This is a genomic window from Isoptericola sp. NPDC055063 (genome assembly GCF_053608125.1).
The window spans coordinates 5,070-46,393 of the sequence record NZ_JBSGUW010000001.1 but is presented as its reverse complement, the minus strand read 5'-3'; the positions used below and the strand labels follow the sequence as shown (position 1 = coordinate 46,393).

The window sequence follows — 41,324 nt, the reverse complement described above, 5'->3', positions numbered from 1 at the left end:
GCCCCGTTTCGCTGAGAAACGGGGCCACGATCGCACCCACAACGCTTTCCTCAGCGGCCGGTGTCGTTCATCTGGTCCGGGTGGGAGCCGATGCGCTCGTCGCGGTCGAGCCCGGTGATGGCGGCCATGTCCTCGCCGGACAGCTCGAAGTCGAAGATCTCCAGGTTCTCGCGGATGCGCGACGGCGTGGCCGACTTGGGGAACACGACGTCGCCGCGCTGCACGTGCCAACGCAGCACCACCTGGGCCGGCGTGCGCTCGTGCTCGGCGGCGATGCGGGCGAGGGTCGGGTCGTCCAGCACGCGGCCGCGGCCCAGCGGGGACCACGCCTCGGTGACGATGCCGTGCTCGGCGTCGAAGGCGCGCACGTCCTCGTTGCCGAACCACGGGTGGATCTCCACCTGGTTCACGGCGGGCACCACGGTGCCCTCCTCGAGGACGCGGCGCAGGTGGTGCGGCTGGAAGTTCGACGTGCCGATGGCGCGCGCGCGGCCCGAGCGGTAGAGCTCCTCGAGCGCCCCCCACGCCTCGACGAACCGGCCGACGGCGGGCAGCGGCCAGTGGATGAGGAACAGGTCCACGTGGTCGAGGCCGAGCTCCTCCAGGGAGCGGTCGAAAGCCTCCAGGGCGGCGTCGTGCTCGTGGAACGCGTTGTTCAGCTTCGTGGTGATGAAGAGCTCGTCGCGCGGCAGGCCGGCCGCGGCGACGGCCTCGCCGACGCCGCGCTCGTTGCGGTACATCTGCGCGGTGTCGATGTGCCGGTAGCCCGCCTCGAGGGCGGTCAGCACCAGCTCGCGCGTCTGCGCCGGCGGGACCTTGAAGACGCCGTAGCCGAGCTGCGGGATCGACGTGCCGTTGTTCAGGGGCAGGGACGGGATCTCGATGCTCATGTCACCCATCCTGTCGCGCCCCGGACGGTGTCGCACCGAGGCGGCGTCCGCGCAGGTCAGGGCGCGCCGTCGCCCTGCGGTGTGCAGCAGCCGTCGCCGCGCCAGGCCTCGACGCCCTCCTTCACGGCGAACCCGGCGATGACCAGGGCGGCGAGGGGGTCGGCCCACGACCAGCCGAGGGCGGCGTTGAGGACGAGTCCCAGCAGCAGCACGGCGGACAGGTAGGTGCAGATCAGGGTCTGCTTCGAGTCCGCGACCGCCGACGCCGAGCCCAGCTCGCGGCCGGTGCGGCGCTCGAACCAGGAGAGGAAGGGCATCACGGCGACGCTGACCGCCGCGAGGACGACGCCAACAGGGGAGTGGTCGGGCTCGGCAGCGCCGAGCAGGGTGTGGGCGGCGTCGACCGTGACGAACAGCGCCAGCCCGAAGAAGGACACCGCGATGAGGCGCAGGGCGGCGCGCTCGCGGCGGTGCGGGTCGGGGGCGGCGAACTGCCACGCCACCGCGGCGGCGGACAGCACCTCGACCACGGAGTCGAGGCCGAACCCGACGAGGGCGGCCGACGATGCGGCCCGCCCGGCGGCGATCGCCACCGCTGCCTCGACGACGTTGTACGCGATCGTCGCGGCGACGATCCAGCGCACCCGCAGCTCGAGCCGGGCGCGGCGCTCGGGAGGGAGCGGGCGGAGCGGCACGGTTGTCACGCGCTCGACGGTACACGGAACCCTGTACCGTCGGCCAGGGGCGTGGATGGTTCGCGGGGCGGGCATGCTGGACCCATGAAGAGTCTTCCCCTGGGCCCCACGGTGATCGACGACGACCGCGACGTGCGGTTCGTCGCGGGCTCGACCCAGTTCGCCATCCGCCTCAAGGACGGCCACCTGCATGTGCGCGCCATCGACGACGGCGAGGGCGAGGCGCAGATCTCGGTGTCCCCGACGTCGCGGAGCACCCTCGACCTGCGCGTCCAGCACCGGTCGCCGCAGGGGCCCGTGGACGTCGCGGGCCCGACCGTGCGGTAGCCGCGGCCCGCGGGGGCGCAGGTCACGGCCTCCGGGCTGTGGTCCCGTCGGCGGGTGGCGCACAATGGAGGGGTCGGAGGTGTTCCATGGTCACGATCGACGAGGCGCGCGCCGCCAAGCCCGCCCTGCGCGAGGCGCTCGAGAGTGTCGAGGGGGTGTGCGGCGTCGGGCTCGCCCGACGCGGTGACGAGGCGGACTGGGTGCTCCAGGTGAACGTCGTCTCCCTCAGCGCGCGCAAGGACGTGCCGCCCCAGGTGGACGGCGTCCCCGTCCAGGTCACGGTCGTGGGCGCGGTCACCGCGCTCTGACGGGCCGCCCCCGGGCCTTCGTTCAGGAGGTCAGCGAGACGAGCGCCGCGGCCTGCGCCAGCAGGTCGTCCGCGGCGAGGGCGTCGGCCGGGTCGAGCAGCAGGTGCGAGACGGCGCCGAGGAGCAGCATCTGCAGCAGCGTGCCGTGCTCGGCGGGGAGTCCGAAGAGGTCGGCGAGCTCCGCGCGCGCCTGCGCGTTGGCGTCGGCCAGGGAGGCCGCCCGCTCCGGGTCGCGCGACGCGTCCGCGAGGAGCTCGAGCTGCACCGCCCACAACGACCGGTCCTGCGCCGCCGACGCGATGACGCGCCCCCACACTGCCCGGAACCGCTCGGCCGGGGACGTCCCCAGGTCCTCGGTGCCGATGGCCTCCAGCGCGTCGCCCCAGTCGCGCAGCGCCTCGACGAGCGCCGCGTCGAGCAGCGCCTCCTTGCTCCCGAAGTGGTAGCCGATCGCGGCCAGGCTGACGCCCGCCCCGGTGGCGATGTCGCGCGCGGTGGTGCGCGCGTACCCGCGGTCGCGGAGGCAGTCGCGCGCGGAGGCGAGGAGTGCCGCCCGGTTCCCGGCTGCCTTGGTGCGGGTGGCCTGGGTGGGCTTCGGTGTGCCGGCCGGCGGGGTGGTGCGGCGCGTGCTCGAAGACGTCATGCCTCGATGCTAACTCAAACGTCTGATACGAACGTCTTGCACAAACGTCCAAACCGTGGCTAGGGTGGTGCGCGTCACGTTCCCTCGGCAGGAGGTCCTCCCATGAACCGCACGATCCTCGTCTCCGGCGGCGGCGTCGCCGGTCTCGCGCTCGCCCACCGTCTGGCCGCGGGCGGCGACACGGTCACCGTCGTCGAGCGGGCGCCCGAGCCCCGCGCCGGCGGCTACAAGGTGGACGTGCGCGGCGCCGCGCTCGAGGTCCTGGACCGCATGGGCCTCCTGGAGGAGGCCCGCACCCTGCGCACCGAGGTCCGCGCCGGCACCGTCGTCGACGCCCGCGGGCGCCGGGCCGCGAGCATGGACGGCGACACCTTCGGTGGCCGGGTGCACGAGGACGTCGAGCTGCTGCGCGGCGACCTGCACCGCCTGCTGCGCGAGGGCGCCGCCGGCGCCGAGCACGTCTACGGCGACGCGATCGCGACGCTCGAGGACACGGGCGACGGCGTGGACGTCGTCTTCACCTCCGGGCGCACGGGCCGCTACGACCTCGTCGTCGGCGCGGACGGGCTCCGGTCCGCCACCCGCAACCTCGCCTTCGGCCCGGACGAGCGGTACCTCGTCGACCTCGGGTACTACGTCGCCGTCGCGACCGTCCCCAACCGCCTCGGCCTCGACCGCGAGGAGGTCACCTACGTGGGCCCCGGCCGCACCGCGCTGATGTACGCCACGGCGCGCGAGGAGGGTGCCCGCGCGATGTTCCTGTGGTCCTCCGGGCCGCTGGGGGAGCAGGGCCTCGACCGCGCCGACCGCGAGCGCCTCCTCGCCGAGGCCTATGCCGCCGAGGGGTGGGAGGTGCCGGCGATGCTCGCCGACGTCCCTGCCTCGCCCGACCTGCTGTTCGACTCCCTCAGCCAGGTGCGCATGGACCGCTGGTCCACGGGGCGCGTCGTGCTGCTGGGCGACGCCGCGCACTGCGCGTCCCCGGCGTCCGGGCAGGGCACGAGCATGGCGCTCGTGGGGGCGTACGTGCTGGCCGCGTCGCTCGCCGCGCACGACGACCATGCCGCCGCCTTCGCCGACTACGAGGCCACCATGCGCCCGTTCGTGGACGCGAACCAGGCCCTCGGGCCGGCCAACATCAAGCGGATGGTCGTCGGCACGAAGGGCCAGGTCCGTGCCTCCCTCACCATGCTGCGCGTGATGGACAAGCTGCCCGGCAAGGAGCGCATGCTCGCCGCGATGACGGCGCCCATCCACAAGGCGGCCCACGCCGTCGCGCTGCCCGAGCTGGTGCGCTGACGAGGGCCGGCCGGGGCCGGTGGAGAATGCTCGGGTGAGCTCCTCCTCCCGCCTGCCCCGCGTCCGCGCCTCCGAGCTGGTCGGCCGCGGCTGGCTCAACACCGGCGGCCGCGACGTCGCCCTCGCGGACCTGCGCGGCAAGGTCGTGATCCTCGACTTCTGGACCTTCTGCTGCATCAACTGCCTGCACGTGCTGGACGAGCTGCGCGAGCTGGAGGAGCGGCACCGCGACGAGCTGGTGATCGTGGGCGTGCACTCGCCCAAGTTCGCGCACGAGGCGGACCCGGTGGCGCTGGCTGCCGCGGTCGAGCGGTACGAGGTGCACCACCCGGTGCTCGACGACCCGGAGCTGGTCACGTGGGGCGCGTACACGGCGCGCGCGTGGCCCACGCTGGTCGTCGTCGACCCCGAGGGGTACGTCGTGGCGCAGATGGCGGGGGAGGGTCACGCGTCGGCGATCGAGGCGATCGTCGAGGAGCTGGTCGCCGAGCACGACGCGAAGGGCACCCTGTACCGCGGCGACGGGCCGTACGTGTCGCCGGTGCCGGCGTCGGGCACGCTGCGCTTCCCCGCGAAGGCGGTCGCCCTGCCGTCCGGGAATCTGCTCGTGGCGGACGCCGGCCACCACGCGCTGGCGGAGCTCGCGCCCGACGGCGAGACCCTGGTGCGGCGCGTCGGCTCCGGCGAGCGCGGGCTGGTCGACGGCGGGTCCGACGAGGCGCGGTTCAGCGGGCCGAACGGTCTCTGCCTGGTGCCGGACGAGCTGCGGCCCGCGCTCGGGTACGACGTCCTCGTCGCGGACACCGTCAACCACGCGCTGCGCGGGGTGGACCTGACGACCGGCCGCGTGATCACCGTCGCGGGCACCGGTGAGCAGTTCATGGTGGGCGGGCAGGAGAACGTCGTCGGGCCGGCGGGGCCGTTCGACGCGGCCGCGCCCCATCCGGCGAAGGCGGTCAACCTCAGCTCGCCGTGGGACGTCGCGTGGTCGCCCCGGCTCGGGGTGTTCGTGGTCGCGATGGCCGGCCACCACACGCTGTGGGCGTTCGAGCCGCTGGAGGGCACCGTCCGGCTGCTCGCGGGGACGATGAACGAGGGGCTCGAGGACGGCCCGGGCGACCTGGCGTGGTTCGCGCAGCCCTCCGGGCTGGCGGCGGCGACCGGCCCGCACGCCGGCGACGCCCTGTGGCTGGCCGACGCCGAGACGTCCGCGTTGCGGCGGGTCGTGCCGGCCGACGACGGGTCGGTGACGGTCACGACCGCAGTCGGGCAGGGACTGTTCGACTTCGGCCACCGGGACGGCGAGGCGGCCGAGGCGCTGCTGCAGCACCCGCTGGGCGTGGCGGCCCTGCCGGACGGCAGCGTCGTCGTCGCGGACACGTACAACGGCGCGCTGCGGCGGTACGACGCGGCCTCGGACGTGGTGACGACGCTCGCCACGGGCCTGGCGGAGCCCAGCGACGTGCTGGTCGAGGTCGCCGACGACGGCGTACGCCTGCTGGTCGTGGAGTCCGCGGCGCACCGCCTCACGCGGGTGGCGCTGCCGGCGGACGTCGCGGGGGAGGTGCTCGACGGCGGGGCGCAGCGCATGGCGCGCCCGGCGACCGAGGTCACGGCCGGCGAGCTGCGCCTGGAGGTGCCGTTCGTGCCCGCGCCCGGGCAGAAGCTCGACGACCGGTGGGGCCCGTCCACGGAGCTGCGGGTCAGCGCCACGCCGCCGGAGCTGCTGCTCGACGGCGCGGGCGACGGCACCGACCTCGACCGCGTGCTCGTGGTGAACCCCGACGTGCCCGAGGGTGTGCTGCACGTGACGGCGAAGGCGGCGTCGTGCGACGTCGTGCCGCTCGGCCCGGACGGCGAGCCCGACCCGGACGTCTTCCCGGCCTGCCACCTGGCGCAGCAGGACTGGGGCGTGCCGGTGCGCGTCACCGCCGACGGCGACGCGACGCTCCTCCTGCCGCTGCGGGGCTGACCTGCCGGAGCGGCGCCTGTCGGGGGCTCGCCGTAGCGTCGCCAGGCATGACACCCATCACCGAGGACGACGCGCAGGCCCCGTGGACCGTCGAGCGGCACCTGGAGGGCAGGCCCGAGTCGACGCTGGAGCTCTACCAGGCGGTCATGGAGCGGGCCGAGGCGATCGGCCCGTTCACGCTCTCGGTCTCGAAGTCGGCGATCACGCTCAAGGGCACCCGCCGCGGGTTCGCAGGCCTCGTGCCGCGCCCCGACATGCTGCGCGGGTACCTGGACCTGCAGCGCGTGGTCGAGGACCCGCGCATCACCAGCTCCACGCCCTACACCAAGCGCCTGTTCGTGCACTACTTCCACCTCACAGACCTCGACCAGCTCGACGACGTCTTCGACGGGTGGTTGCGCGAGGCGTACGCGGTCGGCGCGGGAGAGCACGTCGGGCTCTGACGGCGGGTCTTCCGTGACACCGGGCCCTCCCTGACACCGGACCCTGGATGAGAAGGGCCTCATCCGGAGCCCATGAACGACTCATGGCCGCGGGGGACCGTCGTCGTGTCCGCACCGGAACGACATGGAGGTTCTCCGATGAGCACGCACACGGCACACCCCACCCCCGCGCGACGTCTGGCGGCGCTGTCGCTCGCCACCCTGACCGCGGCGGGACTGTCCACCGCGGCCCTCGCGTCCTCCGCGCAGGCGGCGACGCCCACCTGCGCGGGCCTGCGCGCCACGATCGTGGGCACCGACCGGGCCGACGACATCGAGGGCACCGCGGGACGTGACGTCATCGTCGCGCGCGGCGGCGCCGACGAGATCGACGGCCGCGGCGGCGACGACGTCATCTGCGCGGGCAGCGGCAACGACGAGGTCGAGGGCGGGCGCGGCGCCGACCGCATCTACGCCGGCTCGGGTCACGACGAGGTCGACGGCGACAGCGGCGCCGACCGGATCGCCGGGTCCACCGGCAACGACCACCTCGAGGGCGGCAGCGGCAACGACCGTCTCTGGGGCGGGTCCGGGCACGACCTCCTCGAGGGCGAGCGCGGGAGCGACCGCCTCAGCGGCGGCCCGAGCACCGACATGGTGCGCCAGGGCAGCGCCTCCGACCGCGACGAGGACCGGTGGGAGGCCCGGTACGGCGTCGACGACTGAGACTCGCACCGGCACGGCCAGGGTCGCGGCGCCGCGCACGCGGTGCCGCGACCTCGGCCGTAGGGTTCCGGCGTGACCACTCCCCACGTCCTCGTCGCCGGCCCCGCGTCCTGGAACCGCATCGTCCACCTGGACGCGCTGCCCGACCCCACGCCGCACACCGTCTTCGCGCGCGGCGCCTACGACACGGTGGGCGGCACGTCCGCCGGCAAGGCCCTCAACCTCGCGAGCCTGGGGCGGGACGTCGCGCTGCGCACCGTCCTCGGCGACGACGACGAGGGCGCCCGCGTGCGCGCCGTGCTCGAGGACGCGGGTGTCCGCCTCCTGGTCGAGCCCGCCCCGGACGGGCGCACGGAGAGCCACCTCAACCTCATGGACCCCGCCGGCGGCCGCCTGTCGGTGTACCTGCGCGCGCCCGGCGACGTCCCGCCCGGCGGGCCCGCCTGGGACGAGGCGCTCGCGGCCGTGGACGGCGCGGCCGCCGTCGTCGTGGACCTCGCCGCACACTCGCTGCCCGTGCTCGCCGCGGCGACCGAGCGCGGCCGCGACGTGTGGGTCGACCTGCACGACTACGACGGCAACGCCGCGTTCCACCGCCCGTGGGCGGACGCGGGCACGCACGTGTTCCTCAGCTCCGACCGCCTGCCCGACCACCGGGCCTTCATGGCCGGGCGCCTCGCCGCCGGGGCGCGGCTCGTCGTGTGCACGCACGGCGCGCGCGGCGCCACGGCGCTCACGGCGGACGGCTTCCTCGACGTCCCCGCCGAGCGGGTGGACGACGTCGTGGACACCAACGGCGCGGGCGACGGGTTCTTCGCGGGGTTCCTCGACGCGCACCTGCGCGGCGCGGACGTCGCCGAGGCGCTGGCCGCGGCCGCCGCGCACGCCGCGCGGGTGGTGCGCAGCCCGGACCTCGCGCCCGTCGGCTGACGAGGCTCAGGCGAGCCCGGCGTCCCGCGCGACGATCGCCGCCTGCATCCGCGAGACGACGCCCAGCTTGGCCAGCACCCGCGACACGTGCGTCTTGGCGGTGGCCTCGGTGATGACGAGCTCGTCGGCGATGCCCTGGTTGGACAGCCCGCGCCCCAGCGCGCCGAGCACGTCCACCTCTCGCGGCGTGAGGTCCGCCAGCCGCGGGTCGGGGCGGCCGGGTTCCTCCGCCGCGGGCGCGGGGGACGGCGCGCCGGTGAGCTGCGCAAGCACCCGCCGCGTCACCTCGGGCGCGAGCACGCCGTCCCCGGCGGCGACGCGCCGCACGGCGTCCACGAGGGCGGCGGGCTCCGCCGTCTTGAGGAGGAACCCGGCGGCACCCGCCCGCAGGGCGCCGTCCACGTACTCGTCCAGGTCGAAGGTGGTGAGCACGAGGACGTCGGACAGACCCTCGGCGACGATCGCCCGGGTGGCGGCGATGCCGTCCGTCCCCGGCATGCGCAGGTCCATGAGCACGACGTCGGGGCGCAGCGCGCGGGCGTTCGTCACGGCAGCCGTGCCGTCGGCAGCCTCGCCCACCACCTCCAGGCCGTCGGCGGCGTCCAGCAGCAGGCGCAGGCCCGCGCGGATGGCGGCATGGTCGTCGGCGAGCAGCACGCGGATCGCGCCCGGGGCCGGTGGCGTCGTCATCGGGCCCCGCCCCCGTCCCCCGCGCCGGACGGGACGCGGGCCCGCACCACCCAGCCGCCGCCGGCGGTCGGCGCCGCCTCGAAGGAGCCGCCCAGGGCCTCGGCGCGCTCGCGCATCGTGAGCATCCCCGTGCCCGCGCTGAGGGGGGCCGCCACCGCGGCTGCGCCGCCCACACCCCCCACACCGCCGGGGCGGCCGGCGGGCGGCGCGGCGTTCGAGACCTCGAGCGTGACGGCGTCGCCGGGCGGCTCGCAGGACAGGCGCACGGCGACGGCGGCCCCGGGCGCGTGCTTGCGGGCGTTGGTCAGCGCCTCCTGCGCGATCCGGTAGAGCGCGTGCCCGACGGCGGCGGGGCGGTCCGCGTCCGCGAGCCCGTCCGGGTCGTCCACGGTCACGACGGTGCCGTCCGCGCGGGCGGCGGCGAGCAGCTCGTCCAGCCGGTCGAGCCGGCCGGGGGCGGCGAGCGGGTCGCGGGGGGCGTCGGCGCGCAGCAGCTCGATCATCGACCGCATCTCGGTGAGCGACTCCACCGCGCTGGCCCGCACCTGCTCGAGGGCGCCGCGGTCCCGGTCGGTGTCCGGCGGGGCGCTGAGCGCCGCGCCCGAGTGGATCGCGATGGTCGACAGGTGCGACGCGATGACGTCGTGCAGGTCGCGCGCCATGGCGGCGCGCTCCGCGCGGACGGCCTCGTGCCGGTCGAGCTCGCCGATGCGCGCGAGGTCGGCCGCGCGCACGCGCTCCAGCTCCGCGGTCCGCCGCGCCTCGTCCGCGCGGGACCGTTCCACGGCGGCCAGCTCGGACTTCTGCCGCACGTTGTCCGCCCACCACATGGGCACCAGCAGGATCGCGCTCAGGTTCAGGCCTATGCCGACGAAGGCGCGCGCGTCACGGGTCGCCTCGCCCGCGGCGACCGCCCCCGCGACGGTCACGACGGCAGCCGTTCCCCACAGCCAGCGGCGCGCCGTCGGGCCCGACCACATCGCTGCCGCGAACAGCAGGTCCCACAGCACGAGCAGGATCGCGAGGCTGCCGCCCCACGCCAGGTCGACCGCCGTGACGACGAGGCCGCCGGCGAGCGCCAGCATCGGGTGGTGACGCTTGGCGAGCGTGAGGGCGCACCCGGCGGCGAGGAGCGCGACCCGCCACCACGGCTCCGCCGTCGTCGCGCCGAGGGGGCCGCCCCGGAACAGGTCGACGAGCCCCACCTCGAGCAGGAGCCAGCCCACGGCGAACAGCGTCAGCGCGGTGGCGACGTCGCCACGCCGGTCGTCGCCGCCCCACACCCGCACGACCCTGCCCACGAGGGTCGGTGCGGGGCGGTCGGACGTCACGGCCCCATCCCAGCACAGGGAGCCGCACGAGGAATCGCCCGAACGGTGTATCCGCCGCGCCGGACGCGCCGCCGGCGCCCCGCGTGGCGGCCACAGGATCACTCGTTCGGCCGACGACCGCGGCCCGCCCCGCTCGCCAGGATCCAGGTATGGACCTTCCCCTCGACCTCGGCGGCCTCGATCTCGGCGGCGCGGGCGCCGGGCTCGCCGCGATGGCCGGCGTGCTCGTCGTCCTGGCGCTGATCGACTCGACCAGCTTCGGCACCCTGCTCATCCCCGTGTGGCTGCTGATGTCGCCCGGCCGCCCGCAACCGGCGCGCCTGCTCGCGTACCTCGGCACGGTGGCGGCCTTCTACCTCGCCGTGGGGATCGCGGTGATGCTCGGCGCGGGCGCCGTGCTCGACCGGTACGGCGCCGCGCTCGAGTCCCGGCCGGCGATGATCCTGCAGCTCCTCCTCGGCATCGCCCTGTTCGTGCTGAGCTTCCGCTTCGACGGCAAGAAGGCCGCCGCCCGCGCCGAGCGCGAGGGCGCGAAGCCGGGCCGGCTCGCGCGCTGGCGCGCCCGCGCGATGGGCATCGAGGCGGGCGCCGAGGCGGACGTCGTCCCGGGCATGCTCCCGACGGCGACCGTCGCGCGCCCGCAGGCGTCGTTGCTGCCCCTGCTGGGCCTCGCCCTCGGGGCCGTGGCGCTCGAGGTCGGCACGATGCTGCCGTACCTGGCGGCGATCGGCCTCATCACGACGTCGGGCCTGACGACGACGGCGAGCGTCGGCGTCCTGGCCGCCTACTGCGTGGTCATGGTGCTCCCGGCGCTGCTGCTGCTCGGCGGCCGCCTGCTGGCGCGGCGCGTCGTCGATCCCCTCCTGGCCCGGCTGGAGAAGTGGCTGTCCAAGAACGCCGCGGAGATGACCGGCTGGGTGCTGGGCGTCCTCGGCGTGCTGCTCGCGCTCAACGCCATCGGGTCGCTCGGCTGGACCGGCGTGCGGATCCAGTGACTCAGATCCAGTGACTCAGATCCAGTGACTCAGCCGCCGAGCTCGTCGAGCACCGTGCGCAGGTTGGCGCGCGCGGTGCGCTCGTGCCCGGCCACCCAGTCGCCGGTGTACGCGCGCGGCAGCAGCTCCACCACCAGCAGGCAGGCGAAGTACGCCCGGTACAGGCGCAGCCGGGTCCAGGCGTCGGGGTCGCCCGCGCCGGGCGTGCCGTCGCCGACACCCAGGTCGCCGCCCGCGTCGCGGTAGCCGGCGAGGAGGTCCGGGTCCACGGCGCCGACGCCGAGCTGGTCCGCCCCGACGAGCTCGAACACCGGGTCGCCCCACAGCGCGCGCTCGCCGTCGAGGACGCCCACGACCGTGCGCTCGGCCGGGTCGAGCAGCACGTTGCCCGCCCACAGGTCCGCGTGCACCAGGCGAGGCGTGACGACCGTCGCGAGCAGGTCGCGGTGCCGCGCGACGGCGCCGACGATCCGCTCGACGGGCAGGTCGACGCCCCACCGCTCGGCGTCGTCGAGCACCGCGCGGACCATGGCGTCGAACGCCTCGGGCCACGTCGGGGCGGCGAGGCCGGACTCCGGGGCGGGGTAGCCGAACCGGTCGCCCGTGAGGCCGTGCAGCCGCGCCATGAACCCGCCGAGCGAGCGGCGCGCCCGGGCGGCGTCGGCCGCGCCGAGGTCGGTCGCGCCCCACAGGTCGCCGTCGAGGAACGTCGTGACGAGGGCGTCGCCGTCCACGTGCGCGCGGGTCGTGTCCACGTGCAGCGCGCGCGGCACCGGCAGCCCCGCCGCGTGCCCGAGGCGGTCCACCTGCGCCTCCGTGCCGAGCACGCCGTGCTCGTAGCGCAGCAGGCGGGACGTGTCCGCGCCGGTCACCTTGACCACCACCGTGCGGCCGTCGGCGAGGTCGGCGCGGAGCACGCTCGCGAACATGCCGCCGCTCAGCGGGGCGACGGACCGCACCTCGCCGACCGGCGCGACGAGGGCGACGACCTGGTCGTCGGTGACAGCGGTCTTGGTGAGCACGCGCGCGAGCGTAGCGGCCCGTCAGCCCGCGAGGAGGGCGGGCAGCTCGAGCAGCGAGTCGACGACGGTCGCGCGCGCGGCCTCGGGCCGCTCCGCGTGCAGGTACCCCCACGGGCCGCGGCGGATCAGCACCGGCATCATCCCGGCGTCGGCCGCGGGCAGGACGTCGTTGTCGAGGCGGTCGCCGACGTACGCGATCTCGCCGGCCGGCAGCCCGCTGAGCTTCGCGACCCTGGCGAAGAACTCCGGGTCCGGCTTCTGCACGCCCCACTCGTCGGAGGTGCGGATCGCGTCGACAGGCAGGTCCATCGCCTCCAGCGCGGCGCGGGCCTGGGGCGGCTGGTTCCCGGCGACGACGACGGCGAGGCCGGCGGCGCGCAGCGCGGCGAGCGCCTCGCGGACGTCCGGGTAGAGGTCGTCGGCGTCGAAGTTCTCCCGCAGCCCGTCCGGGTCGTCGAGCGCCCAGCGCGCGATCTCGGCGGGGACGTCGACGTCGGGCCGCACCATCTCGAACGCCCGGCGGTGCGACAGGTCGAGGGCGGCGCAGCCGCCCAGGATCCCGAGGAACGTCAGGGCCGGGACGCCCAGCCGGTCGGCCCACCGGGTCCAGATCCGGGTCTCGTCGATCAGGGTCTCGCCGACGTCGAACACCACCGCGCGCACCATGCCCGCGACCCTATCGGGCGCGTCCCCGGCACCCGGCGCGCTGCCGGAGGACAGCCCGTTGTCAGCGTCCGTCCAGGCGCGGCGGCTATCGTGCGGAGCATGGCTGGTGCCGCCCACGACGTGACCGTTCCCGTGACGCTGTCGACCGCGTCGGTCTATCCGCGCCGCGCGGCGTTCGCGTTCGAGGTCGCGGCCGAGCTCGGCTACGACGGCGTCGAGGTCATGGTCTGGTCGGACCCGGCCACGCAGGACCCGGCGGCGCTGCACCGGCTCTCCGACGAGCACGGCGTGCCGATCCGGTCGGTGCACGCGCCCACGCTGCTGGTCAGCCAGCGCGTGTGGGGCCGGTCCCCGGCGGACAAGCTGCGGCGAGCGGTCGACATGGCGGGCGAGCTGGGCGCGCCGACGGTCGTCGTGCACCCGCCGTTCCGCTGGCAGTACAAGTACGCGAAGCAGTTCCAGGAGCTGGTGCACGAGCTGAACGAGGCCGGCGCGGACCGGGCCGGCGGCGTCACCGTCGCCGTCGAGAACATGTACCCGTGGAAGCCGCGCTCCCGCGGCGACCGCGAGCTGAAGGCCTACCTGCCCGGCTGGGACCCGGCCGACCACGACTACGACGCCGTCACCCTCGACCTCTCGCACGCCGCCATCGCCCACCAGGACGGGCTGTCGCTGGTGCACGGGTTCGGCGACAAGCTGCGGCACGTGCACCTCGCCGACGGGACGGCGTCCGGCCGCGACGAGCACATGGTGCCCGGCCGCGGCGACATGGCCTGCGACAAGGTCCTCGAGGAGCTGGTGCGGCGCGACTACGGCGGCGACGTCGTCGTCGAGATCTCCACGCGCAAGGCGCGCACCGCGAGCGAGCGGCACGCCGACCTCCAGGCGGCGCTGAAGTTCGCGCGGGCGCACCTCGCGCCCGTCCCCGAGCCGTACCAGCCGCCCCCGGCCGAGCACCACCACCTGCCCGCCGACGCCTGGTAGGCGGCGCGACTCAGGCGACGGGGACGGGGGCGCCGACGGCCCGCAGCACGAACGCCTCGGTGGCGCGCACGGCGCGCTCGCGGGCCTCGGGCTCGTCCGGAACGAGCCGGCCGGAGAGGCAGGCGTTGACGAGCTGCACCGTGGGCTCGATGTCCTGCTCGGGGAACTCGCCCTCCGCGATCCCCGCGCGCAGGATGCGCTTGAGGATGGACTCCACGATCTCCGCGTGCTCGCGCAGGCGCGCCTGCGTGGTGCGGGAGAGCACGGTGCGGAGGTCCGGGCCGGGGGCGAGGTGGAAGACGCGGGTGAGCTGGGCCTGCTGGCGGATGTACGTCCGGAGCTGCTCGACGGGGTCGTCCACCTCGGCCAGCGCCCGCTCCAGGGTCTGCGCGTACTGCTCGGTCTCGTGGGTGATGAAGCCCAGCAGCAGCGCTTCCTTGTCGGGGAAGTGGTTGTACACCGCGGTCCGTCCGACGCCGGCGGCCGTCGCGATGTCGGCGAGCGTCACGGAGTCGAACCCGCGCTCCGACATCAGCGTCGACAGCGCGGTGAACAGCTTGTGCCGGGTCATCTGGCGGTGCTCGTGCAGGCTCTTCCCGATGATCTTGGGCATGCTGACATCATAGGCAGCCGTTGTCAGCACCTCGGGACGCTAGGGTGCCGGTGTGACCGAGCCCACCGCGTCGTCCGAGCCCGCCCGCGCCGCCCGCCGGGACGCCATCGTGCCCGACACCAAGGACTGGACCTGGGTGCTGGCGCGCCCGTGCCCCGAGTGCGGGTTCGAGGCCGCCGAGGTCTCGCCGGCCGACGTCGGCCCGGCCGTCCGCGACTCCCTGCCGCGGTGGCGCGCCGCCCTCGAGCGGACCGACGCGGCGACCCGGCCCCGCCCGGACGTGTGGTCGCCGCTCGAGTACGCCGCGCACGTGCGCGACGTGTTCCGCATCTTCGACGAGCGCCTCGCGCTCATGCTGACGCAGGACGACCCCGCGTTCGAGAACTGGGACCAGGACGTCACCGCCGTCGAGAGCGACTACGCCCACCAGGTCCCGGCGGCCGTGGCCGACGAGATCGACGTCGCCGGGCATGTCGTCGCGGCGGCGTTCGACGCCGTCGAGCCGGGCCAGGAGGGGCGCACCGGGCGCCGGTCGAACGGGTCGGTGTTCACGGTGCGCACGCTGGGCCAGTACTTCCTGCATGACGTGGTGCACCACCTGCACGACGTGCGGGCCTGAGGCGTCGTCCACAGGCGCTGTCCACAGGCACCTGTCCACAACCCCGCTGGCGGGCCGTCGACCCGCACCGTGCCCCTCACCTGCGGAGTTCCACGCCGGAACGGTGCGCCGGCTGCCCGCCGGCGGCGCGGGAGGGCGGGGGAGGGCCTCCGGCTTCCGGCCAGGAGCCGCGAGATCCCGCGGTTTCCGGCCCGTCCGGCGCCCGCCGCGAATCGGCGCTTACCACGCCGCCGGCGAGCCGCGAAGTCGGCAGCGCGTGTCGCGCCCGGCGCGTCGTCCACAAATTTCTTCCACAGGGCTGTGGGCGGTGTGGGGATTCCGCCGGTCAGCTTGTGGACAAGCCTGTGGTCGAAGAACCGGCCCAGAAAACCCTCCCGGACCCCTTGCACCGCACCCCCAGCAGGTCTAGAAACGTGCGTACCGGTCTTGCGGAGATCGGGTCGACGCACCTCCCCCTCAGGGCGGTCGCCTGCCCTCTCCACGGGACTCGGTCGACCGGAGAACGACGGGCCGTCCCGTACCGCGGTGCGGGTTGTGGGTGACGACACAGGTGTCCGTACGGGGCCGGAAGACCACCCGCGCCCGGCTGTTCGTGGAGAACGGGTTCCTGAGAGGCGACGACGCACCAGGCCTCGACGGGACGCGACGAGCGGTCGGGGTCGTGCCGTCGCCACGGCACCCCTGGTCCCCGGGACCGTCGATCAGGGGTCCGCGGTCATCTCCGAGGCCCCCCGGCCGCCCCGGGGGGCCTCGGCATCTCCGGGCATCTCCCAGCCCTCTCGGCCGCCGCCCGCGTCCTAGGCTCGGCCCATGAGCAACCTCGAGACCCGCCCCGCGGAACGGACCTGCACCGCCGGCGACCAGCCCGCCGGCGTCGAGCTCCTCACCGCGCGGGAGGTGCCGCTCGGTGGGCCGCGCGCGATGACCGTGCGCCGCACCATCCCGCAGCGGCAGCGCTCGCTGGTGGGCGCCTGGTGCTTCTGCGACCACTACGGCCCGGACGACGTGTCGGCCTCGGCGGGCATGCAGGTGCCGCCGCACCCGCACATCGGGCTGCAGACGGTGTCGTGGCTGTTCGCCGGCGAGATCCTGCACCGCGACTCGGTGGGCTCGCTGCAGGCGGTGCGGCCGGGGGAGCTCAACCTCATGACGGCGGGAGTCGGCATCTCGCACTCCGAGGAGTCCCCCGCCGAGGGTCGTCCGCCCACGCTGCACGGCGTCCAGCTGTGGACGGTGCTGCCGGAGGCGGACCGCGGCGGAGAGCCCCACTTCGAGCACCACGGCGACCTGCCCGTCGCGACCGTCGGCGGCGCGCGCGTGCAGGTGTTCATGGGCGCGCTCGGCGTCGCGGGGGAGCGGCTGGCCTCGCCTGCCCGCACGTACACGCCGCTCGTCGGCGCGCAGCTGGACCTGCCGGCGGGCGCCACGCTCACGCTCGGGACGGACCCGTCGTTCGAGCACGCCCTGCTGGTGGACGCCGGCGACGCCGCCCTCGAGGGCCAGACCGTGCCGCCGGCCGAGCTGGGCTACGTCGCCCCGGGGCGCGACCGGCTCGTCGTGACGGCGGGCGCCACGCCCGTGCGCGCCGTCCTCATCGGGGGCGAGCCGTTCACCGAGGACGTCGTCATGTGGTGGAACTTCGTGGGCCGCACCCACGACGACGTCGCGCGGGCGCGCGCCGACTGGATGGCGCAGATCGCCGACGACGGCGCGGGCACGCCCACCCGGTACGCAGACGGCGCCGCCGGGCGACGCTTCGGGCAGGTGCACGGGTACGCGAGCGGGCCGCTGCGCGCGCCCGCGCTGCCCGACGTGCGGCTGCGCCCGCGCACCCGCCCCTCCTCCTGACCGGCCTCCTGACCGGCCTCCTGACCGCCCTCCCGACCGGCCTCAGGTGCGGGGGAACGTCACCCGCAGCGTCGCGGTCCCGGTCGTCGTGGACCGCACGGTGAGGCGCAGCGCGCCGGAGCGGGTGGTGAACGACGACCCCCGGAGCAGGTACGACTTCCGCGCCGACTCCTTGCCCATCGGCACGATGAGGTGCTCGCCGGGGATCGCCCACGTCGACCCCTTCTTGCCGAACCGGCTCACGGTCACGCCGTAGGACACCGTGTAGTTGCTCGCCGCCCGCCACGGCATCCCGCCGAGGTACGGGTAGCGCGCCCCGGACTTCCGGCGGAGCTCGACGGAGTAGTACTGCCCGGTCTTCGGGTCGACGGCGCGCAGCAGCGTGGGCCGCTTGGTGCTCAGGTGCCGTGCGTCGATGGTCACGGTGCGCGCGCCGCCCTTCTTCGTGACCGTGACGACGTCGGACGCCGACAGCACGCCCAGCCGCTTGGCCTGCGCCCGTGACAGGGGCGCCGTGCCGACGGCGGCGAAGTCGGCGCCCATGAGGTCCATCGGGTCGAGCCCCTCGACCGCGCCGCAGCGCGCCGAGGTGAAGCCGCCGTCGGCGGCGCCCCGGCACCAGCCGACGCCGGAGTGCTCGAGGCCCATGTTGTGGCCCAGCTCGTGCGCGAGGGTCGAGACCGCCGTCGCGTACTGGGCGTGACCGAAGCGGGCGGAGCGCGCCTCGCCGTCGGCCCCGCCGAACAGCGAGAACGACCAGCCGCCCGGGTTGTCGCGGCCCGCGGTGCGCGGCAGGGAGCCGAGGCCCAGCGTGCCGAGGCACGTGTCGCCCTCGCGCGCACCGCCGGGGAAGTCGCCGCGGACGTACGGGAACAGCACCACGAGGTGCTCGCGCCGCCCCGGTCCCCGCGTGCTCGAGTCCCACCACCCGGAGCCGTAGTGCGCGCGGCCGCCCGCCTGCACCTGCTTGATGATGCGGCCGGTCGTCGAGCAGGAGCCGTCGCCGGTCTCGACCCGCTCGATCGCCGAGCTCCGCACGAACCGGATCCGGTCGCCGGACTGCGTCGACCAGTACGTCGAGACCTTCGCCAGCAGCGCGTCCACGTCCTGGTCGCGGATCAGCTGCGCCGCCCGGTCCTTCGTCATCCAGCGCGGCGTGGCGACGGCGACGTCCACCCGGTGCACGCGGCGGTCCGTCTGGGCGCGCACGGTCGAGCGCGCGAGGTCCGGGGAGGCGCCCGTCGCGGCGGACTGCCAGCGCACGGTGTCGTCGACGGCGGCGTCGTCGACCGCTCCGGGGGTGACGACGGGGTCGACGCCGCGGGCCGCGGCGGCGGCCTGGACGCTCGACGGTGCGACGGCGGCCGCGGCGGGCGGCGTGCCCGCGGCGGCGAGCGGCTCCGCGAGCAGTGCCGCGGTGACGAGAGCGGCGACGGTGACCGCGCGAGCCTGCATGATTCCCCCTGGGGCTCCGGCGTGCCGCGGCCGGGCGGCGCGGGCGGTCCCAGAAGCGTAGGCACGGGCCCGCGGCCGTCGCCCGCCCTGCCCGGGGTGACGTGCCTCTCGCGGGGGGTGAAATCGTCGCCCGGGGCGCGGCCGGGGCCGTCGGCCGCCCGGCGTCAGAGCAGCCGGAGCTCGACCACCGGCACCACGCGCAACCAGTCGTCCTCGCCGCGCTCGCGGGCCAGCGGCTCCGCCCACTCCGCGAGCACCGGGCTCAGCTGTGCCCACGGCCCGGGGTGGGCGCCGGTGTACGCGCGCAGGATCGCGGCGCCGTCGTCGGGCGACAGGACCACCGCGCGGGCCCGCACGTCCCTCCGGGCGCCGATCGACACGAGCACCCGGGGGTCGGCCTGCACGTTGCGGAACCACTGGGACCGCGGCCCCAGGCCCGCGACGACGACCGCGCGGTCCGGCGCGGGGCGCGCGACCACCTCGAGCACCACGTACCGTCGCTCGCCGCTGCTGCGGCCGCGGTGCTGCATCATGAGCAGCCGCCCGCCGAAGAGGACGCCGAGCCCCGCCCGGAACATCCCGATCGGGGCGCGGACGAACCAGCGGGTGTGCAGGGCGCGGGAGGCGAGGCTCATGCCCTGGACGGTACCCACGGGCCCCCGGGGACGCCCGCGGGTCGGAGCACCGGGAACGGGGGGTCGCCCGGCCGGTCGCGCGGCACGCGGGTACGTTCGTGCCTGTGAGTCCGTCGGCGAACGGAGGGTCGGCGTCCCTCGACCGCTCCGACTACTGGTGGTACCGCACGCGCGGCCGCCTGCTGCGGACGGTGCTGGGCGGGTACGCCGACGGCTCGGACGACGTCCTGGACGTGGGGAGCGCGGACGGCCCCAGCGTGGCGTGGCTGCGGGGACGGCGCCACCACGTCACCCTCGACATCGACCCGCGGGGCCTCACGCCCGGCTCGGGGGTGTGCGGGTCGGCGACGACGCTCCCGTTCGCGGACGCCGTCTTCGACCTGGTCGGAGCGTTCGACGTCCTCGAGCACTGCGCGGCCGAGGACGTCGTGCTCGCCGAGGTCCGGCGGGTCCTGCGGCCGGGCGGCCACTTCCTCATGACCGTGCCCGCCTACCAGTGGCTCTGGAGCGACTTCGACGTCCAGAACGGGCACGTCCGGCGCTACACGCGGGGGCGGGCGGTGGCGGCGCTCGAGGACAGCGGGTTCGAGGTGCTCCGGGCGACGTACGCGTTCGCCTCGACGTTCCCGGCCTTCGTCGTCGAGCGGCTCGCGCGGCGCGCCCGCGGCCTGGTGCGCCGCGGCGACGGGCGGCCCGCCGACGTGGTCCGGCTCCCGCGGACGTCCCCGGCCGTCGACCGTGTGCTCACGGCGCTCGGGACCGTCGACGACCGGGTGCTCGCGCGCCGCGACCTGCCGTTCGGGTCATCGGTCGTCGTCGCCGCCCGCCGGCCCGTGGCCTGAACCCGGCCCCTGCTCCGGCGGGCGCGCCGTCCCGGCCGGGCGCCGGAACGAGAAGTACAGGTGCGCGAAGTAGCTCGCGACCACCGTCAGGGCCAGCGCCAGCACCTGGGCCGGGAGCACGGGGAGGTGCGCGAGCTCGACGAACGCCGGCAGGAGAGCGGCGTTCAGCGCGAGCGCGCCGAGCTGCACGCTCACGAACCGGGCCAGGTCGAGCCAGACGCCGCCGCGCACCTTGAACACGAAGCGGCGGTGCAGCGTGAAGCCGACCACGATCCCCACGGCGTAGGCCAGCACCAGCGCGCCGAGGTATCCGATCACGTCGCCGAGGGTCCGCTCGAGGACGGCGAACGCCGCCAGGCCGACGAGGGTGTTGATCGCGCCGACGACGAGGTACGCGGACTCCCGGCGGCGCAGCAGGGCCAGGATCCATCCCCGCCGCGGGGGTCCGGTCACGGGCTCGGTCATCGTCGTGGCTCTCGGGTGTCAGCCGGCCGCGAAGCCGGCCACGAGGAACAGGGCGCCGACCGCCACGACCCAGCCGACGGCGAGGACGCGCTGGGTGCGGCGGAGCGCGGGGCTCCACGTGGCGGGGTCGGCGGGGGCGAGCAGGCCGGCGATCGCGATCCCGAGCAGCGGGGCGAAGACCGGCCAGTACCTCCCGCTGGAGACGTGGACGAACGGCTGGGACATGAGCAGCGCGAGCATGCCGGAGGCCACGACGACCATGACCTGGGCGTCCGGCCGCACGCGTCTGGCGACCAGGATCGCGACCGCCGCGGCACCGACGGCCGCGTCGTACATCCCGTGCGTCACGGCGATGCTCACGGTGTCGGAGGCCTGCTGGGGCGGCGGTGCGTCGCCGTCCTCCACGGGTGGCCGGAAGACGTGGTCGTAGCTGGCGGGGGAGAAGGCGTAGCGCGAGAAGTCGTCGAGCACGGTGGCGGCGTACCCCGACGGGGTGACGTCCCGCATCGCGTAGGCCCGCATCTGCCGCCGCACCTCCAGCGGGTTCTCGCCGGTCTGCTCGCCCACCGCCCGCGCGTACCGGGCCATGTTCGTCCAGATGTTCCCTTCGACGCAGGGGCCGAAGCAGAGCTCGTCGCGGTCGCCGAACGCGTACGCGAGGGACAGGGACATCGTGGTGGTCGTGGTGACCCGCTCGCCGAAGGTGCGGGTCATGATCGCCGACCACGGCGCCAGCAGCACGACGACAACCGCCGCGGCCGCGGCGCACGCGGCCAGCGAGCGGGCGAGGGCGCGGCCGCGCGTCCGCAGCAGGGTCACGACGACCAGCACCGCGAGGACCGCCACCACCAGCGGGAGCGTGCTGGAGCGCAGGTACAGGGCGACGACCAGGGCGAGCCCGAGCAGGACCGCGTCGCGGACGCGGACCGCGCCGTCCGAGTCGAGGCGGCGCCACATGACGACGAGCAGGGGGACCGTGGCGAGGAGCACGAGGCCGGCCCAGGCGTCGCCCCAGGCGCTGAACCCGAACAGCACCCACATCGGGATGAGCCCCGGCACCACGAGCAGCACGGCCGCCGTCCGGAGCCCGACGGTCCGGGCGACGAGGGCGACCGCGCCGAGGAAGACGACCGTCGACAGGACGCCCAGGTACACGCGGACGGCCTCGTCGCCGGCCGTCGGGTCCGCGAGGAAGAGCGGGGCGATCAGCAGGGACATCCCGGGCATGAACCAGCCGTTGCCGACGAGGTGCGCCTGCAGGTCGGCGGTCGGGACCGCGCCGCCCTCCAGCAGGGCCTGGGCCGCGGCCGCGAGGTCGCGCGCGCCGGTGGTGTAGGCGACCTCGTCGCCCGCGAGGGGCGCGGGCAGCGCCTTGTGTGCGAGGACGAGCCGCAGCACCAGGTTCAGGAGGACCAGGCCGCCGACCACGACCAGCGGCAGGGTGGGCAGGCGCCTGCGCCCCGCGGGCGTCGGCGCGGGGGCGTCCCCGGGGCCGGGCGCGGTGGGCGGTGTGGTCCTCGGTGCGGACGCGGCGACGGGCACCGGGTCGGGTCCGGCGCTCGTCACGAGGAGGTCCCGGTCAGCACCGTGGCGTCCTCGGGCGGCGGGTCGACCATGTCGATCGGCGTGCAGCCCGCCGTCGCGCGAGGGCGGGCGGCGGTCCGCGGGAGGTCCAGCCGGAACGTGCCCTGCACGAGGGTCTCGGGCGTGGCGTCCTCCAGCGGCGTGACGTCGAACGCCACGCCGCCGTACCCGGGCGCCTCGAAGCGGTGCCAGCCGGCCTCGGCGCCCCGCGCGGCGAAGCCGCCGTCGACGAGGCTGGCGCGCAGGCTCGCCGTGAAGTCCTCCGGGCTCAGCCGGTCCCACTGGGCGACCAGCACCCAGCGGTCGGCGACGACGTACTGCCGCATCACCTGGTAGCCGACGTCGAGGGTGACGTCGCGGGGCAGCGGCCAGCACGGGCCGGCGAGCGGGGGGACCAGCGCCGCGGGGCCCTGGTACCCCGCCGACACGTCGGCGCACGCCGCCGTGCCGAGGGTCCCCGCCACGACGGCGGCCACGGCGCACGCGCGGCGCAGGGGGCGCTCGCGCGCCGTCATCGACGGGCTCCCGGGCGGCGCAGGGTCCGGGCGACGTCCGTGAACGTGGCCCCGATGCCGCTGGCCAGGGTGGTCGTCGCGAGCCGGTCGACGTCGGGCCACAGGGTCGACCGGAAGCGGAGGTCGCGCGTCTGGAAGGGGGTGCTCGAGGACGTGCCCAGCACGATGGGCGCCCGCCGCTTGGTGATGCGGGAGAGCTCCCCGACGATCGTCGCGAGGGTCACCGCGCTCTGCGAGGCGAGGATCTTGACGACCGCGGCGCCCGGCCCGGCCCCGGCGAGCCGGTCCATCCCGGCGAGGATCATCCGCGCGGCGTCGCGCACGAAGACGTAGTCCCGGGCGGTGTCGAGCGACACGTAGATCAGCAGCGGGGAGCGCTGGACCTCGGCGCGGCAGAGCTGGGTGATCAGGCCCTGCGGCTTGGCCAGGTTCTGGCCCGGACCGTAGAGGTTGGCGATCCGCCCGACCAGGACGGCGACGCCGGCGTCCGTCAGGCGGCCGACCGCGGCCTCGGAGGCGAGCTTCGCCCTGCCGTACGGCGCCAGCGGCGACGGCGGCGTCGCCTCGGTGAAGGGCGGGTCCGCGGACCCCGCGTAGACGCCGCCCGCCGACGAGGACAGGAAGACGCGGAGCGTGGTCCGGGGGTGGCGGCGGCCCGCGGCGAGCAGCTCGTCGACGAGGGCGTCCAGCACGGTCACCTCGCGGTCGAGGGCGTCCTGGCCGGTCGCGACGACGCCCGCGCCGGCGGCCCACAGGAGGTCGACGTCCCGGAAGCTCCCGAGGAGGTGCTCGGCGTCGCGGGCGAGGGCCGTCACGCTGGCGTCGGGGTCGTGCCACGGCACGGCGCTGACGTGGACGGCCCGGCCGGCCGCCGTCGCGCCGGCCACGAGGTGCCCGCCCAGCAGGCCGCCGCCGCCGACCACCCAGGTCACGCGGCCGTCACGTGCCACGGCCGTCCCTGCCGAGGGGACCCGCGTGCGGGTCGCTCATGATGAGGTACGGCGGCTTGCCCATCGCCATGTTGACCGCGACGCCGATGTACTCGGCGACGATCCCGAGGGCGTACAGGATGATGCCCGAGCACAGCAGGACGATGACGACGGTCGAGGTCCACCCCTCGGGCACGTTGCCGCCCGCGAGCCGCTCGATGGCGAGGACCACGGCGAGGGCGACGCCGAAGGTGGCGAAGGTGGCGCCGATCAGGCTGACGACCCGCAGGCCGCGGGTGCCGCTCGTCATCACCATGCGCCAGAAGTGGGAGATCAGGGTGCGCACGGAGTAGCCGGAGACGCGGTCGCCCTCCGAGCGCATCGACACCGGGCAGGTCGTCACCCGGTCCGCGACCCAGCTCAGCGCCACGTCGAGGTAGACGCCCTGGCCGGCGTAGGCCGCCACGCTGCGCCCGATCTCGCCCAGCATGAGGCGGAAGCTGTGGAACTTCGTCGCGTCGGCGTCGCCGCCCGACAGCATGTTGATGAGCAGCTTGGCGACCCGCGAGGTGGTGTTGCGGAACGCGGTGTGCGGCGCCTCGTTCCTCGGCGACGCGTAGACGAGCGTGGACCGTTCGCGCATCGCGGTGTCGAGGAGGTCGCCGATGTCGGCCGGGTCGTGCTGCCCGTCCTCGTCCATCGTCACGACCCAGTCGCCCGACGAGCTCGCGATCCCGGCGGTGGTCGCGGCGTGCTGCCCGAAGTTGCGGCTGAGCCACACCGGCCGGACCCACGGGAGCGCCGCGGCGAGCTCGCGCAGCACCCGGGCGGAGTCGTCGGGCCCGCAGTCGTTGACGAGGATCACCTCGGTCACGCGGAACGGGTGACCGGCGGGGGAGCGCTGCGGCGCGGTCAGCGGGGCGAGCTCGTCGACGAGCCCGGGCAGGTGCCGCTCACCCCGGTAGACAGGGACGACGACCGAGATCGTGTGCTCCTGGCCGGGGTCCGGACGGGCGGCATCCCCCATGCCTCAGCACTCTAGGACCAGGGGGTCGGGCAGGCGAGGGGTTCCGCCGGGGGAGGGGACTCCCGCGCTGCCCGCCGGGAGGGGCTCGCAGGGACGGTCCGTGGAGCGGGTGACGGGAATCGAACCCGCGCTGTCAGCTTGGGAAGCTGAAGTTCTACCATTGAACTACACCCGCGCAGCAGCACCTGACGGTGTGCGCGCCCCGATCATACCCAACCGGGGACGGTGCTCCGAACCGGTGGCCGGCACGCCGCGGGACGGCGTGCCGGCGACGGCGTCAGAGCGGACGGATGTCCGAGGCCTGCAGGCCCTTGGGGCCCTGGGTGACCTCGAACTCGACCTGCTGGCCCTCGTTGAGGGTGCGGAAGCCGCTGGCCGAGATCGCGCTGTAGTGCGCGAACACGTCGGCGGTGCCGTCGGAGGGGGCGATGAAGCCGAAGCCCTTCTCCTCGTTGAACCACTTCACAGTTCCGGTGGTCATGATGTCTTCTCTCGTTGATGCGACGGACCCGAGAACACAGGTCCTCATCGTCGCGCCCGGGCGGGCGCGGACGTTCGGGTGCGGGCTCGGCGAGCACGCACGACGCCGGGGTGCGAGGGCGCGCGCAGCGCCTTCGCCTCGGCGAGGGTGGGGACGACGGCGACCGGCCGCGACCAGCGGTCGTGGACGTGGAAGCCGTCGGGGAGTCGGGTGATCATGCCGCCGTACTCGCCGTCGACCGTCGCGACCCACAGGTCGTCGTCGGCCCGGCGCCACACGGGCGTCGATCGGGGGGTGGACTCAGCCGTGAGCTCGGACGCGAACGTGGGCGCGGGCCGGTCCAGGGTGGTGATGAAGGAAGAAGTGATGCTCTCTGCTCTCGCTCCGCGCGACGGCCGGTGCGGCTCGACGGGCGGTGTTTCTGTCGGTGGACAGCGGCGCTGTCTCGTGCGCGGGACCATGCTTCGATGCGGTGGACCGAAGGGTGCCGTGGGGTCGATCCCCGGCGTGCGCGCCACCCAGGATACACGGGCGGGCGCCGGACCCGTCAGCCCGCGACGATCCGGTAGCGCTCCAGCCGCCTCCCCGGGGCCCGGCCGCCCGCCTTCACACCGTCGACGGCGAGCGCCTTCACGGGGCTGAACCAGCACTGCGAGCGCTTGTGGAGCGCCCACCCGTCGCCGAGGGTGACGGCCGCGTGCTCGACCTGGCCGCCGGGCGTCCGCCACACGAGGACGACGCCCGCGTCGCCGTCGTGCCGCGGGCCGCGGGGCAGGGGGCGGGCGCGCTCGGCGAGCCACCGCTCGAACGGCGCGCGCTGCATCCACTCGTGCTCCGCGCCGGCGACGCCGGCGGCGCCCATCACCGTGCCGAAGCAATTGGGACCGCTGCGCTCGGGGAACCGTCCGGCGAGCGCCCTCGCACGGGGAAGGCCGGCGGTGGCGGCCCGCTCCCACACCGTGTCGGGCACGTCGTCGTGCCGGCTGGGGCGGCAGCCGTCCTCGACCCAGCGCACGAGCCGGGCCTCGGCGCGCGACCCGGAGCGAGCATCCGTCCCGGCATCCGGCCACCGTGGCCGCTCGGGCTGGCGGGCGGTGAGCTCCGCGCGCAGGGCGGGCGCGAGCGCCTGGTACGCCGCGCGGTCGAGCCGCACGACGGCGTCGTCGGGGGCCAGGCCGTACAGCCCGAGGGCGTCGCGCTCCTCGGCGAGGAGGCCGGCGCGCTCGTCGGGCAGGCCGAGCCGGGCGGCGAGGTCCGCCGGTGCGACCAGGGGGCGCCGGGCGGGGGCGAACCAGCCCGACCAGCGGGCGGCGAGGGCGTCGGGGACGTCGATGTCGAGGGCACGCACGGTCCGTGAGCGTACGTGGGCGCCCGGCGGGGTCGGCGACTACCGTGTCCCCGTGCTGCTCTCCGACCGCGACATCCGGGCCGAGCTCGACGCCGGGCGGGTCGTCCTCGACCCGTACGAGGCGTCCATGCTCCAGCCCTCCAGCATCGACGTCCGCCTCGACCGGTACTTCCGGCTGTTCGACAACCACAAGTACCCGTTCATCGACCCGTCGCAGGAGCAGCCGGAGCTGACGCGGCTCGTGGAGGTGGCGCCGGACGAGCCGTTCGTGCTGCACCCGGGCGAGTTCGTGCTGGGCTCCACGTTCGAGGCCGTGACACTGCCCGACGACGTCGCCGCACGCCTCGAGGGCAAGTCGTCGCTGGGGCGGCTCGGCCTGCTCACGCACAGCACGGCCGGGTTCATCGACCCCGGGTTCTCGGGTCACGTGACGCTGGAGCTGAGCAACGTCGCGACGTTGCCGATCACGCTGTGGCCGGGCATGAAGATCGGCCAGATGTGCTTCTTCCGCCTGTCGTCCCCGGCGGAGCACCCGTACGGGTCCGATGCGTACGGGTCGCGGTACCAGGGGCAGCGCGGGCCGACGGCGAGCCGGTCCTGGCAGTCGTTCCACCGGAGCACGGTCTGACCGGCGCGCGGGGCGGCCGCCCCGGGCTCGGGCCGAGGTCCGTCCCGGGCGCCGGCCCGGGGCCCGATGAGGCGTCCCCCGACGGTGCGCGACGTCGCTACGCTCGGTCCCGTCGCGCCGGGACCGGCGCGCCCCGGTCCCGGAAGGAACGTCGTCGGATGGCTCAGAACCCGCCCGCCCTGCCCCCGCTGCCGGCGGTCTCGGCGCAGGGCCACCAGGCCCGCCACCTGCTCGGGGTGCCGTCGGACGTCGTCGTCGACGAGATCGAGGTGCTGGCGATGTCGCGCTTCGTCGGCACGCGGTGGGACGTCGTCCCGGCGGACCTGCCGGGCGCCGACGTCCCCGTGGGCCGGATGGCTAACCCGGGGGAGCCGGGCGTGCTGCGGCTGTCGCGGCACAGCGCCGTCTCGGGGCCCTACGCGCCCGCCGGCAAGGGCGTGGACGCCGGCCTCCCGCCGGGCACGGAGATGGTCTTCGACGTCGTGTGCCCGCGCGAGCGCTGGGACGACGCCACCCGCTTCGGCGGGGACCGCGACGGCATCGGGCGCGCCTTCCCGGCGGCCCTGCCGAACCGCGAGGAGGAGCGCGTCGTGCAGTGGCTGGTCGAGGCGGCCCGCCGCCTGGGCGGCTCGGTACGGCTCGACGTCGCGGGCACGTGGGACGAGTCCGACGGCGGCCGTCGCGCCGCAGGCCCGGGCGTCGTCCTGACCCCCGACCCGGGCCGCGCCGTGGACCTCACGGTCTACTCCGACATCTGGCTGGACCCGCAGGCCGCGCACCGGGTGCTGCAGGCCGTGCACCCGCGCGTCGTGCTCGCCACCGAGGGCAGGCCCTACCAGGGCCCGCCGCGCGGCCTCGCGGACCGCCCCCTGTACCCGGGCGAGCCGCTGGACGACGAGCTGCGCAAGGCGATCCACGAGCGCGCCGACGACGTCGACATCGACGCCCTGCAGGCGCCGATGGTGCTCGACGGCTACGGGCTGACGAGCGACCTGGGCCTGGACGGGTCGATCACCGTCGAGGTGGTCGGCGACGAGACGCTGCCGCTGCTGGTGCGCGAGCTGCCGTGGGCGGCGGCCGGCGCGATCTGCTACCACGTGCGCTGGGACGCCCCGGACGTGTACGAGGCGAACCAGGAGTTCCCGCAGGCGGCGCACGTCGTCGCGCGCCGCCGCGCGGCCGACCTGGTGGGGAAGATGGCGGTGGCGATCCATGCCGCCGTGGGCGGCGAGATCGCCGACGAGGCGGACTTCCTGCTCGCGCCCGAGGATCTCTGACCGGCGTCGCCCGAGAAGTGCCCCGGGCACCCGTCGACGGTGGTGGACGGCGCCCTCCCGCGCGTCCCGGTGACGCCTGGCCTGCCTGTTTGACACCCCCCGAGGGCGCCGCTTAGCGTTCACCTCGGAAAGCGTATTCCGCGAGGTTCATCACACTGGGGTGAGGAGCAGCATGGTGACGACGACACCGGGGTCGGCGGTCGGGCAGAGCAGCCGGGCGGTCCGTGAGGCCCCTGCCGAGGAACGGCGTCCGCGCGCGCTGCCCGCCCCCGTGCGCTGGGTGCTGGACCAGTGGCGGCCGATCGCGTTCGTGGTGGTGCTGTTCGCGGTGTGGTGGTTCGTCACCGCGCGCGGCCTCGTCGCGCCGTACGTGCTGCCCTCGCCGGCGGACACGTGGGCCGCCGCGACGGAGAACGTCGACTACCTGCTCCACCACACGTACGTGACGACCTACGAGACGGTGGTCGGCTTCGCCATCGCCGTCGTGGTCGGCGAGCTCGTGGCGGTGCTGATGGCGTACTCCCGCGGCACCGAGAAGACGCTCTACCCGATCATCCTCGTGGCGCAGGTCATCCCGAAGATCGCCGTCGCGCCGCTCTTCGTGGTGTGGCTCGGCTTCGGCCTGGCGCCCAAGATCACCGTCGCGGTCCTCATGGCGTTCTTCCCCGTGGTGATCTCCGGCCTCGCCGGCCTGCGCTCGGTGGACCCCGAGATCCTGCAGCTCACGTCGACCATGGGCGCGAGCCGCATCAAGACGTTCGCCAAGGTGATGTTCCCGGCGTCGCTGCCGCAGCTGCTGTCCGGGCTCAAGGTGGCCGCGACGCTCGCCGTCACGGGCGCCGTCGTCGGCGAGTTCGTCGGCGGCAACGACGGCCTCGGCTACGTGATCCTGCAGGCCAACGGCAACATCGACACCGCGATGCTCTTCGCCGCCCTGTTCATCATGTCCGCCCTCGGGATCGTGCTCTTCGCGATCATCCAGATCGCCGAGCGCTTCCTCATCGGCTGGCACGCCTCGCGCCGCATCGACTCCGCCGCGACCACCGTCGCCGCCTGACCGCAGCCCGCACCGCGCCGCCGGCGCAACCCCCTGGACCCCCAGAGCTCGCAGAACCAGTGCAAAGGAGCACCCCGATGTCTCTCCGACCGACCCTCCGATCGAAGGCCCTCGCCGCCGCCGCGGCCGTCTCCGCCGCCGCCCTGACGCTCGCCGCGTGCGCCCCGTCCACCGACGACGGCGGCGCCCAGGCCGAGGCCCCGGCCGGCGCCGACACCACCGACGTCACGCTGATGCTCAACTGGTACCCCTACGGCGAGCACGCCCCGTTCTACTACGGGCTCGAGGAGGGGATCTTCGCCGACCACGGCATCAACCTGAAGATCGAGGCCGGGCAGGGCTCCACCAAGACGGCGCAGGCCGTCGGCGCCGACCAGGTCCAGTTCGGCTGGGCCGACACCCCCGCCGTGCTCGCCAACATCGACAAGGGCGTCAAGATCCGCAGCCTCGGCGTCTTCCTGCAGACGACGCCGTCGTCGGTGCAGGTCTTCTCCGACTCGGGCATCAAGGAGCCGGCCGACCTCAAGGGCAAGACCATCGCCGTCTCGGCGGGCGACGCTCCGACGACGACGTTCCCGCTCTACCTCGAGGCCGCGGGCGTGCCCGAGGACGCGGTGACCCAGCAGAACCTCGACCCGGCCGGCAAGATCTCCGCGATGCTCACCGACAAGGTGGACGGCCTCATCGGGTTCGCGCACGACCAGGGCCCGACGATCGCCTCCAAGAGCGGCCGCGACGTCACCTACCTGCGCTACTCGGACGTCGGCCTGAGCTTCTACAGCAACGGGCTCGTCGCCTCCGAGAACACGATCTCCTCCGACCCCGACCTCGTGAAGGAGATGGTCGCGGCGACGTCCGAGGCGTTCGCCGCCGCCGCCGAGGACCCGGACGCCGCCGTCGCCTCGATGGAGGGCAAGGACCCGCAGATGCCCGCGGCCGACGTGCTCACCGAGCAGTGGAAGCAGACCATCGAGCTGCTGCACACCGACGCGACCGAGGGCAAGGCGCCCGGCGTGAACGACCCGGCCGACTGGGCGAACACCCTGGACGTGCTGTCGAGCTCCGGCCTCATCGCCGAGGGCACGACGGCCGACGACTACTTCGACGACTCGTTCGCCCCGGCGAACTGAACGGGGGCCCCATGACCACCACGACCACGGGCGGGCTCCCCGCGCAGGGCGTCGCCACCGACGCCGTCGTCGACATCGAGGACGTCTCGGTCACGTTCCGCAGCCGCCGCGTGTCCACCCCGGCCCTCGGGTCGGTCGACCTGCAGCTCGCCCGCGGCGAGTTCGTGACGATCGCGGGCCCGTCCGGCTGCGGCAAGTCCACGCTGCTCAAGGTCGTGGCCGGCCTGACGGCCCCGACGACGGGCCAGGTGCGGCTGCGCGGCGAGGTGGTGCGGGGCCCGCGCCAGGACATCGGCTTCGTCTTCCAGCGCGCGGCGCTGCTGGAGTGGCGCGACGTCCGGGCGAACATCCTGCTGCAGGCCGAGATGCGGGGCATGGACGGCGCCACCGCGCGCCGCCGGTGCGACGAGCTCGTCGAGATGACGGGCCTGACGGGCTTCGAGAAGGCGATGCCGCACGAGCTGTCGGGCGGCATGCAGCAGCGCGTCTCGCTCTGCCGGGCGCTGCTGCACCAGCCGGACGTGCTGCTCATGGACGAGCCGTTCGGCGCCCTCGACGCCCTCACCCGCGAGCGGATGAACGTCGAGCTGCACCGCATCTGGCGCGAGACCGGCGTCTCCGTGCTCCTCGTGACGCACTCGGTGGCCGAGGCCGTGTACCTCGCCAACCGGGTGGTCGTCATGGGGCCGCGGCCGGGCACGATCGTCGAGGAGCTCGCGGTGGACCTGCCCGCCGAGCGCGACTACGCCGAGACGGTGCGCGATCCTGAGTTCGGGCGCGTGTCGGGCCGCGTGCGCGAGCTGCTGGGGTCGCCCGGGGGAGACTGATTGGTCGCCTGCCCCGCACGGACCGTGCGGGGCGGGCGAGCGACCCAGGTCACAGGCCCGTGTCACCTCGATCGCCACGGGACCATCGGTCGATGCCGGTAAGGTAAAGCCCGACGCCCCGCCCCTCGACCGGACGGAGTGCTGTGCTCTCAGTGCTGCTCTTCACCTTCCTGCTGGCCCTCGCGGCGCCGGCTCTGGTGGCATGGCTGGGCAGGAGAGCGTTCTGGGTGCTGGCCCTCGGGCCCGCGTCGGCCGCGGTCTACGCGCTGGCCATGACGCCGCGGGTCACGGCGGGAGACTTCCCCACCACCCAGGTCCCGTGGGTCCCCGGCCTGCACCTGTCGATCACCCTGCAGCTCGACACCCTCGCGTGGTTCATGCTGCTCGTGGTGGGCGGCGTCGGGGCGCTCGTGCTCCTGTACTGCTCGGCCTACTTCGCCCGCGACGCCCTCGGCCTCGGCCGGTTCGCGGCCGTCCTCACGGCGTTCGCCGCCGCGATGGTGGGCCTCGTCGTCGCCGACGACCTGCTGCTCCTGTTCGTGTTCTGGGAGCTCACCACCGTCTTCTCCTACCTGCTCATCGGCCACTACGCCGACCGCAAGGCGTCGCGGCGCGCCGCCATGCAGGCGATCGTCATCACGACGGCCGGCGGCCTCGCCATGCTGGTCGGTCTGATCATCCTGGGCGTCGTCGGCGACACCTGGCGGGTCTCGGAGCTGGTGGCGGACCCGCCGTCGGGCACCGTCGTCACCGTCGCGGCCGTCTGCCTGCTCGCCGGCGCCGCCACCAAGTCCGCGCTCATCCCGTTCCACTTCTGGCTCCCCGCGGCCATGGCCGCGCCGACGCCGGTGTCCGCCTACCTGCACGCGGCGGCCATGGTCAAGGCGGGCGTCTATCTGGTGGCCCGCTTCGCCCCGGCGTTCTCCGACCTGCCGGTGTGGCGCTGGCTGGTGCTCGTCCTCGGCGGCGGCACGCTGCTGCTGGGCGGCTACCAGGCGCTGCGCCAGCACGACCTCAAGCTCGTGCTCGCGTTCGGCACCGTCTCCCAGCTCGGCCTGATCGTCCTGCTGCTCGGCCTCGGGTCGAGGTCCCTCGCGCTCGCCGGCCTCGCGATGCTGGGCGCGCACGCCATGTTCAAGGCCGCGCTGTTCCTCGTGGTCGGCGCCGTCGACGTCGCCACCGGCACGCGCGACCTGCGCAAGCTCTCCGGGCTGTGGCGCACGATGCCGTTCACCACCGTGGCGGGCGTGCTCGCCACCGCGTCGATGATCGGCTTCCCGCCGTTCGCCGGCTACGTCGCCAAGGAGGCCGCGCTCGAGGGGCTGTGGCACGACGTCACCCACGGCGCCGGGGCGATCGAGACGATCGCGCTCGTCGCGCTGGTCGTCGGCTCGGCCCTCACCGTGGCCTACGGCCTGCGGTTCGCGTGGGGCGCGTTCGGCACCAAGCGGCGCCCGGGCGCGGCGGGGGCGGGGGCGGCGACCGCCTCGACGCACGACGCCGCCGCGCAGCCCGCGCCCGCGACGCCCGTGCGGCGCCAGCCGTGGCTGCTCGTCACGCCGCCGCTGGTCCTCGCCGTCCTCGGTCTCGCCGTCGCGCTCGTGCCGGCCACGGGGGAGCGGCTGCTCGCCCCGTACGCCGACCTCTACCCGACGGGGCAGCCCGGCCACCTGGTGCTGTGGAGCGGGTTCACGCCCGTCCTCGCGCTGACCGTGCTCGTGCTCGTGGCCGGGTTCGTGCTCTTCTGGCAGCGCGCCCGGGTGGAGCGCGCCCAGGACTTCTTCTGGTCGCCGCGCAGCGCCGAGGTCGTCTACCGGCGCACCATGCGGCGCCTCGACGACGTGGCGGCCGACGTCACCGCCGCCACCCAGCGCGGCTCCCTGCCGGTCTACCTCGGCATGATCCTCGTGGTGCTCGCCGTGGCCCCCGGCGCCGTGATCGCGGCAGGCCTGGTGCGCGGCACGCCGCAGGTGCAGCTCGTGCTCTGGGACCGCCCGGGGGACGCCGCCGTCGTCGCGATCATCGTCATCGCCTGCGTGCTCGCGGCTCGCGCCCGCCGACGGCTCAAGGCCGTGGTGCTCGTGGGCGTCGCCGGGTACGCCAACGCGACGCTGTTCATGCTCCACGGGGCCCCCGACCTCGCGCTCACCCAGGTGCTCACCGAGACGATCACCCTGGTCGTCATGATGCTGGTGCTGCGGCGCCTGCCCCCGTACTTCACCGACCGGCCGCTCGCCGCCAGCCGCTGGGTGCGCCTGGTGCTGGGCGTCGTGACCGGCCTCGTGATGATGGCGCTGACCGTCGCGGCCCCGCTGGTGCGGGTGGCCGAGCCGATCAGCACCCACTTCCCCGACGAGGCGTACACCTGGGGCGGCGGCAAGAACATCGTCAACGTGACCCTGGTCGACATCCGCGCCTGGGACACCGTGGGCGAGATCTCCGTGCTGCTCGTCGCAGCCACCGGCGTCGCGTCGCTCATCTTCCTGCGCCAGCGCAGCGGGGAGGTGCTGCGCCTGTCCCGCGTGGACGAGGTCAGTCAGTCCGACCCGCACACGCGCCGCGTGTGGCTCGCCGCCGGCTCCACGCTGGAGCCCGAGCGCCGGTCCGTGATGTTCGAGGTCATCACCCGCGTCATCTTCCACGCCATGATCGTGTTCGCCCTGTTCCTGCTGTTCAGCGGGCACAACGCACCGGGCGGCGGCTTCGCCGCGGGGCTCGTCGTGGGCATCGCGTTCGCGGTGCGCTACCTCGCGGGCGGCCGGTACGAGCTCGGCGAGGCCGCGCCCGTGAACCCCGGCGTGCTGCTGGGCACCGGCCTGTTCCTGTCCGCCGGCGTGGGCCTCGCGACGCTCGTCGGAGGCCAGGAGGTGCTGCAGAGCACGATCGTCAACATGCATTTCCCGGTGCTCGGGGACGTGCACCTCGTGACCTCGCTGTTCTTCGACATCGGCGTGATGCTCGTGGTCGTCGGGCTGGTCCTCGACCTGCTGCGCACGCTCGGGGCCGAGATCGACCGGCAGGACCCGCGGCCCGCGCGCACGGTGGTCGTCGGCGAGGTCGAGGCGCCGCCCGCGAACGGCGACGCCCCGCACGAGGAGGCCGCCCGATGATCGTCCTCGAGAACACCCCGCCGGCCATCCTGGTGCTGGCCATCGGCGTCCTCTTCGCCACCGGCGTCTACCTGCTGCTGGAGCGCCCCCTGACGCGCGTGCTGCTCGGCTTCGTGCTCATCGGCAACGGCGTGAACCTCATGCTGCTGGTCATGGGCGGGCGCTCCGGGGCGTCGCCGATCATCGGCAACGCCCCGGACGGCGTGCGCATGAGCGACCCGCTCGCGCAGGCCATGGTGCTCACCTCGATCGTCATCACGCTGGCCCTCACCGCGTTCGTGCTGGCCATGGCCTACCGGTCGTGGCAGCTGCACGGCCACGACGAGGTCGCGGACGACGTCGAGGACCGCCGCGTCGCCCGGCACGCCGCGCTCAACGCCCCCGCGTTCGAGGACGCCGACGACACCGAGCCCGACCAGACCCTCGACGAGGAAGCGGCGGACGTGCACGACGACGTCGACGACAAGGACGAGGAGCGCCCGTGATGCCCTGGTCCGTCGAGACGCTCGTCCCGCTGCCCGTCATGCTGCCGCTCTTCGCGGCGGGGCTGACGCTCGCCCTGCACCGGTACGCCCGCGTGCAGCGCATCATCAGCGTCACGGCCCTGTCCGCCGCGCTCGCCGCGTCCCTCGGGCTGCTGTTCGCGGCCGACTCCGGCCCCATCGTCGTCGAGGTCGGCAACTGGGCGGTGCCCGTCGGGATCGACCTGGTGGCCGACCGCATCTCGGCCGTGATGCTCACGGTCTCGTTCGTGATGCTGCTGTGCGTGCTCCTGTACTCCCTGGGGCAGGGCGTGCCCGAGGGGGAGGACGACCCGGGCACCACGCGCGGCGACCGGATCCCCGTCGCGATCTTCCACCCGACGTTCCTCATCCTGGCGGCGGGCGTCGCGAACGCGTTCCTCACGGGCGACCTGTTCAACCTGTACGTCGGCTTCGAGATCCTGCTCGCGTCGTCGGCGGTGCTGCTCACCCTCGGTGGCACGGCCGAGCGCATCCGCGCGGGGTCGGTCTACATGATCGTGACGCTGGTGTCCTCCACGCTGTTCCTCACCGCCATCGCGCTGATCTACGGCGCTACCGGCACGGTGAACATGGCGCAGCTCGCCGAGCGGCTGCCGGAGATCGACCCGACCGTGCGCACCGCTCTGCAGCTCCTGCTGCTGCTCGCCTTCGGGATCAAGGCCGCGATCTTCCCGCTGTCCGCATGGCTGCCGGACTCCTACCCGACGGCGCCCGCGCCCGTCACCGCCGTGTTCGCGGGGCTGCTCACCAAGGTGGGCGTGTACTCCATCCTGCGCACGCAGACGCTGCTGTTCCCGGACAACCCCACCGTGGACCAGGTGCTCATGGTGCTGGCGCTGCTCACGATGGTCATCGGCATCCTGGGCGCCGTGGCGCAGAACGACGTCAAACGCCTGCTGTCGTTCACCCTGGTCAGCCACATCGGCTACATGATCTTCGGCATCGCGCTCGCCACCGAGGCGGGCACGGCCGCGGCCATCTACTACGTGGTGCACCACATCTCCGTCCAGACGGCGCTGTTCCTCGTCGTGGGCCTCGTGGAGTGGCGGGGTGGCTCGACGTCGCTCGACCGGCTCGGCGGCCTCGCCAAGCTCGCGCCCGGGCTGGCCGTGCTGTTCTTCGTGCCCGCGCTCAACCTGGCCGGCATCCCGCCGCTGTCCGGGTTCCTCGGCAAGGTCGGGCTGCTCACCGAGGGCGCGCGCGTCGACACCGGCCTGGCGTGGGTGCTGGTCGTGGGGTCCGTCGTGACGTCGCTGCTCACGCTCTACGCCGTCGTCAAGGCGTGGAACAAGGCGTTCTGGCAGGCCCCGTCGGAGGAGATCGAGTCCGACGTGCCGCTGCCGCGCGGGATGGTGCTGCCCACGGGCGCGCTCGTCGCGTTCGGGCTGCTGCTCACCGTCGCGGCGGGCCCGCTGTACGGGTACGCGGAGCGCGCCGCGACGGCGTCGATGGACGGCCACACGTACGTCGACGCCGTCTTCCCCGGCGGCGCCGACCGCGGCCAGGGCGAGTCGGTCGCCGGGAACGGCGGCCGCGAGGGAGGCGGCAGATGAGCCCCCGGCCGCGCCGGCCCGGGCTGCTGCGCCGGCTGGGCTCGCAGTGGCACGCCCTCGCGCTCCTCACCCTCATCTGGGTGCTGCTGTGGGGCGACCTGTCCTGGGCCAACGTCATCGCCGGCGCCCTGATCGCGGCCGTCGTGGTCACGCTGTTCCCGCTGCCGAACATCTCCATGCAGGGCACCGTGCGGCCGTGGCCCACCGCCGTCCTCGTGGGGCGGTTCGTGGCCGACCTGTTCCTCGCGTCCTTCGAGGTCGCGTGGACGGCGATCAAGCCCGGCCCGACGCCGCACGGAGCCATCGTCGCCGTCCGGCTGCGCAACCCCGAGGACGCGTACCTCACGATCACTGCCGTGATGTCGTCGCTGGTGCCGGGGTCGCTCGTCGTCGAGGCGCGGCGCAGCACGGGCGTCGTCTACCTGCACGTGCTCGACATCGACGGGGCCGGCGGGCCCGAGACGGTGCGTCGTGACACGCTCGCGCTGGAGGAGCGCGTGCTGCGCGCCTTCGCCAGCCGCACCGTCCTGACCCGGTGCGGGCTGGGTTCCGATGCCGACGCCCCGACCCCGGCCGCGGGGGCCGGCGATCCCGGACGAGGGGAGGGGGACGCATGATCCTCGCAGCCGTGATCGCGGCGGCCGTGCTCGTGGCCGTCGCCGCGCTGCTCGCGCTGGTCCGCGTGGAGCGCGGGCCCTCGATGCTCGACCGTGCCGTCGCGCTGGACGCCCTCACCATCACGCTCGTCGGCGCCATCGCCATCGAGGCGTTCTGGTCGCGCCGCACGGAGACCATCCCCATCCTCGTCGCGCTGTCCATGGTCGGCTTCGTCGGCTCGGTGACGATGGCGCGGTTCGCCGCGAAAGAGCCGGAGGGCGAGGGCCGCGTGCGCTCGCGGGAGGAGGTCGCCGCCCAGGCGCGCGACGTCGACGTGCCCCGTGGTGAGCGCCGCGGCGAGCAGCGGGGCGGCGCGCGCGACGTCGACCCGGACGCCGAGGACGAGGGAGGTGGCGCGCGATGACCCAGGTCGAGCCCGGGCTGTGGACGACGATCGCCGACTCCCTCGCGGTCGTGTGCCTGCTCGCGGGGGCGTTCCTCACCCTCGCCGCGGGCGTGGGCCTGACCCGCTTCCCGTCCCTGCTGGCGCGCATGCACACCGTGACCAAGCCGCAGGTGCTGGGGCTGATGCTCATGCTCACGGCGCTCGCGCTGCGGGTGCGCAGCTGGTCGGCCGTCGCGATGCTCGTGCTGGTCGTGGCGTTCCAGGTCATCACGTCGCCCGTCGCGGCACACATGGTGGGCCGGGCCGGCTTCCGCACCGGCAAGGTCGACCCGGAGGACCTGCGGCCCAACGAGTTCGGCGAGCCCGACTGACGCTCGGCTGGTAGACCGGGCGCATGGCACCCGCCGAGTCCGACACCCCGCCCGAGCCGGACCCCTCCGCCGCACCCGACGCGCTCACGCACCCCGGCGCATCCGACCCGTTCGACGCGCTCTCGCACCCGGCCGACCCGGAGCCGGACGCCGCGCCGCCGCACCCGGGCGTCAGCCCGCGCGTCGTGCAGGACGCCCACGGCGGCGAGAGCACGCTCACGGTGGTCATCGCGTTCTTCGCGAACGCCGTCGTCGCCGCGGCGAAGACCGCCGCCGCCGTGATCACCGGGTCCGCGTCGATGCTGGCAGAGGCCGTGCACTCCTGGGCCGACACCGGCAACGAGATCTTCCTGCTCGTGGCCGACCGGCGGTCCCGCCGGCCCGCCGACCCCCTCCACCCGCTGGGGTTCGGCCGGGAGGCGTACGTCTGGTCGATGTTCGCCGCGATCGGCCTGTTCGCCGTCGGCGCCGGCGTGTCCATCACGCACGGCATCCAGGAGCTGGTGCACCCGGAGCCCGCGAGCGACTTCGGCGTCGCCTACGTCGTCCTCGCCGTCGCGTTCGTGCTCGAGGGCGTGTCGTTCCTGCAGGCCAGCCGGCAGGCGCGCGCCGAGGCGAAGAAGGCGGAGCACGACGTGCTGCACCACGTGCTGGTCACGTCCGACCCGACCCTGCGCGCCGTCTTCGCCGAGGACGCCGCCGCGCTGATCGGCCTGGTCGTCGCGTTCGCGGGGGTGCTCGCGCACCAGCTCACCGGGTCGCCCGTGCCGGACGCCGTCGGGTCGATCGTCGTCGGCGTCGTCCTCGCCGTCGTGTCCCTCGTGCTCGTGGACCGCAACCGCCGGTTCCTCGTCGGCGAGGCCGCGCGGCCCGAGACCCGCTCCGCCGTGCTGGCGCACCTCGTCACCCTGCCGCAGGTGGAGCGCGTGACGTACCTGCGGATGGAGTACGTGGGGCCGCGGTCGCTGTACCTCGTGGCCAGCGTGGACCTGGCCGGCAACGAGCCCGAGTCGACCGTCGCGCGGCGGCTCGACGACCTCGAGCGCGCCGCGACGCAGGTGCCCGTCATCGCCGGGGCCGTGTTCACCGTGTCGACGCCGGAGGAACCGTCGCTGGCGTGACGGCTCCTCCGGCGCGGGCCCGGGCTGCGGGCTCAGCCCGCGTGCCGGGCCTCGTGGGCCAGCAGGCTCCGCTTGACGTCGAGGCCGTAGCGGAAGCCGCCGAGGGTGCCGTCCGTGCGCAGCACGCGGTGGCACGGCACGAACAGGGCGGCCGCGTTCATCGCGCACGCGCCGGCGGCGGCGCGCACGGCGGCGGGCCGGCCGGAGAGCTCCGCGTAGCGGGTGTACGTGACCGGGTCGCCGGCGTCGACCGTGCGCAGCACGTCCCACGCGTGGGCGCGGTAGGGCCCGGAAACCTGGCGCACGGCGACGTCGTCGATCGCGTGCACGTCGCCCGCGTAGTACGCGCGCACCGCCGCGACGGCGGGCGCGACGGCCGCGTCGTCCTCGGCCACGGGGACCGTCTCGGAAGGGCGGACGTCGGGGTGGGTGAGGCCGATCAGCGCGTCGGCGTCGGTGGTCCAGCCGGACGCCAGCACCGTGCCGTCCGGCTCGACGACGACGGTGAACGGCCCGTCGGGGGTGGTCAGCGTGGTGGTGCGGGCGGACGTGGTGGTGCTCGTAGACATGGTTCCTCCGTGAGGTCGTGCCGAACAGGCAGCTGATGTCGGAAAGGGGCCGGAGAGCGGCCGAATACGGTGCCTACTGCCTGGTCGGCGGGAGGGCGGCGCGCCACAGGTGCATGGCGGCGTACGACCGCCAGGGCGCCCACCGCTCCGCGCGGACGGCGAGGGCGCGCGACCGGGCGGCGCGCGGGGCGTCGTCACCCGCGCCGGGCAGGACGATCCCGGCGGCGGCCGCGCCCGCGAGGAGGGCGACATCGCCGTCGAGCCAGGCGTCCGGGTCGCGCAGCACGCGCATCGCGACGTACGCCGCGGTCCAGGGGCCGATGCCGCGGCGGGCGACGAGCGCGGCGCGCAGGCTGTCGCCGTCGTCGCCCACACCCACGGCCAGGGAGCCGTCGTCGAGCGCGCGGGCCGAGTCCGTCACGGTGGCCAGCGACCGGGCGGGCAGCCGCAGGTGGTCGGCCGCCGACGCCGCGACCTGCGCGGGCGTGGGGAACAGGCGGGTGAGGCCGGGCACGGCCGAGTCGTACGTCGTGCCGGCGCCCGCGGCCAGCCGGCTCAGGTGCGTGCGCGCGGCGGCGACGCTGATCTGCTGCCCGACGATGGCGCGCACCACGATCTCGTGCGGGTCCACCGTGCCCGGCACGCGCAGCCCGGGGGTGCGCGCGACGAGGGGCGCGAGGGCCGCGTCGTCGGCGAGCGTGGCGTCGACGGCGGCCGGGTCCGAGTCGAGGTCGAGCAGGCGGCGCAGGCGCGTCACCGCCACGGAGACGTCCGCGGCCGACGAGAGCTCCAGCCGCACCGCGACCCGCCCCGGCCCGACGCCCGGCCCCGCGACGACCTCCGCCGCGCCCGGCCCGTGGGGCAGGGCGAGGGTGCGGGCGTAGCGCACGTCGTCGCCGGACAGGTCGGCGACCTCCACGCCGTCGACGGCACGGGCGGCGAGGAACGCCACGACTCCGCGGCCGTCGAACGGCTCGCGGACGGGCAGCTCGAGGTCGAGGCGAACCCGCGCGACGTCGCAGCCGCGCTCACCTTCCAGCAAGCGATCTGTCGCGGCATCGGGCCCCGTGGCGCGGGAGATCGCTTGGTGGAAGGCAGGGTCGGGACGTGCGCGACGGCGGGCGCGGGCGCGCAGGTCGCTCGGCGTCGTGTCGAAGACCTCCGCCACGGTGTCGTTGAACTGCCGGATCGAGCCGAAGCCGGCGGCGAACGCGACGTCCGCGAGCGGCAGGTCCGTCCCGACCACCAGGCTGCGCGCGGTCTGCGCCCGCTGCGCACGGGCGAGGGCGAGCGGCCCGGCGCCGAGCTCGGCGGACAGCATCCGGTGCACGTGCCGCGCGCTGTACCCCAGCCGGGCGGCGAGCCCGTCCGTGCCCTCACGGTCGACGACGCCGTCGGCGATGAGCCGCATCGCGCGCCCCGCGAGGTCGTGCCGCAGGTCCCATGCCGGCGTGCCGGGCGCCGCCTCGGGCAGGCACCGCTTGCAGGCGCGGTACCCGGCCTCGTGCGCCGCCGCCGACGTCAGGTAGAACGTGACGTTCTCCGGCTTCGGCGTGCGGGCGGGGCACGACGGCCGGCAGTAGATCCCGGTGGTCCGCACGGCCGTGAAGAACTGGCCGTCGAACCGGGTGTCGCGGGCCGCGATCGCCCGGTACCGCTCCGCGAAGTCCTGCGCGGTGGGGGCCGCCGGCGTCGGGGTCTCGGGCCGGGCTGTCGTCGTCATGCCCCCATCCTCACGCGCGCCCCCGACGTCCGGCTAGCGGGAATCGGACACGGCCGTGGCGGCCCCGCCGAGCGCCGAACAGGCAGTTGGCACCAGGGTGGTGGGGGAGCGGCCCCCCCCCCCGGGGCGAACTTCCTTTCTGGCCCCGGGCGGGGGGCGGTGGGGGAAGC

Annotated in this window: 44 protein-coding genes and 1 tRNA gene; 24 read left to right on the top strand and 21 right to left on the bottom strand. The window is 74.9% G+C overall.

Annotated features, from left to right (window positions below):
- Positions 1 to 50: 50 nt before the first annotated feature.
- Complete coding sequence (locus tag ACWF41_RS00240; RefSeq protein WP_380320210.1) at positions 51 to 890, bottom strand: aldo/keto reductase; 840 nt, start codon at positions 888 to 890, stop codon at positions 51 to 53.
- 56 nt (positions 891 to 946) lie between these two features.
- Entirely contained in the window at positions 947 to 1,594 is a 648-nt protein-coding gene (locus ACWF41_RS00235; protein WP_380320214.1) for a cation transporter, read from the bottom strand.
- A gap of 75 nt (positions 1,595 to 1,669) precedes the next feature.
- On the opposite strand from ACWF41_RS00235, the gene ACWF41_RS00230 reads away from it, so the two are divergent.
- Both ACWF41_RS00230 and ACWF41_RS00225 read left to right on the top strand, forming a co-directional pair.
- The gene (locus ACWF41_RS00230; protein ID WP_380320217.1) at positions 1,670 to 1,912 is read left to right on the top strand and encodes a hypothetical protein; all 243 of its coding nucleotides are present in this window, start codon (positions 1,670 to 1,672) and stop codon (positions 1,910 to 1,912) included.
- Between the two features lie 86 nt (positions 1,913 to 1,998).
- Positions 1,999 to 2,220 (top strand): hypothetical protein, encoded by a 222-nt coding sequence (locus ACWF41_RS00225; RefSeq protein ID WP_380320220.1) that lies wholly within the window; start codon positions 1,999 to 2,001, stop codon positions 2,218 to 2,220.
- Positions 2,221 to 2,242: 22 nt separating this feature from the next.
- Here the strand turns inward: ACWF41_RS00225 and ACWF41_RS00220 are convergent, their stop codons facing one another.
- Positions 2,243 to 2,863, bottom strand: coding sequence for a TetR/AcrR family transcriptional regulator (locus tag ACWF41_RS00220; protein ID WP_380320222.1), 621 nt, complete (start codon positions 2,861 to 2,863; stop codon positions 2,243 to 2,245).
- Between the two features lie 102 nt (positions 2,864 to 2,965).
- Here ACWF41_RS00220 and ACWF41_RS00215 point away from each other — a divergent pair, with 102 nt between their 5' ends.
- The 5 genes from ACWF41_RS00215 (at position 2,966) to ACWF41_RS00195 (ending at position 8,212) form a co-directional block, all read left to right on the top strand.
- Positions 2,966 to 4,162: an FAD-dependent monooxygenase gene (locus tag ACWF41_RS00215; RefSeq protein ID WP_380320224.1), complete on the top strand. Its 1,197-nt coding sequence runs from the start codon at positions 2,966 to 2,968 to the stop codon at positions 4,160 to 4,162.
- Between the two features lie 34 nt (positions 4,163 to 4,196).
- On the top strand, positions 4,197 to 6,134 hold the full coding sequence (locus tag ACWF41_RS00210; RefSeq protein ID WP_380320227.1) for an NHL domain-containing thioredoxin family protein: 1,938 nt from the start codon (positions 4,197 to 4,199) through the stop codon (positions 6,132 to 6,134).
- A gap of 47 nt (positions 6,135 to 6,181) precedes the next feature.
- Complete coding sequence (locus ACWF41_RS00205) at positions 6,182 to 6,577, top strand: DUF5655 domain-containing protein (protein WP_380320230.1); 396 nt, start codon at positions 6,182 to 6,184, stop codon at positions 6,575 to 6,577.
- Positions 6,578 to 6,715: 138 nt separating this feature from the next.
- Positions 6,716 to 7,282 carry a calcium-binding protein gene (locus tag ACWF41_RS00200; RefSeq protein WP_380320233.1) on the top strand — a complete coding sequence of 189 codons (567 nt, stop codon included), beginning with the start codon at positions 6,716 to 6,718 and terminating at the stop codon, positions 7,280 to 7,282.
- Positions 7,283 to 7,354: 72 nt separating this feature from the next.
- Positions 7,355 to 8,212 carry a carbohydrate kinase family protein gene (locus ACWF41_RS00195; protein ID WP_380320236.1) on the top strand — a complete coding sequence of 286 codons (858 nt, stop codon included), beginning with the start codon at positions 7,355 to 7,357 and terminating at the stop codon, positions 8,210 to 8,212.
- Positions 8,213 to 8,218: 6 nt separating this feature from the next.
- On the opposite strand, the gene ACWF41_RS00190 is transcribed toward ACWF41_RS00195, so the two are convergent.
- Together ACWF41_RS00190 and ACWF41_RS00185 are read right to left on the bottom strand one after the other, a co-directional pair.
- Entirely contained in the window at positions 8,219 to 8,902 is a 684-nt protein-coding gene (locus tag ACWF41_RS00190) for a response regulator (RefSeq protein ID WP_380320239.1), read from the bottom strand.
- Complete coding sequence (locus ACWF41_RS00185; protein WP_380320242.1) at positions 8,899 to 10,233, bottom strand: sensor histidine kinase; 1,335 nt, start codon at positions 10,231 to 10,233, stop codon at positions 8,899 to 8,901. The genes ACWF41_RS00190 and ACWF41_RS00185 overlap by 4 nt, the downstream gene beginning before the upstream one ends.
- Before the next feature lie 149 nt (positions 10,234 to 10,382).
- On the opposite strand from ACWF41_RS00185, the gene ACWF41_RS00180 reads away from it, so the two are divergent.
- On the top strand, positions 10,383 to 11,228 hold the full coding sequence (locus ACWF41_RS00180) for a GAP family protein (RefSeq protein ID WP_380320245.1): 846 nt from the start codon (positions 10,383 to 10,385) through the stop codon (positions 11,226 to 11,228).
- Between the two features lie 29 nt (positions 11,229 to 11,257).
- Here the strand turns inward: ACWF41_RS00180 and ACWF41_RS00175 are convergent, their stop codons facing one another.
- Both ACWF41_RS00175 and ACWF41_RS00170 read right to left on the bottom strand, forming a co-directional pair.
- Entirely contained in the window at positions 11,258 to 12,250 is a 993-nt protein-coding gene (locus tag ACWF41_RS00175; RefSeq protein ID WP_380320248.1) for a phosphotransferase family protein, read from the bottom strand.
- A 21-nt stretch (positions 12,251 to 12,271) separates the two neighbouring features.
- A complete protein-coding gene (locus ACWF41_RS00170) occupies positions 12,272 to 12,916 on the bottom strand; it encodes an HAD family hydrolase (RefSeq protein WP_380320251.1) in 645 nt (214 codons plus the stop codon).
- Positions 12,917 to 13,015: 99 nt separating this feature from the next.
- On the opposite strand from ACWF41_RS00170, the gene ACWF41_RS00165 reads away from it, so the two are divergent.
- The gene (locus ACWF41_RS00165) at positions 13,016 to 13,900 is read left to right on the top strand and encodes a sugar phosphate isomerase/epimerase family protein (RefSeq protein ID WP_380320254.1); all 885 of its coding nucleotides are present in this window, start codon (positions 13,016 to 13,018) and stop codon (positions 13,898 to 13,900) included.
- Between the two features lie 10 nt (positions 13,901 to 13,910).
- Here ACWF41_RS00165 and ACWF41_RS00160 read toward each other — a convergent pair whose 3' ends face one another.
- Entirely contained in the window at positions 13,911 to 14,513 is a 603-nt protein-coding gene (locus tag ACWF41_RS00160) for a TetR/AcrR family transcriptional regulator (RefSeq protein WP_380320256.1), read from the bottom strand.
- A gap of 52 nt (positions 14,514 to 14,565) precedes the next feature.
- On the opposite strand from ACWF41_RS00160, the gene ACWF41_RS00155 reads away from it, so the two are divergent.
- A complete protein-coding gene (locus tag ACWF41_RS00155; RefSeq protein WP_380320259.1) occupies positions 14,566 to 15,132 on the top strand; it encodes a DinB family protein in 567 nt (188 codons plus the stop codon).
- An 810-nt stretch (positions 15,133 to 15,942) separates the two neighbouring features.
- Positions 15,943 to 16,980, top strand: a complete 1,038-nt coding sequence (locus tag ACWF41_RS00150) for a pirin family protein (RefSeq protein ID WP_380320262.1) — start codon at positions 15,943 to 15,945, stop codon at positions 16,978 to 16,980.
- Positions 16,981 to 17,022: 42 nt separating this feature from the next.
- On the opposite strand, the gene ACWF41_RS00145 is transcribed toward ACWF41_RS00150, so the two are convergent.
- Together ACWF41_RS00145 and ACWF41_RS00140 are read right to left on the bottom strand one after the other, a co-directional pair.
- Entirely contained in the window at positions 17,023 to 18,435 is a 1,413-nt protein-coding gene (locus tag ACWF41_RS00145) for a metallopeptidase domain-containing protein (protein WP_380320265.1), read from the bottom strand.
- 164 nt (positions 18,436 to 18,599) lie between these two features.
- Complete coding sequence (locus tag ACWF41_RS00140) at positions 18,600 to 19,070, bottom strand: nitroreductase family deazaflavin-dependent oxidoreductase (protein WP_380320268.1); 471 nt, start codon at positions 19,068 to 19,070, stop codon at positions 18,600 to 18,602.
- Positions 19,071 to 19,174: 104 nt separating this feature from the next.
- Between ACWF41_RS00140 and ACWF41_RS00135 the strand changes: the two genes are divergently transcribed.
- The gene (locus ACWF41_RS00135; RefSeq protein ID WP_380320271.1) at positions 19,175 to 19,912 is read left to right on the top strand and encodes a class I SAM-dependent methyltransferase; all 738 of its coding nucleotides are present in this window, start codon (positions 19,175 to 19,177) and stop codon (positions 19,910 to 19,912) included.
- Here the strand turns inward: ACWF41_RS00135 and ACWF41_RS00130 are convergent.
- The 9 genes from ACWF41_RS00130 to ACWF41_RS00090 all read right to left on the bottom strand — a co-directional run bounded on the left by ACWF41_RS00130 (position 19,874) and on the right by ACWF41_RS00090 (position 26,261).
- Complete coding sequence (locus tag ACWF41_RS00130; RefSeq protein WP_380320274.1) at positions 19,874 to 20,377, bottom strand: GtrA family protein; 504 nt, start codon at positions 20,375 to 20,377, stop codon at positions 19,874 to 19,876. The two genes, ACWF41_RS00135 and ACWF41_RS00130, sit on opposite strands and share 39 nt — an antisense overlap.
- An 18-nt stretch (positions 20,378 to 20,395) precedes the next feature.
- Positions 20,396 to 21,943, bottom strand: a complete 1,548-nt coding sequence (locus tag ACWF41_RS00125) for a hypothetical protein (RefSeq protein ID WP_380320277.1) — start codon at positions 21,941 to 21,943, stop codon at positions 20,396 to 20,398.
- Positions 21,940 to 22,476, bottom strand: coding sequence for a hypothetical protein (locus ACWF41_RS00120; RefSeq protein ID WP_380320280.1), 537 nt, complete (start codon positions 22,474 to 22,476; stop codon positions 21,940 to 21,942). The genes ACWF41_RS00125 and ACWF41_RS00120 overlap by 4 nt, the downstream gene beginning before the upstream one ends.
- Positions 22,473 to 23,426: an NAD-dependent epimerase/dehydratase family protein gene (locus ACWF41_RS00115; RefSeq protein ID WP_380320283.1), complete on the bottom strand. Its 954-nt coding sequence runs from the start codon at positions 23,424 to 23,426 to the stop codon at positions 22,473 to 22,475. The genes ACWF41_RS00120 and ACWF41_RS00115 overlap by 4 nt, the downstream gene beginning before the upstream one ends.
- Positions 23,416 to 24,432 carry a glycosyltransferase family 2 protein gene (locus ACWF41_RS00110; protein WP_380320286.1) on the bottom strand — a complete coding sequence of 339 codons (1,017 nt, stop codon included), beginning with the start codon at positions 24,430 to 24,432 and terminating at the stop codon, positions 23,416 to 23,418. Before ACWF41_RS00110 ends, ACWF41_RS00115 begins: the two co-directional genes overlap by 11 nt.
- 101 nt (positions 24,433 to 24,533) lie before the next feature.
- Positions 24,534 to 24,607 (bottom strand) — tRNA-Gly (locus ACWF41_RS00105).
- A 102-nt stretch (positions 24,608 to 24,709) separates the two neighbouring features.
- Positions 24,710 to 24,913 carry a cold-shock protein gene (locus tag ACWF41_RS00100; protein WP_380244697.1) on the bottom strand — a complete coding sequence of 68 codons (204 nt, stop codon included), beginning with the start codon at positions 24,911 to 24,913 and terminating at the stop codon, positions 24,710 to 24,712.
- Positions 24,914 to 24,957: 44 nt separating this feature from the next.
- Positions 24,958 to 25,191 carry a hypothetical protein gene (locus tag ACWF41_RS00095; RefSeq protein WP_380323149.1) on the bottom strand — a complete coding sequence of 78 codons (234 nt, stop codon included), beginning with the start codon at positions 25,189 to 25,191 and terminating at the stop codon, positions 24,958 to 24,960.
- 269 nt (positions 25,192 to 25,460) lie between these two features.
- Complete coding sequence (locus tag ACWF41_RS00090) at positions 25,461 to 26,261, bottom strand: hypothetical protein (protein ID WP_380323146.1); 801 nt, start codon at positions 26,259 to 26,261, stop codon at positions 25,461 to 25,463.
- Between the two features lie 52 nt (positions 26,262 to 26,313).
- Between ACWF41_RS00090 and dcd the strand changes: the two genes are divergently transcribed.
- The 12 genes from dcd to ACWF41_RS00030 all read left to right on the top strand — a co-directional run bounded on the left by dcd (position 26,314) and on the right by ACWF41_RS00030 (position 38,862).
- Positions 26,314 to 26,889, top strand: a complete 576-nt coding sequence (dcd, locus tag ACWF41_RS00085; RefSeq protein ID WP_380323143.1) for a dCTP deaminase — start codon at positions 26,314 to 26,316, stop codon at positions 26,887 to 26,889.
- Between the two features lie 158 nt (positions 26,890 to 27,047).
- Positions 27,048 to 28,166 carry a hypothetical protein gene (locus tag ACWF41_RS00080; protein WP_380323140.1) on the top strand — a complete coding sequence of 373 codons (1,119 nt, stop codon included), beginning with the start codon at positions 27,048 to 27,050 and terminating at the stop codon, positions 28,164 to 28,166.
- A gap of 172 nt (positions 28,167 to 28,338) precedes the next feature.
- Positions 28,339 to 29,223: an ABC transporter permease gene (locus ACWF41_RS00075; protein ID WP_380323137.1), complete on the top strand. Its 885-nt coding sequence runs from the start codon at positions 28,339 to 28,341 to the stop codon at positions 29,221 to 29,223.
- A 77-nt stretch (positions 29,224 to 29,300) separates the two neighbouring features.
- Positions 29,301 to 30,353 (top strand): ABC transporter substrate-binding protein, encoded by a 1,053-nt coding sequence (locus tag ACWF41_RS00070; protein ID WP_380323134.1) that lies wholly within the window; start codon positions 29,301 to 29,303, stop codon positions 30,351 to 30,353.
- An 11-nt stretch (positions 30,354 to 30,364) separates the two neighbouring features.
- The gene (locus ACWF41_RS00065; RefSeq protein WP_380323131.1) at positions 30,365 to 31,180 is read left to right on the top strand and encodes an ABC transporter ATP-binding protein; all 816 of its coding nucleotides are present in this window, start codon (positions 30,365 to 30,367) and stop codon (positions 31,178 to 31,180) included.
- Positions 31,181 to 31,323: 143 nt separating this feature from the next.
- Complete coding sequence (locus ACWF41_RS00060; RefSeq protein ID WP_380323128.1) at positions 31,324 to 34,290, top strand: Na+/H+ antiporter subunit A; 2,967 nt, start codon at positions 31,324 to 31,326, stop codon at positions 34,288 to 34,290.
- Positions 34,287 to 34,775, top strand: a complete 489-nt coding sequence (locus ACWF41_RS00055; RefSeq protein ID WP_380323125.1) for a Na(+)/H(+) antiporter subunit C — start codon at positions 34,287 to 34,289, stop codon at positions 34,773 to 34,775. The genes ACWF41_RS00060 and ACWF41_RS00055 overlap by 4 nt, the downstream gene beginning before the upstream one ends.
- Positions 34,775 to 36,367, top strand: coding sequence for a Na+/H+ antiporter subunit D (locus ACWF41_RS00050; protein ID WP_380323122.1), 1,593 nt, complete (start codon positions 34,775 to 34,777; stop codon positions 36,365 to 36,367). The genes ACWF41_RS00055 and ACWF41_RS00050 overlap by 1 nt, the downstream gene beginning before the upstream one ends.
- On the top strand, positions 36,364 to 36,984 hold the full coding sequence (locus ACWF41_RS00045) for a Na+/H+ antiporter subunit E (protein ID WP_380323120.1): 621 nt from the start codon (positions 36,364 to 36,366) through the stop codon (positions 36,982 to 36,984). The genes ACWF41_RS00050 and ACWF41_RS00045 overlap by 4 nt, the downstream gene beginning before the upstream one ends.
- Positions 36,981 to 37,388, top strand: a complete 408-nt coding sequence (locus ACWF41_RS00040; protein WP_380323118.1) for a monovalent cation/H+ antiporter complex subunit F — start codon at positions 36,981 to 36,983, stop codon at positions 37,386 to 37,388. The genes ACWF41_RS00045 and ACWF41_RS00040 overlap by 4 nt, the downstream gene beginning before the upstream one ends.
- On the top strand, positions 37,385 to 37,741 hold the full coding sequence (gene mnhG / locus ACWF41_RS00035; protein WP_380323116.1) for a monovalent cation/H(+) antiporter subunit G: 357 nt from the start codon (positions 37,385 to 37,387) through the stop codon (positions 37,739 to 37,741). The genes ACWF41_RS00040 and mnhG overlap by 4 nt, the downstream gene beginning before the upstream one ends.
- Before the next feature lie 23 nt (positions 37,742 to 37,764).
- Complete coding sequence (locus ACWF41_RS00030) at positions 37,765 to 38,862, top strand: cation diffusion facilitator family transporter (protein WP_380323113.1); 1,098 nt, start codon at positions 37,765 to 37,767, stop codon at positions 38,860 to 38,862.
- A gap of 32 nt (positions 38,863 to 38,894) precedes the next feature.
- Here the strand turns inward: ACWF41_RS00030 and ACWF41_RS00025 are convergent, their stop codons facing one another.
- Together ACWF41_RS00025 and ACWF41_RS00020 are read right to left on the bottom strand one after the other, a co-directional pair.
- Positions 38,895 to 39,431, bottom strand: a complete 537-nt coding sequence (locus ACWF41_RS00025) for a methylated-DNA--[protein]-cysteine S-methyltransferase (protein ID WP_380323110.1) — start codon at positions 39,429 to 39,431, stop codon at positions 38,895 to 38,897.
- 73 nt (positions 39,432 to 39,504) lie between these two features.
- The gene (locus tag ACWF41_RS00020; RefSeq protein ID WP_380323107.1) at positions 39,505 to 41,154 is read right to left on the bottom strand and encodes an AlkA N-terminal domain-containing protein; all 1,650 of its coding nucleotides are present in this window, start codon (positions 41,152 to 41,154) and stop codon (positions 39,505 to 39,507) included.
- Positions 41,155 to 41,324: the final 170 nt, after the last annotated feature.

Bases quoted from the DNA above. Each gene is read 5' to 3' on its own strand.
- ACWF41_RS00165 (WP_380320254.1), top strand. From the start codon at position 13,016: ATGGCTGGTGCCGCCCACGACGTGACCGTTCCCGTGACGCTGTCGACC.
- ACWF41_RS00150 (WP_380320262.1), top strand. From the start codon at position 15,943: ATGAGCAACCTCGAGACCCGCCCCGCGGAACGGACCTGCACCGCCGGC.
- ACWF41_RS00025 (WP_380323110.1), bottom strand. From the start codon at position 39,431: ATGTCTACGAGCACCACCACGTCCGCCCGCACCACCACGCTGACCACC.
- ACWF41_RS00160 (WP_380320256.1), bottom strand. From the start codon at position 14,513: ATGCCCAAGATCATCGGGAAGAGCCTGCACGAGCACCGCCAGATGACC.
- ACWF41_RS00055 (WP_380323125.1), top strand. From the start codon at position 34,287: ATGATCGTCCTCGAGAACACCCCGCCGGCCATCCTGGTGCTGGCCATC.
- ACWF41_RS00190 (WP_380320239.1), bottom strand. From the start codon at position 8,902: ATGACGACGCCACCGGCCCCGGGCGCGATCCGCGTGCTGCTCGCCGAC.
- ACWF41_RS00145 (WP_380320265.1), bottom strand. From the start codon at position 18,435: ATGCAGGCTCGCGCGGTCACCGTCGCCGCTCTCGTCACCGCGGCACTG.
- ACWF41_RS00110 (WP_380320286.1), bottom strand. From the start codon at position 24,432: ATGGGGGATGCCGCCCGTCCGGACCCCGGCCAGGAGCACACGATCTCG.
- ACWF41_RS00050 (WP_380323122.1), top strand. From the start codon at position 34,775: ATGCCCTGGTCCGTCGAGACGCTCGTCCCGCTGCCCGTCATGCTGCCG.
- ACWF41_RS00200 (WP_380320233.1), top strand. From the start codon at position 6,716: ATGAGCACGCACACGGCACACCCCACCCCCGCGCGACGTCTGGCGGCG.
- ACWF41_RS00100 (WP_380244697.1), bottom strand. From the start codon at position 24,913: ATGACCACCGGAACTGTGAAGTGGTTCAACGAGGAGAAGGGCTTCGGC.
- ACWF41_RS00225 (WP_380320220.1), top strand. From the start codon at position 1,999: ATGGTCACGATCGACGAGGCGCGCGCCGCCAAGCCCGCCCTGCGCGAG.
- ACWF41_RS00120 (WP_380320280.1), bottom strand. From the start codon at position 22,476: ATGACGGCGCGCGAGCGCCCCCTGCGCCGCGCGTGCGCCGTGGCCGCC.
- ACWF41_RS00130 (WP_380320274.1), bottom strand. From the start codon at position 20,377: ATGACCGAGCCCGTGACCGGACCCCCGCGGCGGGGATGGATCCTGGCC.
- ACWF41_RS00040 (WP_380323118.1), top strand. From the start codon at position 36,981: ATGATCCTCGCAGCCGTGATCGCGGCGGCCGTGCTCGTGGCCGTCGCC.
- ACWF41_RS00220 (WP_380320222.1), bottom strand. From the start codon at position 2,863: ATGACGTCTTCGAGCACGCGCCGCACCACCCCGCCGGCCGGCACACCG.
- ACWF41_RS00240 (WP_380320210.1), bottom strand. From the start codon at position 890: ATGAGCATCGAGATCCCGTCCCTGCCCCTGAACAACGGCACGTCGATC.
- ACWF41_RS00215 (WP_380320224.1), top strand. From the start codon at position 2,966: ATGAACCGCACGATCCTCGTCTCCGGCGGCGGCGTCGCCGGTCTCGCG.
- ACWF41_RS00070 (WP_380323134.1), top strand. From the start codon at position 29,301: ATGTCTCTCCGACCGACCCTCCGATCGAAGGCCCTCGCCGCCGCCGCG.
- ACWF41_RS00140 (WP_380320268.1), bottom strand. From the start codon at position 19,070: ATGAGCCTCGCCTCCCGCGCCCTGCACACCCGCTGGTTCGTCCGCGCC.
- ACWF41_RS00065 (WP_380323131.1), top strand. From the start codon at position 30,365: ATGACCACCACGACCACGGGCGGGCTCCCCGCGCAGGGCGTCGCCACC.
- ACWF41_RS00020 (WP_380323107.1), bottom strand. From the start codon at position 41,154: ATGACGACGACAGCCCGGCCCGAGACCCCGACGCCGGCGGCCCCCACC.
- ACWF41_RS00045 (WP_380323120.1), top strand. From the start codon at position 36,364: ATGAGCCCCCGGCCGCGCCGGCCCGGGCTGCTGCGCCGGCTGGGCTCG.
- ACWF41_RS00030 (WP_380323113.1), top strand. From the start codon at position 37,765: ATGGCACCCGCCGAGTCCGACACCCCGCCCGAGCCGGACCCCTCCGCC.
- ACWF41_RS00170 (WP_380320251.1), bottom strand. From the start codon at position 12,916: ATGGTGCGCGCGGTGGTGTTCGACGTCGGCGAGACCCTGATCGACGAG.
- ACWF41_RS00205 (WP_380320230.1), top strand. From the start codon at position 6,182: ATGACACCCATCACCGAGGACGACGCGCAGGCCCCGTGGACCGTCGAG.
- ACWF41_RS00230 (WP_380320217.1), top strand. From the start codon at position 1,670: ATGAAGAGTCTTCCCCTGGGCCCCACGGTGATCGACGACGACCGCGAC.
- ACWF41_RS00180 (WP_380320245.1), top strand. From the start codon at position 10,383: ATGGACCTTCCCCTCGACCTCGGCGGCCTCGATCTCGGCGGCGCGGGC.
- mnhG (WP_380323116.1), top strand. From the start codon at position 37,385: ATGACCCAGGTCGAGCCCGGGCTGTGGACGACGATCGCCGACTCCCTC.
- ACWF41_RS00075 (WP_380323137.1), top strand. From the start codon at position 28,339: ATGGTGACGACGACACCGGGGTCGGCGGTCGGGCAGAGCAGCCGGGCG.
- ACWF41_RS00080 (WP_380323140.1), top strand. From the start codon at position 27,048: ATGGCTCAGAACCCGCCCGCCCTGCCCCCGCTGCCGGCGGTCTCGGCG.